We start from the raw sequence: 57,671 nt of genomic DNA on the forward strand, positions 1-57,671 counted from the left end.
TAGCTCAAATTGTTTTGCTGGCATCAATTTTGATGTCCAAAATTTTGTTTCGTTCACTAACGAAGTTAGCTAGTAAAAACTATATTGATTACGTTTTGCTTGTTCAGTTTTCAAGGTTCATTTATTTTCGCTTGTTTTCAGCGACTTTATTATCATAACTTGTATTCAACAAGAAGTCAACAACTTTTTAATTTCTTTTTTCATGTCGTCCTTCTTGTTAAGGACAAGTAATAATATATAATATAGCAATATAAAAATCAAGCTTTTTTCTTAAAAAACTTTAAAATCTTTTTATCATCCACTACAAACAGTAGAATCCCTGCTATTACAATGCATCCACCAATGATTTGTGTAGCGATTAAATACTCTTTAAAAATAATAAAAGCTAATACGGCCGCTCCAATTGGTTCAAATAATATAGCAATTGATACAACATTCGTACTAACATATTTAATAGACCAATTAAATAAAGTATGACCTAATAAATTAGGGACAATTGCCAATAAAATAAACCACATCCAATCCATAGACGAATACGGACCGAATGATTCCCCCTTTAATAAAACATAGAAAAACAATGTAATCGTACTTACTGCGTAAACAATCATTGTATAAGTCACAAGTGATAATCGCTTTCGTACATCTTGCCCAAATAGTAAGTATATTGTAATAAGTGCACAAGCAATTAATGCAAGCATATCCCCATAGAAAGCAGATCCACTTAGTTTAAAATCACCCCAGCTTATTAACACACTGCCAACAATGGCAATAGCCCCCGCGAAAATAGTTTTCACAGTAATTGCCTCTTTAAAGAAAAAGTATGTACCTACAAACGCAAAAAGTGGTTGAAGTGTCACAAGCACAGTTGAGCTTGCAACAGATGTGTAATTTAGTGACTCAAACCACAAAATAAAGTGAAAAGCTAAAAAAACACCCGCTATAGAAGAAAAACACCAATCACGAATAGATAGCTGTTTTAATTCATTGGTATATTTCCAAAAAAATAGTGGTGCCATAATTATGACAGAAAACAACATACGATAAAAAGCAATAACACCAGCATCCGCAGTTGCTAATTTCACAAAAATAGCAGATAAAGATACTGATATAACACCTATGAAAATTGGAATATATGGATGAATCTTCGGTTCACTCATTGAATCCACCTCCATAAAAAAACTTATACTTCATTACTTGCGTGATGTACAATACAAAAAAGTAATGTACATATAATAATGACAGCTTGCATATCTCTTAGCAATACGAAATAACAATGGAGGGTTGCGTTTGGAAACATTATTGGAGAATATGATTACATATGAAGTTGGAATAAAATTAGTGATTGCAGCCACATTAAGTTTAGTAATCGGTATTGAAAGGGAATTAAAAAAGAAACCTGTTGGATTAAAAACAAGTTTAGTGATTGCTACATTTAGTTGCTTACTAACTATTATTTCTATCGAGACTGCATACTCAACACCTCCAAGGGGAGATATAAACATTACAATGGATCCCCTTCGTTTAGCAGCACAAGTAGTTAGTGGCATCGGATTTCTTGGGGCAGGTGTCATTTTAAGACGCGGTAATGATAGCATTTCTGGTTTAACGACTGCAGCTATGATCTGGGGAGCTGCTGGCATTGGGATTGCTGTTGGCGCAGGCTTTTATATGGATGCAACACTAGCTGTTATTATCATTGTTTTTGGCATCGAAGTGTTATCTCCTTTTCTTATGAAAATTGGACCAAAACGAATTCGGATGCGAGAAGTATCATTAAAGGTTCAGATTGATAATGATGACCATACAGAATCATTTCTTCTTTTTTTAAAGGAAAACAACATTGTAATTGAAAATATTCGTATTAAAGATATACCAATGGCGAATAATCAAGTATTACACGAATTAGATTTCCGTTTATCGTTAATTGTCTCAGATAACTTACTGTCGTTTTATCGTTCATTACGTACCTTACCTTATATTGAAAAAATAGAAATGGAAATTTTAAACTAGTTGGAGGACTCTATGACAGAAATATTAAAACTATTAAAAGACGGTAATAAACCCTCCCTTATGGCTGCATTTGTAAACACCTTTTTAGGAATCATTAAAGGGATTGCTTTTTTCTTCACAGGCAATGTGGCTATGTTTGCCGAAATGATGCATTCCCTTGGTGATGCTGCAAACCAATTTTTCGTCTATATCGGCTCCGCCCTTTCGAAAAAAGCACCTACAAAGCAATTCCCAGGAGGCTTTGGTCGAATTGTTAATCTTGTATGCTTATTCGCCGTAATCATTGTAGCCATCCTATCTTATGAGACGATTAAGGAAGGCTGGCATCATTTTATGCATCCTTCAGGTGAATCGAAAGGAATGTTTATTGCACTTGGTGTGTTGTTTATTGGGATTGTATTAGAAGGTACGGTTCTTGCAAAAGCAGCAGTCGAGGTGCTACATGAGGCTGGACAAGAAAAGGCTGGCCTAGCTTCTATTGCAAAAGCATTTACGTATTTAAAACGTGCAAAACCTGCCACTAAATTAGTATTTATGGAAGATTTAGTAGCTACTGGTGGTAACGTTTTAGCCTTTGCCGCCATCTTAATTGCACATTTTACTGGTTGGGCGAGAATTGAAGGACTTGTGTCAATTATTATTGGCTGTATGATGTTTTATGTAGTTGGCAAGGTATTCCTAGATAACGCACGTGGTGTTATCGGTGAAACGGATGAGGAAATGCTGAATCATATTGCTCACCTTGTAATGGATAACCCAAATATTAAAGATATCGTTCGTTTAGAAGTGATTAAAGAAGGAGAATTTCTACATGTAGAGCTTGTGGCAGAAGCAGACCCGAATTTATCCCTTGCTTATTTAGATGATGTACGTGACCATTTAACAGAAGTACTTCTAAGTCAAAAAGGCGTATCAAAAGTAGCCATTTTATTTGATGAGGATGATGGTAGATTAAATTGGCAACATGTTGGAGAACGACCTACAAAAGAACAATAAACAAATAGCCAATTGCCAACGTTAGGCAGTTGGCTATTTAGTATAAGAATACGTACAAAGTTCTATCATTGACAAAAGCATTCAACCTTCTATGAGACAATTACATAATCCGTAATCATAAAAGTTAATAGCATTCTTAAACAGATCATTTTTTGTATGCCATCCTGTTGAATTATAATTTTTGAGAATTCTAATGTAGCCAGACGATTGGCTAAATCAAATTCTTCAGCATTTGTTAACGGCTCTCCGTCTGGACGACAACCTAAAACAAAATTACCCGCATAGGAATCTTTTAGTACATTCGGATGCATCGATTTATAATGCACTTCGGTAATGGCATCTTCATCATTCATAAGATTATGCGCTACTAGATAGTGCTTCAAAGCCCCTTTTAAATCAATTGCAATCGCCGTTTCAGCTAAAATCGTTCGATAATATACTAGCACGATTTCAGCATCTTCTAAATTCGGCATTACCTCTAGCATTATTTCTCCAGAAGGATGAACGTAAAGTTGCACAATCGCTTCCCTTTGACCATCAGTTAATGTGATCGTCGTTTGTCCATATCGCATGCTTTTAAAAAATATACGATTGTCGACTACATATCCTGCGGCAATTTGATCATTGTCCATTCGTAACGCAGTCGCTTCAATTCCTAATACTTCGATACAATTTTTCAGTTCGTAAATATTCGGCTGAAAAAAATGACTCTCACAGTGCATCGTAATATGATTTTCAATCAATTGTTTTAACATTCTCTCTACATCCCCTGTCAATTCAAAAATGATTACATTCATTTTAAAAAAATTACCTAAACAAATTCTGAACAATTTTGACAATTAACCCAAATAATAGACAGGCGTTTGTAATTGATTTTATGTAATGAGTAAAATAAAAAAGATGTATCAAAAGTGATAACCTCACTTTTCGATACATCTTTTACTGTCACACTATAACCTAACGTGCATTTTGTAAAATTGTACGTACATCTTTTTCCTGCAACTTATTGAAGTTGCCAAAAGGTCCGTTTTCCATGGCATGTTCAACAATTTGATCGAATTTAGCATCGTCAATATCATAATCGGCTAAACGATTAGGTGCACCTAAAGATGTCCAAAATGCCGATAGACGATCAATCCCCTCATGGGCAACTTCCTCGGTTGTCTTTCCAGTTGCATCAACACCAAAGACACGTGTCGCAATACCCGCAAAGCGCTTAGGATTAACCGATACGTTTAGACGCATCCAATGTGGTTGCAAAATTGCTAAACCACCCGCATGCGGGATATCATAAATGGCAGATACGGCATGTTCAATATTGTGCGAAGCCCAATCCCCTTGGGAACCAATTGATAAAAAGCCATTTAAACCAATTGTTCCTGCTAGTAAAATCGTTTCACGTAATGTCACATTCTCTAAATCTTCGATAAGTTTAGGGGCCGTGCTAATTACTGTTCGTAATACACCTTCACACATTTCATCAGTAATGGGTGTATTGGTCGCATTATGGAAGTATTGTTCAAAGACATGGGACATCATATCCACTATACCGTAAACTGTATGATTTTTCGGCACAGTCACTGTGTATGCTGGATTTAAAATAGAAAACTTAGGGAAGACAGCTGGGCTACCCCAACTAAATTTTTCTTCCGTTGAAGCGTTCGTAATGACCGAACCAGAATTCATTTCAGAGCCTGTTGCAGCTAAGGTTAACACTGTTCCTAACGGTAGTGCATCTTTCACAATAAATTTTCTTTTAACAATATCCCATGCGTCCCCGTCATATTTTGCCCCGGCTACTATTAATTTGGAGCAGTCAATAACAGAACCACCACCAACAGCGAGCACAAGGTCAATCCCTTCTTTTTTACAAATCTCTATGCCTAGACGAGCTGTCTCTACACGTGGATTTGGCTCAACACCGCTCAATTCAAAAATGGACTTACCCGCTTCTTGTAATTTCTCAATGACAGCATTATATACACCATTCTTTTTAATGCTACCCCCGCCATAAACAACTAGCACCTTCTGTCCGAACTGCGCTAATTCTTTCGGTAATTTTTCCAACGCATCTTCACCAAAATGTAACTTCACTGGATTATAAAATGTAAATGAATTCATGGAAATCGCCCCTTTCTAGTTGGATTTTCTCATATTTCTAGAGTAGAAAGCAAAGATTTAAGCACCATTATACGCGCGCGCAATAATCCACATATGCCCTATGTATTTTTTCAGGCACAGGCACAACTCATTCATCTTGTAATCTACTGACAAACCAAAAAAGTCGTCGTAACAAGTTTTGTTAAGTTTAACTTTCGTAATGGCACACAGCTTCATTCTATACAAAAAAGGGTCGCTCCAAATTGGAGACGACCCTTTTCGATAGATTAAACCCAACCGCGGAAGCGTGATGCTTCTGCAGTACGACGCACACCAACCATATATGCAGCTAAGCGCATATTGATGTTACGTGTAGTGGCTGTTGTATAAACATTTTCAAATGCTTCAACCATTTTTTTGTACAGGCGTTCTTCTACTTCTTCTTCTGTCCAGTAATAACCTTGGTTATTTTGTACCCACTCGAAGTAAGATACTGTAACACCACCTGCAGATGCTAATACATCAGGTACAAGTAAAATGCCACGCTCTGTTAAAATTTTTGTCGCTTCTGCTGTCGTTGGACCATTTGCTGCTTCTACGACAATGTTTGCTTTAATATTATGCGCATTGTCAGCAGTAATTTGGTTTTCAATTGCGGCAGGAACTAAAATATCACAATCAAGCTCTAAAAGATCTTTATTTGAAATTGTGTTTTCGAATAATGTTGTTACAGTTCCGAAGCTATCACGACGATCTAATAAGTAGTCGATATCTAAACCTTCAGGATCATGAAGAGCACCATATGCATCTGAAATACCAATTACTTTGGCACCTAAATCATTCATGAATTTAGCTAAGAAGCTACCTGCGTTACCAAATCCTTGAATAACAACGCGAGCACCTTTAATATCAATACCACGTTTTTTCGCAGCTTCTTCAATAACGATTGTTACACCTTGAGCAGTTGCACGATCGCGACCTTGAGAACCACCAAGTACAAGTGGCTTACCTGTGATGAACCCTGGAGAGTTGAATTCGTCCATACGGCTATATTCATCCATCATCCATGCCATAATTTGTGCATTTGTAAATACGTCTGGCGCAGGAATATCTTTTGTTGGTCCCACGATTTGACTTACCGCACGTACATAACCACGGCTTAGACGTTCAATCTCACCCATTGACATTTGACGTGGGTCACAGATGACACCGCCTTTACCTCCGCCATATGGTAGATCAACGATTCCACATTTCAATGTCATCCACATTGAAAGCGCTTTAACTTCCTCTTCTGAAACAGCTGGGTGGAAACGCACGCCACCTTTTGTTGGTCCTACTGCATCATTGTGCTGAGCACGGTAACCAGTAAATACTTTTGTCGTACCATCATCCATTTTAACTGGAATGCGTACTTGTAGCATACGAAGCGGTTCTTTCAGTAATTCATACATTGCTTCGTCATAGCCTAGTTTATTAAGAGCATCTTGAATAACATCTTGAGTTGATGTGAACAGATTTAAGTTTTCAGACATATTAAATCGCCTCTTTGTTTTTATAATGATAGTATATCGGCATCATTGTAACACACTTCCGAAATAAAATGTGAACATTTTGTTAAAGTTTAAATACTTTTTCAATTTGAGCAATTGACCAATCTAAATCTTCTTGAGAAATAACTAATGGTGGTGCAAAACGAATAACTGTATCATGTGTTTCTTTACATAATAAGCCTAATTCTTTTAACTTTTCACAATATGGACGCGCTGCCTCTGTTAATTCCATACCGATAAATAAACCACGACCACGAACTTCCTTAATGATTGGGTTGTTAATTTCACGTAATTTCCCTTTGAAATATTCACCTAGTTCTTGTGAACGCTCTGCTAATTTTTCATCTAATAAAACTTTAATAGATGCGATAGAAACAGCACAAGCTAAAGGGTTCCCTCCGAAAGTTGAACCATGAGAACCCGGGTTGAAGACACCTAAAATATCACGATTTGCAGCTACACAAGAAATTGGGAATACACCGCCGCCTAATGCTTTTCCTAAAATGTACATATCAGGCTCTACTTCTTCCCAATCACAAGCAAACATTTTACCTGTACGAGCTAATCCTGCTTGAATTTCATCTGCAATAAATAACACATTGTTTTCACGGCATAGTTCACGAGCTGCTTTTAAGAAACCTTCTGGTGGTATAACGATACCAGCTTCCCCTTGAATTGGCTCAAGTAAAAATGCTGCTGTATTTGGTGTAATTGCAGCTTTTAACGCTTCTAAATTACCATAATCTACAAGTTTAATGTTAGGTAACATCGGTCCAAAACCGCGGCGATATTCTTCATCAGACGATAAAGATACAGCTAGCATCGTACGCCCGTGGAAGTTTCCATTACAAGCGATTAGTTCTGCTTTGCCTTCTTCAACACCTTTTACATCATAAGCCCAACGACGAGCTGCTTTAAATGCAGTTTCCACTGCTTCTGCACCCGTATTCATAGGTAAAACCATTTGTTTATTTGTTAATTTTCCTACAAGCTCATACCATTCACCTAAGTTTTCACTGTAAAATGCACGAGAAGTTAATGTTACTTTATCAGCTTGTTCTTTTAATGCAGCAATAATTTTTGGATGACGATGTCCCTGATTTACTGCAGAATATGCTGATAACATATCTAAGTATTTGTTTCCTTCTGGATCTTTAACCCAAGCACCTTCAGCCTCTGCAATAACGATTGGCAGTGGATGATAGTTTGCAGCACCATAATTTTGTGTTTGTTCAATAACTTGTTGTGATTTTGTCATAAAGCACTCTCCCTACTAACTCATAATAAAAATCTATGAAAGATAAGACTGCCTAGTAGAGCTGAAAAAGGACTATATAATAGAAACAAAAAATATTTGTTGACCTTCATATGGTTAAATCGCGCACCTCGTAGGATTTATTTTCTACGAGGTGTGCTAATTTTTTCTACTTACTAGAACAGTCTATCTTTGAACATGTGGTGTCGTCCCACATTAAAATCAGTAAAAATTAAAGCATTTCTGAAGTTGTTTTTGCTTGCATATGAAGTTGTAGGTAGTCTGGGCCACCAGCTTTTGAGTCAGTACCAGACATGTTGAAACCACCAAATGGTTGGTAACCAACGATAGCACCTGTACAACCACGGTTGAAGTATAAGTTACCAACGTGGAAATCTTCACGCGCTTTTTCTAGGTTCATACGATTATTTGTAATAACCGCACCTGTTAAGCCGTATTCTGTGTCGTTTGCAATTTCAATCGCTTCATCGAAATCTTTTGCTTTTGCAATTGCTACAACTGGTCCGAAAATTTCTTCTTTCATGATGCGAGCAGAAGGATCTACGTCTGCAAACACTGTTGGGTTGATGAAGTAACCAACAGAATCATCTGCTGTACCACCTGCTACAAGGCGTCCTTCTTTTTTCCCGATTTCAATGTATTCAGTAATTTTATTGAAAGCTGCTTGGTCGATTACTGTTGCCATGAAGTTGCTGTTGTCAGCTGGGTCACCGATTGTTAATTCATTAGTAAGCTCTGCTACACGGTTCACTACTGTGTCATAAACATCTTCTACGATAACAGCACGAGAGCATGCTGAACATTTTTGACCTGAGAAGCCGAAAGCTGATTTTACAATTGATTGTGCTGCAAGCTCTAAGTCTGCTTCTTTATCGACTACAATTGTATCTTTACCGCCCATTTCAGCGATAACGCGTTTAATCCAAATTTGACCTTCGTTATGTGTTGCTGCACGTTGGTTAATACGTAAACCAACATCACGAGAACCAGTGAAGCTGATAAAGCGCGTTTTCGGATGATCAACTAAGTAATCACCAACTTCTGCACCAGAACCTGGTACGTAGTTAACAGCACCTGCTGGTAATCCTGCTTCTTCTAAAACTTCGATAAATTTATATGCAACAACTGGTGTAGTTGAAGCTGGCTTTAATAATACTGTATTCCCTGTTACTAAAGCTGCTACTGTAGTACCAGCCATAATTGCGAATGGGAAGTTCCATGGTGAAATAACGATACCGATTCCTAATGGGATGTAATCATAACGGTTGTATTCGCCTGGGCGACTTTCTACTGGTTGGCCGTCTTTAATACGTAACATTTGGCGACCATAGTATTCTAAGAAGTCAATTGCTTCTGCTGTATCTGCATCCGCTTCATTCCAAGGTTTACCTGCTTCTTTTGTCAATAATGCTGAAAACTCATGTTTACGACGACGGATAATTGCCGCTGCTTTGAATAACACATCAGCGCGAATCGCTGGGTCTACTTTTTTCCATGTTTTAAATGTTTCGTCAGCAACTTGCATTGCTTTTTCAGCTAATTCTCTGCTTGCTTTTGAAACGCGACCAATCACCTGTGTTTTTTTAGCTGGGTTATATGAAACGATTTTATCTTCTGTAGTAATGCGCTCTCCACCAATAATTAATGGATAGTCTTGACCTAAATAACTTTCAACTTTATTTAATGCCTCTAAATATGCGTTGTAATTTGCCTCTTGAGAAAAATCTGTAAATGGTTCATGTTTGTATGGAATCATACTATATCCTCCTTTTGTGAGCTGTAAATATTTAGTATGCAAAAACTATTGACGCAAAATATTTTTGCGTATAAAATATTCTTACACTTATTATAATGCAAAATTTCGTTGCATATTTCAAGTAAAAAATTTTGAGGTGCACATTTTATGAATAATTCTGAACCATTACTACCCTTTTATGAGTTTATTGCAACTAATGTATCCGTTGGTATACATGCGATTGACGTAACGGGTAAAACAATTATCTATAATTCAAAAATGAAAGAAATCGAAGGATTTCATTTTGATGAATTAGCAGATCGTTCAATTATTGAATTGTTTTCCTTCCGTCAACATGAAAGTACTTTAATGCGGGTGTTACAAACCGGTTTACAAGAAATGAATGTGAAACAAACCTATTGGAATAAAAACGGCCATGAAATTACAACCATTAATGATACATTCCCTCTTTTTAAAAATAATCAATTGATTGGTGCGATTGAATTCGCACGTGATATCACATCTTTAGAAAAATTAGTCTATCAGCCGCTACGACGATATGGTGAACCTTTAACTTTTGATATGATTACAGCAGTATCTGAAGCAATGCAACAAGTTATTGTCAACGCTAAAAAAGCAGCGGCGGTAAAATTACCTGTTTTACTTATCGGTGAATCTGGTACAGGCAAAGATTTAGTTGCAGAAGGTATTCATCATGCAGCTTCTACTGATCCTGAAGCCTTTGTTACATTATTTAGTCGACGTTCGGCAAAATCAGTGCTCGATAAGGTGCAGGAACTTTTACAAGATGATAAAGCCTATACTTTTTTCTTCGAACGTATTGATTTTTTAAGTCTTCCTATTCAGGAACAGTTACTTGAGTTATTACAGTCATTACCACCATCCAAATATATGCTAATCGGTAGTGTCGGCAGTGACCCAATTACACTTATTGCAGAAAATAAGCTGTCTAAATCTCTCTATTATTTCTTTGCAACAATGTCCATTACTATTCCAAATTTAACAGATCGCAAAGAAGATATTTTACCGTTCGTGGCAGATTATTTTAGTCGTCATCGTGAGCGATTTGCGTCAAATGTGGCAGAACTTGCACCGGATGTCCAAGCATTATTCTTACAATATGATTGGCCAGGAAACTTAAAGGAACTCGAACTATTGCTAGATGAAATCGTTTCGTTTATGACAACAGAATCAACCGTTACGTTTGATTTACTACCTGTTCATTTTCGATTTAAAGTGCAAAGCCAAGACACATCTGACCATGAACCTGAATTTTTCATGTTCCACCAGCAAAACGATGTCATGCCTCTCGATGCTTATTTACGAGAAGCCGAATCCTATTATGTGCAAAATGTCTTAAATCTATATGAAGGCAATATAACAAAGGCTGCTGGTGCTCTCGGTATGAGCCGACAAAACCTGCAATATCGCATACGGAAGATGAAAAAGGGCTAAATCATAAAAAATAAAAAACGAGGATGCCTTCACATGAAAGCATCCTCGTTTTTTAATGTCCTGACTGTTCGATCCAGTCCTGTAATTTATCTTTTAAGGAATTAAAACCATTCGCGTCGGATTCATCCACTCGATCCTGTAATGATTTTCGGGGTGGTGCGTCTTTTTTTCTTGCTGCTGGGCGCTCTTGTAAGGCACGAATCGATAAACTAATTTTTTCGGCCGCTTCATCGATTTCAAGTACCTTGACTTCAACCTCTTGCCCAACTGATAAAAACTCACTGACGTCTTTTACAAAGCCGTACGTAATTTCAGAAATATGCACGAGCCCTTGTGTATCGTCATCAAGTGCTACAAATGCACCGTACGGTTGAATACCTGTAACTTTTCCGGTCAATACGTCTCCTAATTCATATTTTTTTGCCATAACCTTTGCCCACTTTCTATATGTTTGCTACGTATATATCACGATAAATTATAACATACGTCAATAAGTGGGGCAAAAAATCATCCCATCAATCCATGATTGCTGTGATACGATAATTACCTTCCTCTGATTTTGAAAACTTGATGAGGAACTGCCTTCCGTACTTTTCCTGACTGCCTATAGCAACACGAGCAGCGACGGTAGGAAAAATTCCATTATATTCGCCTAGCTGACTAAAAACATCAAGACTCTGTATCGTTTGTAACATACTTGCATCCACTTCGGCATCTGGTGTTAATAAAGCATTTTGCACTGCCTTATCGTCAATGGTCACAGCATATAAGTAAAGTGAGGCAATATTGATTGGGTGTAGTTGATTGATGATTGCTTCATCATTATTGTTTTTATATTGTTCATATATTCCTTTTATTTGTGCAATACGAGACTCATTCATATCGACAACATTAAAGTCACTGTCGTTAATAGTACCTGCTGTTTCTTGCCGTGTCTGTAAAAGTATTGTCCAGATATCATAAGGTTCCAGTTGTGATAATGTAGCGGAGTGCTGCATTTGCTGTAATTCTCCTAAAATAGTAGCAGCGGTCTTTTGCATTACTTCACCATACTTTCCACTAGCTACTTCCTCTAAAAATTTCATATAGTCCTGATGAGGTTGCCCGTCATTTGCTATGGCAGGATATTGTTTTGTACCTAGCAATAATACCACCCACGTATTTTTATAGGTTTCTTCTAAAAGCTTGTAATCAAGAGAACTAGCATTTACATCTGCAAGTAATGTACGTTCCATTATTTTAAGTGAGCGCGCCGTTTCTTCTCGCGTATATCGTAAGTCATCTGCCAATAATAAGTAACCCATTTTTAAATATTCGAAATACCCGAAAACGTCCGGATGTAATTGGTTGATATACTGCGGAGCAAATTCCCCATTGATTGGATTTGCTTTAAAATAAAACACGCCATTTCCATCCGTTTTCAACTCCATATATTGATTATTTGCCGCTTCAATAATAGCTTGTAAATTAGATGGATATTGTTTTACATCATCTTTTTCTTTTAATTGCTGTTGGTAAGGCTCAAGAAGCTTGCTATAAAAACGCTCCAATTCCTCTACGGAAATAACGTAGTTACTATAAACGGCAAACGATTCCTCAAAACTTAAATTTCTAAAAGTTTCTATCTTTTCTACCGCCCGCTTAGGAGTCATTAAACGATTCATTATATTTTCTTCCATAATTTCCACATAGTTTTCATCCGTTAATTTCAAATGCAAATTAGTCGTAAGATAAAAATCTAACATTGAATTTGCGTTTTTAATAAAATCAAAGGCTTCTAGCTCATCTTTGGTCACTTTTAATTCCTTTCTAATATCCTCCTTTTTACTATTAAATTTTTTCGTTAGGTAATCTGCTATCTCTTCCTCAACTGCCTTTTCAACAGGCACATCTTGTGTTACTTCACTGTGTGTATTTTCCTGTTGATTCAATGTATAAAACGATACTAAGAGACCAATTAGCAACACACTTGCAACGCTTGCTATCCATACTGCTGGATTCTGCCATTTTACGGCTTGATTTTGTTGTGCGGTAATCGATTGCTTAGGCAGTGCTTCTTCTTTTTCTTCTTCGATTTGCTTGAAAACATTATCGGGATTTAATTGAGGTTCCATTCGGTCGTATGATTTTTTCAACAGTGCCATGCGCTTGTCAAATTGTTGATCATCCATTCTCAACACTCCCTTCCTGTGTCAAAGCTACTTTAAGTTTTTCTTTTGCCCGCAATATGCGTACTTTGACAGTGGATAACGAAATGCCAAGTACCTCGGCAATTTCCTCATACTTCAACTCATGAAAATAATACAAGACGAGCGGATAGCGATATTTTTCATCAAGTGCTTGAATGCTATGATGCAATACACGGTCTTCCTCAAAATTAAGGACATGCTTTTCAGCTGAAGGACTTGGGACTTGTCGCTGCGCGCTTAACAGCTCCTCCTTTGCTTGTTCACGTCGCTCTTTTCGATAATAATCACGGGTAGCATTAAGTGTGACTTTATAAAGCCATGTCGTAAATCGATCCTGCTTGAATTGATGTAAAAAACGGTATAGCTTGACAAAAACTTCTTGTGAAACATCCGCTAAATCACTACTATGTACGCCACATTGAAAGGCAAATTTTTCAACTGTTCGCTGATGGATGCGAATTAGTTCAATATAAGCTTCTTTATCACCTTGTTGTGCTCGCTCGATTAATTCCGGTTCATTCACTCGTTATCCCTCCTTTTCTATGTAACGACCTGTTCTTCCTAATTGTTACAATTTCAATTGTAACTGGCTAGCTTGAGAAAATCGCTAGAATTGATAGTAAATCATGCATTTCGTTTAAAGAATTCTACTTGTAGTAAGACGTTGGGGCGTAAAAAGTATTTATAATCAATTTTCAGAAATTTGCCTTGTGTTATGCCATATTTGCGGTAAAATAGAACTTTAGTATAAGGAGGCTTTATTTTCGTGTCATCTAGAGATCAATTTTCAACAAAAATTGGATTTATTTTAGCTGCTGCTGGTAGCGCCATAGGATTAGGCGCTATCTGGAAATTCCCCTATATGGCGGGAACCAACGGCGGAAGTGTATTTATTTTATTATTTATTTTATGTACATTTTTCATCGGTTTGCCGGTGTTAATTGCAGAATTTATGATTGGACGTCGTGGGCAAAAGGATGCTGTAACATCGTTCAAACAACAAGCCCCAGGAAAACCATGGTTTTTAATAGGATGGGGCGGCATGATTATTGCGGGTTTAATACTATCCTTCTATAGTGTAGTAGGTGGTTGGATTTTAAGTTATTTAGGACGTTCATTAACGTTTCAATTAACGAGCGATGGTCATAAAGGGAATTATGCTGATTTGTTTGGCAATATTATCTCTAGCCCATTTGAAGCGGTACTTGTGCAAGGGTTATTTTTACTGTTAACGATTGCTATCGTATCTGGAGGTATTAAAGGTGGGATTGAAAAAGCAAGTACGTGGATGATGCCACTACTATTTATTTTCTTTATTGTGTTAGTAATCCGTTCCTTAACACTTGATGGTGCAATGGAAGGCGTAAAATTTATGTTTGTACCTGACTGGTCTTACTTAAATGCTGAAACATTTTTAAAAGCGCTTGGACAAGCATTCTTCTCCTTAAGTGTTGGTATAGCTGTTATGATTACGTACGCATCGTATCTCCCTAAAACCGAAAAAATCGGTAATTCAGCCATTAATGTAGCATCTATGAATATTATTATTTCGCTTCTTGCAGGTTTAGTTATTTTCCCAGCTGTATTCGCGCTAGGCTATACACCCGACCAAGGGCCAGGGCTTGTTTTTATTATCTTACCTGCTGTTTTTGAGCAATTGCCACTTGGGGGCCTATTCTTAACGATTTTCTTTATTCTTTTACTGTTTGCTACAGTGACTTCTTCGATTTCAATGTTAGAAATTGTAGTAGCTATCGCCATTGGAGACAAACCCGACAAGCGTAAAAAAATCGCATGGATTGGTGGACTTATTATTTTCATCTTCGGAATTCCGAGTGCCCTATCTTTCGGTATTCTATCAGATGTCAAAATATTAGATCGTTCCATTTTTGATTTTGTAGACTTTATTACAAATAGTGTCGGCATGCCAATCGGTGCCTTACTGATTTCTATTTTTGCAGGCTATTATTATACAAAGGATATTTCTCGTAAAGAGCTTGCTTCCTCAAGTCTACTGTTTAACACTTGGTATATTTTAATTCGTTATGTGTCACCTATTGCGATTTTGCTTATTTTTATCCAAGGTATTTTGCCGTTATTTCAATAAGAAAGTGAGGTTGTCTAAAAACAGAAGACAACCTCACTTTTATAAGGAAGCAGCTTTCGTGCAATCATTTGCACACAAACCTTTCCAATAAAAAAACACTATATGTCGATTTAAATAATACATTTTGCTTCAAACTTAATAGCCAGTAGTTTATATGAAATGGCAACACAATCTTCAATTGGAATCCACTGTTCAAACGAGTGCTCGTAAGTTTCTTGAATGACCTTCGCAAGAGCAGATGGGTCATCAATACTTTGTAGTGCTGCAACAACATCTGCTGTTTCTGTATCATAATGCTCAGCACCTAAGTGGAAAGGATCCCACTCTGCTAGCAGATGCACGGCTGTTCGATTCATTTTTATATTATCCAAAATACTCACCTATTATCCTTTAATCTTAATAGGTATGATACCATAGTAAAAAAAAAAGAAAAGAGGGATTTGCTTGTCGATTTTCGATCAAACTTTAAATCGTCGTTGTACTAACTCAGTAAAATGGGACGCAATGGAGAAAATTTATGGATTAAGCGATACAACAGAAATATTACCAATGTGGATAGCGGACATGGACTTTGCTCCACCTTCTGCAGTTGCAGCAGCACTGCAAAAACATGCTAAAGAGGCGATTTTTGGCTATAGCTATGTAGGCGAAGAAGCAAAACAAGCGATTGTAGATTGGCAAAAAAGCCGATACAATTGGCACATTGAGCAAGAAGCCATTTCTTTCAGCCACGGTGTCGTATCAGCTTTGGCAAATATTTTGACTGCACTGACTCAACAAGGCGATAAAGTGCTTATTTCTACTCCCGTCTATCCGCCATTTTTTAATATCCCTAAAAGTAATGGCCGTGAAGTGGTTACTTGCCCTTTAGTCGCGCAAGATGGAACATTTGTCTATGATTTTGAGGCTTTTGAACAGGCACTTGCCCAAAACGTTAAAGCATACATATTGTGTAACCCACATAATCCAGGAGGCTATGTATGGGACGAAGCTACATTAAAAGAAATTATTCGTTTATGTGCAAAATATGATGTACTCATTATTTCAGACGAAATTCATGCTGATTTAATGTTAGATGGTGCACAACATACTCCGCTTGCAAAACTAGCAGGAGATGAAATTAATCGTATTATTACCTGTATGGCACCGACTAAAACATTTAATCTTGCAGGAATTCAAGTTGCTTATATTATTACGACTGATAAGAAAAAGCAGGTGCTTTTAGAGGCGGTTAATATGGCTTGCGGGCAAGGTTCATTGAATAGCTTTGCTCCTGTAGCACTGCAAGCAGCCTACACAGAAGGATTACCATGGCTAGAAGAGTTACTTCTTTATATTTCCAATAATATGAATTATGCTATAGCCGAGTTAACGCAATTGCCAGGCATACACATTGCAAAGCCTCAAGGTACGTACTTATTGTGGATTGATTGCCGCCAACTAGGTATCAATGAAAAAGAATTAATGCAACGTTTGCTTGAAGTTGGAAAACTTGCACTAGAACCTGGTTCAAAATATGGTGAAGAAGGCCGTGGCTTCCTGCGTATGAATGTAGCTTGCTCATTTGATACGGTAAAAGATGCCGTTGCTCGTTTTAAGCTCGCATTGTCATAGTGCCAGTCACTCACACAATTGTGAATTTTCAAGCTATGGCTTACACTGTGCCTGCTGTCGGGATGTATATAAAAAGACTATAGACTAACTCGGGAAATCTCAAGTTTGTCTATAGTCGGAGGCACTCTTTTGCAGAGTGCTTTTTTTAATTGTGTCTATTGTTGGTGCTGTTTCTCTCAGCTAAAATACGTGCTTCGATTTCCTTAGATTTTAATTCCTGCTTTTTAGAAATTTTACGGAAAATCATAAATACGCCTATACATAAAATAAGCATAATTAAAAATTCAAAAGCTGCTGGAATATACGCTGATTTATCTTCTGGGAAATATAAAAATTGATACATCAAATGTTCCATATTTTCTACACGTCCTTACAATAATTATTCAAAAACTGTAATTGACTCGATTTTCACATCTTCAACAGGTTTATCACGGAAGTCTTTTTCTACTTCAGCAATTTTATCAACGATATCCATACCTTCTACAACATGACCAAATACAGAATGTTTATGGTCTAACCATGGTGTTCCACCATTTTGTGCATATGCCTCAATAATTTCTTCTGGGAAACCAGCACCTTGTAATTGACGAAGCATATCACTTGGAAGATGCTTCATTTGTACGATAAAGAATTGAGAACCATTTGTGTTTGGACCAGCATTTGCCATTGATAATGCACCACGTAAGTTAAATAATTCATCAGAAAACTCATCTTCAAATGAGTTACCCCAAATTGACTCTCCACCCATACCTGTACCAGTAGGGTCACCGCCTTGAATCATAAAATCTTGAATAACACGGTGGAAAATAATACCATCATAATAACCTGATTTTGCATGCCCTAAGAAGTTTTCAACTGTTTTTGGTGCTTGTTTTGGGAACAATTTAATTTTTAATGCACCTAACGTTGTTTTCATTTCTACTAGTACTTCGCCTTCTTGTACTTCAGTTGTTAATTGTGGAAACATTGGAGTCTCTCCTTTAAATGTAAATTTCAGTTTCAACGAAAATGATTATACCTTATCATTTCTGACCTCATATTAGTCTAACATACTTCCTAGCTGTTTTCTCCATCAAAGTATTGACGAATTTTGCAATTTTACAATCGTTTAGTCAATTATGTTTGTGAAAATCTAGAAACTTCTGTGTAGTAACAATGGTAGTATAACCCAAAATCATGTTGGAATGACAGACGACCTCAAGGCAATTGTTATTTTGTAATTTAGTATTGTGTAAATAGGTCTGAACGAGTATTTGGAATACATCCAAAATATGCTATTCTGATGAAAGACTTATTTTCAAAGTTGGAGGCATATATGAAAAAAGTTTTTGGTTTTATTATTGTAACGCTATGTTTACCTACCATTTGGTGGATTGGTACAAATATACGAGCAGAGCTGAGTACAGCACAAGCCCACGAACAACAAATTCAGAAGAAAATTGAGGTTCCCGAAGTACAGGTACAGCTTCCTGTCACATTAGTTGATCAGAACGGCCAAACCTTTAGTGAGGAATATGTCGAATGGCGACAACCTTTAACTTTACAAGAAATTCCACAAATTGCCCAGGAAATTTTTATTGCTAGTGAGGATGCAGACTTTTATAATCATGTCGGCTTCGATCTTAGCGCTATCCTACGCGCGGTTGTTGCTAACTCAAACACCAATTCAGCTTCACAAGGAGGCAGTACCATTACCCAACAGCTTGTTCGTATGCGTTATTTATCTGATGAAAAAACATACGAAAGAAAACTAACAGAGCTATTTTATGCCTATGAACTTGAAAAGAAATACGATAAAGATGCCATTTTAACGATGTATTTAAATGAATCCTATTTTAGCAATCAAGTTTATGGAATAGGTAGTGCAGCAAGCTATTATTTTCAAAAACCTATCCAAGAATTATCGATTGCACAGATAGCGTTTATTTCAGCTATCCCTAACAATCCTTCTCTTTATAACCCTTTAAAACATTTTGATGATACCAAGGCAAGACAAGAACGTCTACTTGATACACTCGCGACAAGTGGTGTTATTACAAAAGAAGATGCAGTTACGTTTAAAGCAGAACCAATCACTTTAAATGTTAAGAACAAGGTACAAAGCTATCCAATGTATAGTACTTACGTTCTTCAAGAGTTACGCTGGCTAGTAGCCGAGAAGGAAGGCTATACAGATCGACTGCTCAACACGCAAAGTGAAGAAGAAAAGAAAACTATTCAAGCACAACTAGACAATCGACTTAATACTTTATATCAGAATGGTTTAACTATTTATACTGCACTGGATCCAACTAAACAGAATCATGATGAAGAGCGCATAACTGCTATTTTAGGCAATGGCCAATTACAGGCGGCGGGTGCTGTTATTAACAATTCATCTCGTGAAGTCGTCAGCCTCTATGCTGGAAAAAATTATGAAAAGTTTGATTATCATCGAGCCTATCAAGGTCCGCGACAGCCAGGGTCAGCCTTTAAGCCACTTGCTGTCTATGCACCCTATTTTGAAACAACAACTCATACGCCAGACTCCATTGTCAATGGTGGGCGCTATTGTGTCGGTTCTTTTTGTCCTCAAAATTATGGAGGATATAACTACGGTGATGTGACAATTCATACAGCATTCCGGAATAGTTACAATACGTCCGCTCTTCGCATTTTTAACGCTGTAGGGGTAGATACAGCTTTCAGTTATCTTGATCGCTTCCATTTCCGTTCCATGGTGGCAAAGGATCATACTTACGCTGCTTCATTAGGTGGATTAACATATGGCGTCACTGCTCTTGAACTTGCAGATGCCTATACAAGCTTTATCGATGGCTCTTATGTGCTAGCCCACAGTATTCGAAAAGTAACAGCTAATGATGGCACTGAGCTATATAGTTGGGACAAGGCACGTGACCAGATTTGGTCGCCTAAAACCGTAAAATATATGCGTGGGCTGCTTGCAGAAGTTGTCTCAAATGGTACGGGGCAAGGGGTTTATAGCAATAGTAGCTATGTTGGGGCTAAAACAGGTACGACAAATGATTACCGTGATTATTGGCTAGCTGGTTTAAATGACCAATATACCGCTGCCGTGTGGCTTGGCTATGATAAACCACAGCCAATGGAAAAACTAGAAGCGTACAAAATTCATCACAAACTCTTTAATGTTTTACTAGAGTAACTTTCTATTAGTGTATCAGCGCCAATTGTTTCGGTGAATTGTTTCGGTGACTGGCACTAGCATAAAAACCCACTTTGTTTTCTGCAGGCACATCATCAGCCTTCGCAGGAGTCAAAGTGGGTTTTTACTTAGAAAAAATTTAGAATTGTTTGGGTGACTGGCACTTTATTTGGCAAATGGGAGACTTGCTAGTACGCCGTTGTACAATTTTAAAATGACATAAACTAATAACGAGAATAGTAATGTCCACATGAAAAGCTCAAATATAAGTAATCCAATTGTTCCACCCATAGACATATAAAGGCTCATTTTATAAATACGATAAATAAAATATATAAAGACCGTTAATACAAAAATAGCTGCCAATACATAGATAGATTGAATTGCAAAGGCAGAACACATTGCACCAATAAATAAAATGACGTAGCCTCCACGTGCTTGACTCACAGCAGCCCCTTCATTGTCCTTCGAAAAAAACAACATTCCTAGTTCATGAATTGTTTCACCAACTAGTTTGAGTGCTGAAAAAGCCATAAAAAAGATAAGCGCAAACACAATGAGTAACAATACACGTAATTCAAAATCTGATAAAAATTCTCGCATTCCAGAATAAACACCGATTGCTTGAAACAACTGTAATGCTTCACCTACGGCATACATGCCGAACGTTAAACTAAATAATAAAATTGTAATTAATGGTAAATAACCATATATGTAAGGGTTCCTCATAAAAAATTTTTTTCCTCTGTTTTTTTTTGATAACTTCCTATTTATAATATAGCTAAAATTCTCCTTGTATCCAAGCTAAATCCTACGAGTCGATATGCATTCCCTACAAAAGTACGTTATAATTATTACACTTACCTGCATAAAGGAGGATTTTTTTGTTACAAGTACTCTATATTTTCATCCCGATGCTTGCTGCAATTTTTGTGCCTTTTATATATAAAAGCATTAAAAATATTCACACAGGCTGGTTTGTTCTTGCAGTACCTGCTACACTCGCCGTGATTTATGCTACTTATATAGCGAGAGTTGCAAAAGGCGAAGTATTTTATGATGGAATTCCATGGATACCATCACTTGATATTTCTGTTGTATCTTATTTAGACGGACTTAGTTTATTATTTTCATTACTAATTACTGGAATTGGCTCACTTGTTGTGCTTTACTCCATTTTCTACTTAGATAAACATAAAGAAAAACTACATAATTTTTATGTTTACTTATTACTATTTATGTCCGCTATGCTCGGTGTTGTACAATCAGACCATTTAATTACTTTGTACTTTTTCTGGGAATTAACATCTATTTCATCGTTCCTATTGATTGGTTATTGGTACACACGCGATGCTTCTCGCTTCGGTGCACTAAAATCGATGATGATTACCGTTTTTGGCGGCTTAATGATGTTAGGAGGATTTATCCTTCTTTATTTAATGGGTGGAACATATTCAATCCGTGAACTTATTGCAATGGCACCAAACTTAGTGCAACATCCGTTATTCATTTGGGCCCTTATATTATTGCTGTTTGGGGCGTTTACGAAATCTGCACAATTCCCATTTTATATTTGGTTACCGGATGCAATGGAGGCTCCGACACCTGTCAGCGCATATCTTCACTCTGCAACAATGGTAAAAGCAGGTATTTACTTAGTTGCTCGCTTTACACCGATTTTTGCAGCTTCTGAACTTTGGATTTGGCTTGTTACAGGAGTTGGTCTGCTAACGCTCTTCTGGGGTTCGTTCTTTGCAGTAAAGCAAACCGATTTAAAAGGTATTCTTGCCTTTTCTACTGTCAGTCAGCTTGGGCTAATTATGTCATTACTAGGAGCTGGTGCAGTTGCATTTCATGTAAATGGAGCAGCAGATTCAATGTTTAAATATGCAGCTTTTGCAGCCATTTTCCACTTGATTAACCATGCAACATTTAAAGGTAGCTTATTTATGATTGCTGGGATTATCGATCATGAAACAGGTACACGCGATATACGTAGACTTGGCGGATTAATGAGCATCATGCCTCTTAGTTTTACGGTTGCGGCGATCGGTAGTTTTTCAATGGCAGGATTACCACCATTTAATGGCTTCCTAAGTAAGGAAATGTTTTTAACAGCTATGTTATCACTTCAGAATTTCGAATTTTTCGGCTTTGATACATGGGGCGTGCTGTTCCCAATTGTTGCTTGGATTGCGAGTATTTTTACGTTTATTTATAGCTTTTACTTTGTTTGTAGAACATTTACAGGAAAATATAAACCAGAACTTTACGCTCATAAACCACACGAAGCTCCGATAGGCATGCTTATATCGCCGATGATTTTAGCATCATTAGTGGTGATTATTTTCTTCATTCCGAATCTTATTGGTGATACGTTTGTGAAGCCGGCTGTACAAGCTATTCAGCCGTTTTTATATAATGCACCTGAAGATATCAACATTCACGTGTCAGCTTGGCATGGCGAAATTACACCAGAATTAGTTATGACAATAGGCATTGTTATTATAGGTGTCTTATTATTTGTTGCCTTACCTAAATGGCAAGGCATCTACAAGCTATTCCCGCGTGCTCTTACGTTCAATAATGCCTATGACCAAATGATGCTTACTTTAGATGTAGGGTTAAATCGTGTATCACGTCTTTATATGACAGGGTCTATGCGTCACTATCTACTGTATATGTTTAGTGGCATCACAGCGATTTCAATTGGAACCTTATTTGTAAAAGATGCCTTTTCACTATCTTTTGAAGGTACAGCACCAATTCGCTCATACGAACTAATTTTAATTGTCGTGTTAATGATTGGAACAGCGATCACAATTTTTGCAAAATCACGACTGACAGCAATTATTGGACTAGGCTCTGTCGGTTATACTGTTGCATTATTCTTTGTTATTTTTAATGCACCTGATTTAGCGTTAACTCAACTAGTTATTGAAACCATTTCGGTTGCGTTATTTTTATTGGCGTTTTATCATCTTCCGAAGCTTGGCAAGCGCGAAGAACGCATGCGCTTTCAATTAAATCGGGCGATTATTTCAATCGCAGTTGGTGTGATGGTGACACTTATCGCATTATCTGCACATTCGCAAAAACTTGTGCCGACCATCTCAAAATATTATGAAGAAACCGTTTATTCTAAAGCGGGTGGCGGTAATATTGTCAATGTGATTTTAGTAGACTATCGTGGCTTTGATACATTATTTGAAATTACAGTATTAGGTATTGCAGGTATGGCAATTTTAGCAATGATTAAGCTGCGTATGAATAGAAAGGAGAAACCACATGAAAACAAATGATGTGATTATACAATTTACAGCTAAAATTGTATTCTTCATTATTTTCTTCTTCTCCATTCATATCTTCCTAGCTGGTCATTATACACCCGGTGGCGGCTTTGTCGGGGGGCTTTTAACATCCAGTGCCATTGTACTGCTAGTCCTTGCCTTTGATTTAAATACAGTGCGAAATGTTTTACCGATAAACTACACGTATTTAACGGCTACAGGCTTATTATTGGCATTTGCGACAGCCGCATTCCCGATGTTTTTAGGAAAACCATTTTTTACACATTTCTTTGATTATTTCGAATTGCCGCTTCTAGGTAAGCAGTCTTTGCACACAGCAATGCTGTTTGACAGCGGTGTTTACTTGGTTGTTGTTGGCGTTACGATGACCATTATTCAAACGATTGGAGAGGATGAATAATGGAAATAATTATGGCGTTTGTCATTGGCTTTCTGTTTATGGCAGCGGTTTATTTAATATTATCGAAAAGCTTATTACGCATTATTATTGGTACGGGACTTTTAAGCCATGGTGCCCATTTACTTATTTTAACAATGGGTGGATTAACAGGTGAGGCACCCCCTGTTTTAAAAGAAGGAGCCAAAACGTTTGCTGATCCTTTACCGCAGGCATTGATTTTAACTGCGATTGTTATTAGCTTCGGTGTAACGGCTTTCTTCCTAGTACTTGCCTATCGCTCCTATCAAGAGCTTGAGACAGATGATATTAGCTTAATGAGAGGAAGTGATGAGGATGAATAACTTCCTTTTACTGCCGATTATCATTCCGTTCTTCTTCGGTATGATTTTAATGTTTGGGCAAAAAAATTTAAAATACCAGCGTTCGTTTGCTTTACTGGGCATCCTACTTGCTTTTGTTTCAGCCGTTTCGCTCTTACTAAAAGTTAAAAATGATGGCATTCAGAAAGTCACGTTTGGCAATTGGCCAGTACCATACGGTATTACAATGGTTTCTGATATGATGTCAGCACTGTTAGTAACTACATCATTACTCATTGCATTTTTTGTTGTCTGGTACGGCTTTGGCTCTATTACAAAAGAGCGTGAACGCTTTTTCTATTACCCTGGTATGATGTTTATTTTAACTGGTGTAAATGGTGCCTTTACGACAGGAGATATTTTCAACTTATTTGTATTCTTTGAAGTACTCTTAATGGCGTCGTATTTACTCATTGTGCTAGGTGGAGAAAAAGGACAACTGAAAGGCTCCATTAAATATATTTTAATTAATGTTATTTCTTCTGCTTTGTTTGTTATTACGGTAGCCTACCTTTACTCGGTTGTGGGTACACTAAATATGGCAGACATCGCAGTAAAGATTAGCGATATTCATCAGCCAGGTATTATAACCGTAATTGCTGTTTTGTTTTTAATGGTTTTTGGACTAAAAGCAGCCATATTCCCACTTTACTTTTGGCTTCCAACTTCTTATGCTGCTGCACCTATTCCTGTGTTAACACTTTTCGGTGCACTGCTTACTAAAGTTGGCGTTTATGCGATTACGCGCACATACACATTATTTTTTGTACACGATTTATCGTATACACATGATTTACTAATGGTGCTAGCCATTGGAACAATTATTGCTGGCTGTATCGGGGCACTAGCCTATTTCGATGTCAAGCTCATTATTATTTACAACATCGTGATTGCAGTAGGTGTCATTTTGTTTGGTGTTTCCCAAATGAATGAAATGGCGCTAAAGGGCGCAATGTTCTATTTGATACATGACATGCTTATAAAAGCAGCCCTCTTTATGTTAATTGGTATTGTCATCTACATTACCGGTACATCAGATTTACGTAAAATGGGCGGTCTTATGAAAACATATCCTGCTCTTGGATGGTTCTATTTAATTGCTGCCTTTGGTTTAGCTGGGATTCCTCCACTTAGTGGTTTCGTTGGAAAGCTTTTAATTGTGCAGGGGGGCTTTGAGGCTGGCAGTATGTGGAGTAGTATCTTTATTTTAGCCTCCTCTTTACTTGTCCTACTGTCAGTTATTCGTATTTTCCTATATGCCTTCTGGGGAGAGGAAAAGGAAACTAAGGGAACTGTCGATAAAAAAGTCTATACTACACTTTTTGTGCCAACTGTCCTATTAGTGCTTATTACCGTTGCCTATGGTGTTGGTTCGGAATGGATGACACCATTTATGAATGATGCTGCAAAACTTTTAAATGACCCATCTATTTATATAGATGCTGTAATGAAGGGGGATTAGAGCTATGGCATTTCAAATTATTTTAAATTTTGCTCTTGCCTTCGTTTGGATGTTCCTTTCATCTAATTACACAGCAACAGGCTTTATAGTAGGCTTCATCCTTGGTATTGTATTGCTCGTCATTATGAGAAGATTTTTCTTTACACGTCTCTATTTATTTCGAGTATGGGCAATTATTAAACTCACTGTACTCTTTTTCAAGGAATTAATATTAGCCAATATTCAAGTATTGAAAGTTGTATTAAAGCCCAAGCTGGACATGCAACCTGCCTTCTTTGCTTACCCAACTGTATTGAAAGAAGACTGGGAAATTACATTACTATCAAGTCTCATTACATTAACTCCTGGGACTGTTGTAGTGCATGTTTCAGATGATGCTAAAACATTGTTTGTCCATGCTATTGATATTAGTGATGTAGATGATGCCATTGCATCCATTCGCGACTCTTTTGAAAAAGCTATTTTGGAGGTGAGTAAATCATGATGACGTTTATTATTGCAGCGATCGTAGTGATTTGCTTATCGATGATTGCAGTGATTTACCGTATGGTGAAAGGACCCTCTGCATCAGATCGTGTCGTAGCACTTGATTCCTTAGGTGTATCACTTATTTCTTTAATCGCGTTATTTTCAGTTTTAGTGGAAACAAGCTTCTTCCTAGAAATTGTTTTATTATTAGCGATATTATCATTCATCGGTACTGTTGCTTTCTCTAAATTTATAGAGAAAGGAGATATCATTAAACGTGACAATTCTCGCTAATACATTAGTTATTTTATTTATTTCGATTGGTGTACTATTTATCGTTGTAACAGCTATTGGGCTGATTCGATTACCTGATTTGTACACACGGGCACATGCCGCATCTAAAAGTGCCACACTTGGTGTTATGTGTGTGTTGGTAGGTGTATTCTTTTATTTTTGGCTGATTGAGGATCATTTTAACCCACGTATTTTATTAGGTATTTTGTTTCTATTCATAACTGGACCTGTCGGAGGACATATTATGACTCGTTCCTCCTACATAGCAGGTGTTAAGCCATGGAAAGGAACCGTACGTGATGAACTAGGGCCAGAAATTGAGAAAATGAAAAAAGAACAAGGTATCAAATAACCAAAGTTGAGACAAAAATGAAAAAGTGTTAGATTGACTACAATCAATCTAACACTTTTTTGCTATATCTTTGTCTGTTACTGTCGCTGTTTCTCCTGCCCAATCATTGCTCTAGGGCAAACATTGAAATTGTTTGAGTGACTGGCACGCTTTAAATATAGCCTTTATCCGTTAGAAACGTTGTTAACTGCTCTACACAGTCCTCAATAGAATAGCGTTCAGTATCCAAAATAAATTCGGGATGTTCAGGTTCTTCATAGGGCGCACTAATACCTGTAAAATTAGCAATTTCCGCATTGCGCGCTTTTTTATATAGACCTTTTGGATCGCGTTGTTCACATGTTTCTACGGAGCATTTCACATACACTTCTAAAAATTCCCCCTCTTCCACTAGCTGTCGAACGACTTGACGATCTTGTCGATAAGGTGAAATAAAGGCTGTGAGTACAATTTGACCACTCTCCACAAAAAGCTTAGAAACTTCCCCGATACGTCGTATATTTTCCTTACGGCTCACTTCGTCAAAGCCTAAATCATTATTTAAGCCATGTCTTACATTATCACCATCTAATACGAACGCCTGATTACCTCGCTCAAATAATGTACGTGCAAACGCATTTGCTACGGAAGATTTTCCTGATGCCGATAATCCTGTAAACCATAAAATAAAGCTGTGATGTTTGTTTTGCGTGCGACGCTCTGTTTTCGTAATAGAAGCTTCATGCCATACGATATTAGAACTCATTTTAATACCTCCTTACGCATGCCTTTTATTAGTACATCGACAACCTCTTTACGGCTAAATGTACTTGGAGGCACTTCTCCATTACGGAGCATTTCCCGGACTTTCGTTCCTGATAAAATTACATGTGATGCACTATCATGCGGGCAAGTTTTTGTAGTTGCCATGCCTTCACATCGAGTGCAATAAAAACTATGTTCAAACTTTAAAGGCACAATCCCAAGTTCATCTTCGGTAAATTGTTCAAAGATTTTTTGCGCATCATATGTGCCATAATAGTCCCCTACACCTGCATGGTCACGTCCAACAATAAAATGGGTACAGCCGTAATTTTTCCGCACTAGTGCATGGAAAATGGCTTCCTTAGGCCCTGCATAGCGCATAGCCGCTGGGAACACACCTAATTGCACACGACTTTGAGGATAGTAATTTTCCAAAAGCACTTCATAACTCTCCATACGTATAGCAGCAGATACATCATCCGACTTCGTTTCACCGACTAATGGATTTAAAAATAAGCCATCAATTGTTTCTAATGCCGCCTTTTGAATATATTCATGCGCACGGTGAACAGGATTACGCGTTTGAAAGCCCACAATTGTTTGCCACCCTTTGTCTTTAAACAACTGCCTTGTTTCTGTTGGATCAAATGAATACGTAGGGAATATTTGCTCTAGACGCTTAATTAACGTAATTTGACCACCAACATATATCCCCTGCCGTTCATGTAACTTTTTCACTCCAGGATGGGCTAAGTCTTGTGTACCGTAAATAAGTAGTGCCTCTTTTTGCTTATCTGGTTCATATATATCCTCGATATGAATCACACCATAGACATCATTACCATAGATTAATTTTGCTTCATCACCTGGTTGTAAAGTTGCTGCTACTGCCTGATCAACAGGAAGTGTGATCGGTATACTCCACACAATGCCAGAGGCCAACCTTGTATGTTCAACAACAGATTCATAATCTTCTTTAGTTAAGAAACCGTCGATTGGGCTATACCCTCCAATTGCGATTAATTCTAAATCACTTAACGCAATGGTATCCAAAACAATCTCCTTCTCAATATGTACTACTGATTTTTGTGGATTATAAGCTTGCACTAAAGTGCCGCCATGTGGTTGTAAACTCATTCAATATTCCCCCTATTTTTATTCAAATACTATGTTTTATATTTAAATGCCTTCACCTGCATCGTATATTGAGCGTTCTTCTTCACGCATTGTTCGCATTAAACTAATAGCACCAAGCGTTCCGATTATAACGCTCCCCATAATGACGATGGCATATAAATCTTTCTCCATAAATAACTGAATTAGACTATAAGAAATCGCTAATGAAAAAATGGGTGATACAATCCAAATACACATGATTTTCTTTACGATATGTTTATGAAAAATTTGTTTACCGCTTTTCGCCATTCCGATACCAATAATAGAAGAGGAAGTTACTTGCGTTAATGGCACAGGTAAGCCAAACAATGAACTAATACCAACAAGCAAGGCACCTGTAGTTGAAATAAGAATGCCTTCAGCTTTTTCAAAACGCACTATCTTTTTGCCATTTGTTTCGAGTACACGTCTTCCTAGCAACAACGCCCCTAGTGCAACAAAAGCACCGCCTAGCCAAATACCCTTTGTCACCGTAATCATACCAGCACCAACAAGTGGGCCTACTGCATTGGCAACATTATTCATCCCTGCTGAAAAAGCTTCGAAAAATCCAGCAAATATGAGTAGCACTGTTAAAATTGGGTGGTTTTTCAAAAAGCTCTTCCCTTGAAATTTATACAGTACTTTGCCAACTATAAAGGCAATGACAAACGCTATAACAGGAACGATTACCCAAAAGGCCATAATCACGAGCAATGATTTGACATATAGCACGCGGTAGGCAATTCCTACACCTACGACCGCTCCGACGGTTACTTCACTCGTCGATAAGGGAATGCCTAACAAATTGGCAAGAAACAACGCACTTGTCGCAGAAATTAATATAATGATGACGATTTTTACAGTAATATACTGTTGTGGCATAATCCCTGAATTGATAGTCTTGACAACTTCACCGCCACCCAATATAGCGCCTGCCAAAACCCCTACCGCACAAATTAACAATGCGTGCCATGCTTTTTTTATAGCGCCTGCCCCATAAGCAACACCCATGGATGCTGCTGCACCACTTGCCCCAATATTCATTGCAAAAAATAAACTTATAGCTATTGCAATATATTCCAGCATGATTTAAACGCCCCTATTCATGTAACCCACATTCAGTTTTACCCGTTCCTTGCCATCTACCTGCACGTAAATCATCCAACGTAAATGCAGGTTGTGTGCAGTGTTCACAGCCAATACTCGGATAGCCTTGATCGTGTAATGGATTGTACGTTAAATTATGCTTGGAAACATAACGCCATATATCTTTCCATGACCAATGAATAAGCGGGCAAATTTTAATGGATTTAAATTTGTCATCACGATTGATAAAATTTGTCTGTTGCCGAGTTGGCGATTGTTCTCTGCGCAGCCCTGAAATCCAAGCTTTTGCTCCTGATAACGCCTCATGTAACGGCTTTATTTTTCGGATGTCACAGCACTGATTAGGATTGGACTTCCATAATTCATCGCCATATTGCGCCTTTTGCTCCTCAAGTGTCAGCTTAGGCTTTTGCAGTATAATCGTTAGCTGCGGATAGTTTGCTTTTACTCGTTCAATCGTGTCATACGTTTCTTTGAAATGGACATCTGTGTCTAAAAAAACAATCGTAGCATTTGGCTTTACTTTTGAAATCAAATCAATCAACACAATTCCCTCAATACCAAAGCTACACGCATATACAATCTCATCGCCATATTGTGCATAGCTCCAGCGTAACACCTCAAGTGCACCCTTATAGGATTCATCCACTTCAAAGTTAGTCGTTGGCTCCTGCCAAGTTGCATACGTTAACATAAAATCCCCCTCGAAACATTTTCGGATATAGAAAAAGGCATTTTAACAACAGATACAATAATGCATTGTACCTTCGTTAAAACGCCTCTAGTTTGACTAGCCAGCATATATGATGATTGTAAACTAGTAATCTTGTACCTCATTCAACAATCACTTTTCTTATTACCCAATATATACTAAATTACACCTAGTAGTCAACTAGGTTTTGTAAAAATATAAACATATTTAAAGAATGTCATTTTGCACCTCTTTAAACTGTCACTATCGTTATATACAAATAATTTTATTCATAAAAAGAGTCTTTTGCTACTCGTTACTGGACTTAGGGAAAAACCTATCTAAAATTTTAAATATTTTTCAATTCCTTGTTGACTAATAGGAAATATATGTTTAATGTGGTACTAAGCTAAAAAACAAAACATGCTGATCAGATTATCTGAAGGCCATCTCCTTAACATGTGTTGATACATGTTGAAGAGATGGTCCTTTTGCATTTTGTAAGAAAAAGGAGAGATTTTCAATGAACAAAAGAAAAACTATTTTTCAAACAATTGTACTCTTATCAGGGTTAACAATTATGTTAACAGGATGTAATAGCACGTCCAAAGATAACAATACAACTTCGCAAGACACACAAAAAACAGTTGAGTTACTAAATGTATCTTATGATCCAACACGTGAGCTTTACGATGAATTTAATCAAGACTTTATCGCGAAGTGGAAAAACGAAACAGGTCAAGAAGTAAAAATTCATCAATCACATGGTGGCTCGGGTAAACAAGGGCGTGCGGTTATTGATGGTCAAGAAGCCGATGTTGTCACATTAGCACTTGCTTACGATATTGATGAAATTGCCCAAGCTCGTAATCTACTAAACAAAGACTGGCAAACAGAATTTGAAAATAATTCTACACCCTATACTTCTACCATTGTTTTTTTAGTAAGAAAAGGGAATCCAAAAGGGATTCAAGATTGGGATGATTTAGTAAAAGACGATGTCTCAGTCATAACGCCAAACCCAAAAACTTCAGGTGGTGCCCGTTGGAATTACTTAGCCGCATGGGGCTATGCAGCGAAGTTGTATAACAATGACGAGAAGCAAATAAAAGATTTTATGAAGGCTTTGTATCGCAATGTAGAGGTACTTGATTCTGGTGCTCGCGGCGCCACGACTACTTTTGTTGAAAGAAAAATTGGTGATGTGTTAATTGCCTGGGAAAATGAAGCTTATTTATCACTTAATGAATTAGGGAAAGATGCATTCGAAATTATTACACCTTCTTTAAGTATTTTAGCAGAGCCTCCTGTAGCAATCGTTGACAAAATTGTTGATAAAAAAGGGACGCGTAAAGTCGCAGAAGCATACCTACAACATTTATATAGTGACATCGGTCAAGAGATTGCTGCGAAAAACTACTATCGACCACGCAATGAAGATATATTAGCAAAATACCAAGCGCAATTCCCTAAGCTTGAACTTATTTCCATTGAAGACTTTGGGGGTTGGACAGAAGCTCAGACAACACATTTTAAAGATGGTGGTACATTCGATGAAATTTACGTTCCACAATAAGGAGGCATATGATGACTAGCCTAACATTTAAAAAGAAGCCGGCTCGTGTTATTCCCGGCTTCCACCTTTCACTTGGTTATACGATGCTCTACGTAAGCTTGCTTGTGCTCTTACCTTTAGCAATGATTTTCATTCAGACAATGTCGTTAAGCTGGGCAGAGTTTACCGCAATTGTCACCGACCCTCGAGCAATTGCCTCTTATAAGTTAAGCTTTGGCACTGCACTTGCTGCTGGTTTAGTAAACGTTGTGTTTGGCACCATTATCGCTTGGGTACTCGTACGCTACCACTTCCCGTTTAAACATATTATTGACGGTCTTGTAGATTTACCATTTGCTTTACCTACGGCAGTAGCAGGTATTGCTTTAACATCGCTATATGCACCAAATGGCTGGATTGGACAGTTTTTCAATTTTAAAATCGCCTTTACACCACTCGGTATTATAATTGCTCTAACATTTATCGGTCTTCCATTTGTTGTGCGTACTGTGCAACCTGTTTTACAAAATATTAGTGTAGAAGTTGAAGAAGCCTCAGCAAGTTTAGGGGCTACACGTCTGCAAACTGTATGTAAGATTATTTTCCCTGAACTTGCACCTGCCATTTTGACTGGCTTTTCATTAGCCTTTGCACGTGCATTAGGGGAATACGGTTCAGTTGTCTTTATCGCTGGTAACATGCCGATGAAGACAGAAATTACACCGTTAATCATTATGACAAAGCTTGAACAATATGATTATGCGGGTGCCACGTCTATTGCCGCTGTTATGCTAATTACATCCTTTGTCTTATTATTTACGATTAATCTTATTCAATGGCTAGCAAATCGCCGCTTTATACATTAGGAGGTATTTATGGATCAGTCTACGATTATTGAACCTTTGGCTCCACAAACACGGATTGTAGCAGCAAAGCCCGCTGCCTTACAGGAGCCTCGCTTCTTTCGTTATGTATTAACATTTATTGCACTGGCATTTTTAGCATTTTTTATCGTTCTCCCCCTCGTATCGATTTTTATTACGGCCTTTCAAAAAGGGGCAGACGTCTACTTTGCAGCAATCGCACATCCAGATGCTTTAGCTGCTATTCAGTTGACCTTAACAGTAGTAGCCATTGCCGTTCCTTTAAATGCCATTTTCGGCATTATGGCTGCTTGGGCATTAACGAAATTCAATTACAAAGGTAAAAATTTATTATTAACAGTAATTGACTTACCTTTTGCTGTATCGCCCGTTATTGCAGGCTTAGTATTTATCTTGCTATTTGGTGCACAAGGACTATTTGGAGATTGGCTATTTGCTAATGATATTAAAATTGTTTTTGCCTTACCTGGCATTGTGCTTGCGACTATATTTGTAACATTGCCTTTTGTTGCACGTGAGCTTGTCTCGTTAATGCAAGCACAAGGGAACGCTGAAGAAGAGGCTTCGATTTCTCTTGGTGCAAACGGCTTTAAAACCTTTTGGTATGTAACATTACCCAATATTAAATGGGGATTATTTTATGGTTTGATTTTATGTAATGCACGTGCCATTGGTGAGTTTGGGGCAGTTTCTGTCGTCTCGGGTCATATTCGAGGCATGACGAATACTATGCCGCTTCATATCGAAATTTTATACAATGAATACCAATTTTCAGCAGCTTTTGCTGTTGCTTCATTGATGAGTGTGTTAGCGATTATTACGCTAGTTATAAAAGATATTGTTGCATGGAAATCGAAATCAATTTAAAGGAGGTATTCTTGCGTGAGCATTCAAATTCAAAATGTTTCTAAGAAATTTGGTTCTTTTCAAGCTTTACAAGATGTATCCATCGATATTCAATCTGGTGAATTGATAGCGCTACTTGGCCCTTCTGGTTCTGGTAAAACGTCTTTACTGCGCGTGATTGCAGGGCTTGAAGCATCGGATGTCGGCGAAATTTTATTTGACGGTCAAACAATTACTAATCGTCACCCGAAGGAACGAAACGTAGGCTTTGTCTTTCAACACTATGCGCTCTTTCGCCATATGACGGTCTTCGATAATGTTGCCTATGGATTGAAAGTACGACCACGTAAAACAAGACCATCCAAAGCAGAAATAACCGATAAAGTAATGACCCTACTGCGACTTGTTAAACTAGACAATTTTTCGGATCGCTATCCAACACAGCTATCTGGTGGGCAACGTCAACGGGTTGCACTTGCACGTGCACTTGCTGTGGAACCTAAAGTCCTTTTACTAGATGAACCATTTGGAGCACTTGATGCAAAAGTGCGTAAGGAATTACGGCGTTGGTTGCGGAAGTTACATGATGATTTTCATATTACAAGTATTTTTGTTACGCATGACCAAGAAGAAGCACTCGATGTCGCAGATCGTATCGTCGTGATGAACAACGGTAAAATTGAGCAAATTGGAAGTCCAGATGAAGTGTACACCCATCCTAAAAGTCCATTTGTTTATGATTTTTTAGGTAATGTTAACCTCTTTAAAGGGCGTTTACATAACGGTAAGTTGACACATGGAGAATTTGCCATTGATGTGCCAGATACGCATGCCCATACACAAGAAGATGCAGTAGGCTATGTGCGACCACACGATATACAAATTGAAAAAACAGCGGTGGCTGGCACTGTCCCCGCTCATATCAGCCATATTCATTTGCTTGGACCGATTGTCCAAATTGAACTCCGTCGTTGTGACATGGATGAATTTTTAGAAGCAGAACTGACAAAAGAACAATTTTTAAGTCTTCATCTTAACGTAGGTGACAATGTATTTGTGCGACCAAAGCAATTAAAAGTATTTATCCCAGAAGATTATTCTATTTAAAAAACTCGGACAAAAAAGAAAAGTGTTAGATTGACTACCTTCAATCTAACACTTTTTGCTATGTCGTTCATGTCCGTTATGGCAGAAGTTCTTACCGCCAATGTGTTTGCAAGGGCACACGTAAGCCGCAACACTCGCTGTTGCGGCTTACATCTTGCGCTATTTCACAGGAGCCTTCGTGAATATTTAGGCAATAGAATTCAGAATTGTTTGCGTGCCAGGCACCCTCCTTTTACTCCTTATGAAATTCTCGACCATCAAAGACGGCTGTTACATAACCTGCACGAATTACAAAATCCCCGAAATGCTCGCCCTCTAAACGATCCTTTGCATAGTGCAGCAAAATTGGACGTAGTTCGGCTAAAATTTCTTCTTCCCCAATATTTTCGCGATAAATTTTATTTAAACGATTACCTGTAAAGCTTGCGCCAAGATACATGTTATATTTTCCTGGACCTTTGCCGATAAAGCCGATTTCACCCATTGCAGCGCGTGAGCACCCATTTGGGCAACCCGACATACGAATAACAATTTCCGTATCATGTAAACCCGCTTCATCGATAATCGTATCAATTTTCGTAATGAGTGAAGGCAAATAACGTTCTGCCTCTGCCATTGCTAAACCGCAAGTAGGCAACGACACACAAGCAATGGAATTACGGCGCAGCGCTGAATAGTGGGCCCCGTCTGTTAACTTATACTGCTCAATAAGCGCAGCAATGATTTCCTTTTGCTGTTGCGATACATTGCCAATCATTAAGTTTTGATTTGGTGTTAACCGGAAATCTCCGGTATGCACTTTGGCAATTTCTCGTAAACCTGTTAACAGCTCATAATCCTCAAAATCTTTAATGCGCCCATTTTGAATAAATAACGTATAATGCCATTTACCATTTGCACCTTTAATCCATCCAAATTCATCGCCCGTTCGGTCAAATGTAAATGGACGCTCCGCTTGTATTTCCCACCCTAGCCGACGATGTAATTCTGCTTTAAACCAGTCGAGTCCACGTGCATCAATTGTATATTTAAAACGGGCATTTTTACGAATTGAACGATTACCATAATCACGTTGTATCGTAATAATTTTCTCTGCCGTCTCAAGTAATTTATCAGGCGTTATAAAGCCAATCATACGCGCAAGCTGTGGATACGTTTCATGATCACCATGTGTCATCCCCATACCACCACCAACTGCTACGTTAAAACCTACAAGCTCATCATCTTCAACGATTGCAATAAAGCCAATATCTTGTGAGTAAACATCGACATCATTGCTCGGTGGAATCGCAATACCAATTTTAAATTTACGAGGCAAATATTGTGCACCGTAAATAGGCTCGATTTCTTCTTCTTGGCTATCCACTACTTTTTCGCCATCTAGCCATAACTCGTGATAGGCACGTGTTCTTGGCAATAAATGCTCACTTAACTTTGCTGACCAATTGTAAATTTCCTCGTGTAATGCTGATTGATTGGGATTGACATTACACATTACATTACGGTTGACATCCCCACATGCAGCAAGAGAATCTAAAAGTACTTCATTTATTACTTGCATATATTTTTTGACATTCCATTTTAAAATCCCGTGCACTTGGAATGCCTGACGTGTTGTTAATTTTAATGAACCATTGCCATATTTTCTTGCCATCTCATCCATAACAAGCCACTGTGCAGGTGTTGCCGCACCACCAGGTGTACGTACACGCACCATAAACTGATACGCGGGCTCTAATTTTTGACGTTGCCGTTCATTTCTTAAATCTCGATCATCCTGTAAATAACTGCCATGAAATTTCATTAAGCGATTATCATCTTCAGGAATACCTGAACTTAAAGGTTCGTTCATTGTTCTTTCTAATGTTCCACGCAAGTAATTACTATCGCTTTTAATACGCTCAACATCGCTTGGTGTTCCAGGTTGTGGGGGTAAAATAATTTTTCCAGTCATTTATCTCGCTCCTTTACTAATAAACATCACGTTGGTAGCGCTTCTGCTGTTTCAAATCATTGATATACGCTTTCGCTTCCTCAGGCGTTTTATGCCCTTGCTGCTCAATAATGCGACAGATTGTTTGATCAACATCAGCAGCCATCGATTTTTCATCACCACAAACGTAAATAACAGCCCCTTGCTCAAGCCATTCATAAAATACTTGTGCCTTTTCGTGAATTTTATGTTGGACGTATACTTTTTTATCTGTATCACGTGAGAAAGCAACATCCATTTGAGCTAATGTGCCTGAAGCAAGCCAACGCTGCCAATCTGTTTGATAAAGGAAATCGGTGACAAAATGTTGATCGCCAAAAATCAGCCAAGAATCCCCTGTTATTCCTAATTCCTCTCGCTGCTCTAAAAAAGCACGATACGGTGCAACACCTGTGCCCGCACCAATCATAATAATTGGTGTATCTGCTTGTTCTGGCAATCTAAAGTTTGGATTTTTATGGACATAAATCGGTAATGTATCGCCCACTTGAATTCGCTCTGCAATACTGCCCGAACACACGCCCAAACGCTTTCGACCATTCGTTTCATAACTCACTTTAGCAATTGTTAAATGGACTTCATCACTATTGGCCAATTGGCTACTAGCAATGGAATACAATCTCGCTGGAATTTTACGAAGAAGGGCTACAAACTGTTGTGCATCCCAAGTAAAAGGAGCAAAATCTTCAACGACATCAAGTAAATCTCTTCCTCTTGCGTAATCCTTCCATGCTGTAGCACTTTCACATAGCTCTGCCAATGCTTTATGCACCGTAAAAGCACTTATTTTTTGTAAAAGAGGCTTCGACAACACTGTAATTTCTAATTTTTTTCGGAGCGCTTCTTTTAATTGCATGGATTCCTCAAACACCGTTACTTCTGTTTGGGGATGAAACTGTAAGGCTGTGATTAATGCATCTACTAAAGATTCATCATTTTCTGGCAAAATACCAATGCTATCCCCAGGCTCAAAATGTAAATTTGCACCTTCAATGGACAACTCAATATGACGTGTTTCCTTATTCGAGCCACGCCCATTTAAATTGATATTTTCCAGTACTTCGGCATAATACGGATGTTTGCGAGAATATGTAGCTTCTTCTTCTAATAATGGCGTTGCATGCGAGACAATCGCTGTATCGCTTTGCTGTAATAATGCCTGTTGAACAGCTGTAAACCATTCGGCTGCTGGTTCATCGTAATCAACATCACAGTCTCTACGTGGAACGATACGTTTCGCGCCTAACTTTTCAAATTGTGCATCAAAATCCTGCCCAGTTTTACAGAAGAATTCATATGAGCTATCTCCTAATGCCAAAACGGAAAAGTGCAGATGTTCTAATTTAGGCGCACGCTTACTGTGCAAAAATTCATAGAATTGAATTGCTTGGTCGGGTGGTTCCCCTTCACCATGCGTACTCACTACGAGCAAAAGATTCGTTATTTTCTTCAAATTATTTGGCTTAAACTTTGCTAAAGATGTGACAGTCACCTCAATATCATTTGCTTTTAACGCAGCTGCATATTTTTCAGCGAGTCCTTGGCTATTTCCAGTTTGTGAGCCATATAATAGCGTCACCGTTTTCGTCTCGGGTACTACCGACAATACTGCTTCTTCTACAACGGTATCTACTGTTGTTAGTGGAGCACTTAAGTAACCATTCAACCATATTTTTTGTTCTCCAGTTAATTTAGGTAGAAGTTCATTTAATAGCTTCACCTGTTCCTCATTAAAAGGACTGTTAATTACTTGCAGTTTCAACTAAGCCACCTCACGTATCATTATTAAATTATCTAAGACGTATTTTTTCTTTCTTTTCAATTTGTACAACGTAAAAGTTTTGAACAGTTAATGTAATCGAGCCATGGTTAACTGTATTTAAAATTTGTCGGACATTATCTAATGCTAGATTTATATTTTCTTTTCTTTTATCTACCATTACGAAAAACACCCTTCCTCCAAATAATTTCGTTTTATTAAGTCCATAATACGTTCCACTAATACTTTTCTTACATTATCGTCATAGCCCAAGCTATTACATAAAATCATGTTATTTACCTCATATCCTTGTAAACGTTTGGCTATACTTTGACGTAAAATGCCTGTAAACAATAAATACGGCACAATAAATACCTGCTTATTGTCTTGTTTTCTTTGTGCTAACCATTCCTCCAAATTAGGACCCGCTCCGTATAAAAAGCACGTATCGACCTTTCCATAACCATATTTATCGCGTAATCTTAATGCGATTTTTGTTAAATCCTCTCTTACTGCTGGATCACTACTGCCACGTCCAATCAGTAATACACTTGCATTGTTAAAATGGAGCTGTGTTTCTAAAATTCGTTTTTGAAGTGTATCAATTAATAGTTCATGTACGCCGAGTGGTTCACCGTATGTAAAATGTACTGTTGGATATTGCTTTTGTGCTTTGTCAATTTCCTTGGGAATATCATGCTTGGCATGCTGAGCGGCTAACAACAAAATTGGCATAATCGCAATGGCCGTTGCTCCTTGGCGGAAGCAGTTTTCTATACCTTGTGCAATAGTCGGCTCGGCTAGTTCCAAAAAACAAATTTCTTGTATTGGTAATGCAATGTCCTGTTGCACACGTTGTAGAAATGCAACTGCTTGCTCTACACCAGCTTTCACACGACTGCCATGTGCTACATATAAAATCGCTTGCATCAAAACACCTCCTTATACTGACATCTCTTTAAAAGGCATTTGTGGACAAACTTCCTCAAACCATTGGATTTTTTCCCTTAATGTCACCACCTTACCAATTACAATCATGCTCGGATTTTGAATTTCTTCTTGCTGTACGACATCCACAATAGTTGCCAATGTACCTAGCACCGTTTTTTGTTGTGCACACGTTCCCCAATGAATAAGTGCGACAGGCGTTTGCGCATCACGTCCATATTGCAGTAACTGCTGTTGAATATAAGGCAAATTGCCAACGCCCATATAAATCGCAAGGGTATCGATTCCTTTAGCAAGACTTTCCCATTGAATACCATCATCTTTTCCTTCTCGCATATGCCCTGTGACCATTGCAAAGCTTGAACTCAAATCTCGATGTGTAACAGGAATTCCCGCATAGGCAGGTGCAGCTATACCAGATGTAATACCAGGTACGACCTCAAATGGTATGTGGTGTTGTGCAAGTACTTCAGCTTCCTCCGCACCTCTACCAAAAACGAATGGGTCACCTCCTTTTAACCTTGTGACAATAAAACCTTGTTGTGCATAGCTTACAAGCGAATGATTAATATGATCTTGAATCATGGCATGCCGATTTGGTAACTTACCGCAAAATATTAACTTGGCACCCTTTTTCGCATAGGCTAATAAATCCTTATTGACCAGTCTGTCATATAAAATGACATCCGCTTGTTCAATGCAGCGCAATCCACGCACGGTAATCAAATCAACATCTCCAGGACCCGCTCCTACTATGAACACTTTTCCCATGTCGTTGCACTCCTTTCATTCGATAAAAAAAGAGACTCATACTATCCATAGACACAGTCCTGCCTTTGGATAATAAGAGCCTCTAGTTTGCTAGTCAGCTTTTATTTTTAATTCTTAGTAATATAATAAGAATAATAAATAATTTAGTATATTCTGTCAACAGTTGTTTTATTCATTTTAAAAGTTAAACGACGAAACCAATCATTTTAAATTTACAATACGAAAAAAATGAGACTGGACATAACTTAAAAAATTGAGGAAAGGTGTTCATAAATTTTTGCTATACGGAGAACTTAGCTATTTTTACTTTTGCAATAAATAAAAATTTAGAAGGGTTCACTAGTTGTTGGTAGGAAGGGGTGACTCCTGCTCAGAACGCACACAACGTAAGACGCTGGCATTCCTCGCGTTAGCGAGGGTTACGGCTTACTGTGCTGAGTGAAAAGCACCGCGCCGAAGCGGACAACAACGGCGCAGCAAAAAAGGTGTTAGATTGATTGCCATCAATCTAACACCTTTTCTCCTTTGTCCCAGCCTCACCTTTTTTACTTTTTAATGAGCCCATTGTTAAACTTCTGGCACTCGTTTAATTCACATTAATATGGTCTACGATACCTCGGGTATGGTCTACCTGGCGGGTAAAATGGACCTGGTGGGTATGGACGATAATTTGGATAATTAGGATAGTTTGGATATTGGTTAAATTGTGACCCAAGTAGACCGCCTAAAAATCCTCCAAAAAATGGTGCACCAATTGGCCAAAAGAAGCCACCGAAGCCTCCTGGATATCCTCCGAAATTCCGCATATGCTACCTCCCTTTTTCTCTATCGTATGAAGGGAGGTACATATACCGCAAGTCCTTTGCCTACTCTATTTCTCTTCACCTAAACGTTGCACAAAGTTTGCTAATGTTCGCACCATGACACCTGTACCGCCTTTTGGTCCTAAATCATGTGCAGAGACTGCATCCGATGTACCTGCAATATCTAAATGAATCCATGGTAAATCCCCAACAAACTCACCTACGAAGCCACCTCCGAAAATCATATGGCCATCGCGACCAGGAGAGTTGTTTAAATCGGCAATATCTGATTTCCGAATTCGCTTTTTATCACTTTCTGTTAACGGCATACGCCATACAAACTCATCTGTCTCTTGTGCTGCCTCCATAAAACTCGCATAGAATGCATCGTTATTAGAAAGCGCACCCGTTTTATCTAAACCAAGAGCTGTAATAACACCACCAGTTAAAGTGGCAACGTCGATTAGCGCAGTTGCACCTTGTTGTTTAGCATATGTAGTAGCATCTGCCAGTACTAAACGACCTTCAGCATCAGTATTTAAAATTTCAACCGTTTTACCGCTATACGTTGTAATCACATCATCAGGTTTAAAGGCTGTGTCTGAAACCATATTGTCCGTAGAACCAATAACGGCTACAACGTTTTTATTAGGGCGTAATTCACCAATAATTTTCATAGCGCCAAGCACAGCTGCTGCACCACCCATATCGCCCTTCATTCCAACCATTGAATCTTTAGGTTTTAGAGAATAGCCCCCTGTATCATACGTTACACCTTTACCAACAAGCCCAATCGGATCAGTGAAATCTTCTGTTGCTTTATACTTTAAAGTGATAAGGCGAGGTTCCTCATATGAGCCTTGATTTACACTTAAAATACCACCCATTCCCAGTTCCTCTAGTTGGGCTTTATCTAAAATTTCCACGTCAAAATCATAGTCCATCGCAAGGGACTGTGCATAATTTGCTAAGTCTGTCGCTGTTAATAAATTTGGTGGAAGATTAATTAAGCTACGTGCTTCATTTACGGCATCTGCATAAATAATTCCGACCTCGAAGCTCGCTACAACATTATCTAAATCTTCAGCAGTAGTCACGAAATGTACAGCTTCCATGCGCTTATCTACTTCATTTGAAGTTGTTTTATAGTGCGGAATTGTATAATAACCTAGCGTTGTGCCCTCACCTGCTAAAAATGCAACATCATCTACCGTTATTGTTTCTGTTGTAAATGATTCTAGCCAAATCGAATACTCTTTCACTTTTAAAGCATTTAGCTCTTTGCCGACTAAACCAAAGGCTGCACGTAAATCACCTTCCGTTAAGTTTTTACGTTCATCTAAGCCAACAAACAAAATTCGTTTTAGATGGGCATGCTCCTTCATAAATGGCAATTTCGTAATGGCTTTTAGTTCAGTCGAAACATCACCTGCACTAAGCCACCCATTCAGAGATTCTCCGTAAAAAGTCGAAAAACTTGCCCAATCTTGCATTTGTTCACGATGTTTTGTGACCCCCACCACTAATACTTCTGTAGAAATCGTTTCAAATGTTTTTGCTTCTTTAACAATATGCATAAATATTCCTCCATTCAATATTTCTATTATACCTAACTTTCAGAAATGCACGTAATATTTAGCTATTTCTTCTTTTAGAAAATAATGAATGTTATAATAAAGGCAATTACAAGTGAAGGTTGTGATGAATATGTCGATACTTCAAAATACTCCTCTACTCGTCGCCCTCTTTTCCGTTCTTTTTGCACAGTTTGTAAAAATCCCCATTCATTTTTTAATGACCAAACAATTAAAATGGGGACTGTTCACATCCACTGGAGGAATGCCTAGCTCACACTCCGCTTCTGTTACAGGGTTAACAACGTCCATCGCTTATGAAACAGGCTTAGATTCTCCCATTTTTGCCATAGCGGCTATGTTTTCTTTTATTGTCATGTATGATGCAAGTGGTGTTCGATACCAGGCAGGGCAACATGCTGTTGTCTTAAATCAGTTGCGCAAAGATTTTCAAACATTGTTACGTGATATAAAGGATTGGCCACAAATGGATGGGCAAGAAAAAATGGAAGAATTAAAAACCTTGCTTGGGCATAAGCGAAGTGAAGTATTTTTCGGAGCATTGACTGGCATTTTTATCGCCATCATAGCCTATCAATTTATTCAATAAAAAAAGAGTTGGTTCACATCCTCGAACCAGCTCCTTTCACAATTACATTGTGTCTTGTAAATATTAAAACATACGATATCCACTTTTACGTAAATAAATCATTACAATTCCTGCTACAATCGCTCCTGCAAAGCCGCCAGATAAAATAGCAATATCTACTGTTTGAAGTGCTTGCAATTTCTCCAACAGCGCAGGGAAAGCTGAACCAGGTTTAAAAATATAATCTAAAAAGCTTACTTCATCGACAATAAAAACAACAACAATTGGATATACAATTGCCATTAACCATGTCATTCGCAGTAACATATTCAATAAGAATCCGATACCAAAAAACATGACGAAAAATAACACAATTGAAATGATTAACTGTACTAATGAAACTGAACCACCCATGTATGTATAACCTCCGTTTTCCTCTCATTAGTTTACATGATTATGAGAGTGCTTTCAATGAACATATCCTTCATTTCGCATGTTCGTCATATTTTAGTAAATCGTCAACTTTCAGTAAATGTAGCTAGCTGTTCCTTGCATTATTTTTTAAAAAACAAACGGTAAGAGGTGTAACCGAATACCTCTCCTGGATTGATACCTTCAATGGCATCTAATTGATGCTGTTCAAACTGATTAGAAACCATTTCCTTTAACATGACCGATGTCATTTCATCCTGTGCCAATTCCCATGGATATAACCATTTTGCCTCTAACAATTCATTTTCTTGAATACAAAGCTGTTGTCGCTCGTCTTTCATCTTACAATAAAAAATAGCCATATTATCACTAACTTCACCGTGAATAACACCTGTACGGAAACCTATTAAGCCCGAAACATAGCAATCTAAACCTGTTTCTTCTTTTAATTCCCGAACAATCGCTTCATCCACTGTTTCACCTGCATTCACAAAACCTGCTGGTAATGACCAGCGCCCCTTTAAACCACTATAAGCCTTTTTGACAACAAGCCATTGTCCAAGCTCATTGACAGTGCAACCAGCGACTCCTAACCAAACTTTGCCTCGATCTTTTTTCATATCCATTCACCTCTATGTCCATATTATAGCGTTAAGCTTTCTATAGTTAGAAGTTTTAATTATAGAAAAAAGACGATATCTTTGCAGACAGAAGCTTTAAACTCAAGCACACGCATCCTACGCAAAAGAAATATTCAGAATTGTTTCGGTGACTGGCACTCCATCCAATTAAGTTGTAAGATGTTTTTTAATTTTGCTACTTGCTCTTCTCCGATAGTACGAACCAATTGCTGTTCAATTTCTGCTTTATTCCGTTCATTTTGCTCATAGCACAGTTCACCGAAGTTCGTCATCCGTATTACTTTGTGCTTTTTACTATTCTCAGCGTTGCTCACTTCCACCAAACCTTTAGCTGCTAAACTTTTAATAAATTTATGAGTGGCTTGGCGAGAAAAATCCACAACTTTTGTTACTTCTGAAATAGTCGGTTGGTTTTTATAAATTTTGCTTAAAATATGCCATTCTGAGTTGGATATATGGACTGTATTATGTTTATTCCATTTCTCTTCAGCAAGTCGGCGAAGTATTTCATGACGTTCGCTCAACAAATCAATGACATCTCGATTTTGCAATTCGTCCTTCAACTCGTTCACCTTCATTCCCTAATTTTCGTAATTACTATACAAAAAAACGAAGTCATCGTCAACTAAGTTGACAAAAGTTCTTTTATTGTTTACAATTAATTTAGTCAACTAAGTTGACAATAATGTTTGATGGAGGGATTATACATGTATAATGTTGGCGATGTAGTCATTTATTCATCACATGGACTTTGTTCAGTTGAAGATATTTGTGAACAAACCTTTAGCGACATTACTAAAACTTACTACGTTTTACAACCACTAAACGATTCAAAATTAACGATACGTACTCCTATTGATAATGCAAAAAAACAGCTTAGAGATGTTATTCAAAAAGAAGAAGCCATTCGAATTTTACAATCCTTCACGTCTCCTGGTGTGGAATGGATTGAACAAAACACACATCGTATGAGATTTCACGTAGAAATTATTAAAACCGGCGATCGACAAAAGCAAGCTAACCTCTTAAATACACTGCTACGCAAAAAGATTGAATATGAAGCGAACGAAAAAAAATTCCCAAATCAAGAAGAAAAATTATTGCACTCTTTACAAGAAATTATATTTTCGGAATTCTCCATTGCACTCGATAAACCTTCAGAAGAAATTTATGATTATGTAGTAGCGAAACTTAGCTAACCATCTTTTACCTGTACATAAAGAAGCCGCAAATATCTCTATCTAAAGATATATCGCAGCTTCTTTCTTATTGTACGAATATCCCCTTTCACCAAAATCAAAGTAAACTTATCTACAACACCATGCTCACCCTATGCCCCTAAATATTTACATAACCATTTATTTATTATTACTTTTATATGTTATTATTTGTAATAGATATGTTTTAGTTAACAAATAAGCAACAATACAAAAATTATTTATCATAAATAAAATCGGGAGTAGGAAAATTAATGGGGTTCTTTAATAGATTTTTTAAAAAAGTTGAAGAGGTTAATAAAGCAGAAGCTGATATTTCTGAACTTGAGTCTGCGTTTACTCTAGCGTCACCATTAGATGAGGCAAATGACTTTTGGAAGGAAATTGCGCAAAATATTATCGTAAACGCAGTGAAGGCGACTGACAACACAGTAGAACGTGCCTTTATTTTAATAGATATGGGTCAACAGCCATCTTTCCATATTTTTTACCAAATTGATGGGCATCTATTGAAGTGGTATGAGCTTGAAAATCCTACTATTATAGAAAAAATTCAAAATGAGTTACTACCTCAAGCTTCTAACGTTTCTAAAGCAGTAAATGATCAATTTATTCAAGTGAACCATCCTAAAATTTCTTTTGCTGAACTGCAATTTGAATGGGCAACAGGAGCTTGGTTTTCTCATATTATCTGGGAAGATAATGACGATATCAATCTCAAAGCAGAAGAAATTTCAAGTCAATGGTTCAATACTTTGAGTGAGGAAATAAAAAATAAACCATTAGATAGTGATGCTAAACTTTCATGGTATCCTTAACATCTTAATAGGATAGTCTATTTTTCAAAGAAATACTTTTGTGAAGGCTTGTGCGTTTGAACGACTTTTCAGCACAAGTCTTTTTATTCTGCTTTCTCAATCGCTATTGGAGGTTTACATTACAACAATGTGAGGTTTTTTTATAAATACCCCCGATTACTAACACTGAATATTCATTCTCCATTGCAATTTTCACCTTCTTTAAAACCATACAAAAAAGCCTTTTAAATTCATTATGCTTTTGCAAGCACCAACTTAAAAGGCTTTATATCTATATTACTAATTATATGAATTTTATTTACGATAATATATTAACTTTGCCGTTGTATAAAGATAGTTATCGTGCACTGTTAGCAATGCCTTGTAACCACTCTTTTCCCAAGTAGTATATAGACTATTATATTTTTCATATGTGAACTGATAGTCATTACCAAATTCTGCAACACCCTTTCTATGCAGAATATCATGTAAAACAGACATTTCATCCCATGTATGATAACTATTTTGATCTGGATAGAAATCATAGCTAATATACTCTAATTGTCCACCTATAAAAATGTATGTTAACTCTGCAAAATAGCCATATTTTTTCGTCTCATAAATTAAATAAGTTTCTCTATCGTCTTGAATTTTTTGAATAAACGTTGATTTTTCATTTCTCTCTACATCACGAATAGACAATTTAAAGTTAATATTATTGAAAGGTACAACAGGTTTCTTTGTCGATAAAAATGAATCGACTACATACCCTTTAACATTCCCAGCAGTTACATAAGACCACCCTACTAATGTAGAATGTACCGTTACTTGTGTACCATTGCTTAATGAACCTACTGAAGCTCCAGATTGACTGGCAATATTGCGAACAACAACCCCACTACTTGTATTTACATACTTAGTCGATGTTTTAGTCTTTCCCATAAAATCGGATTTAACATAGCCTATCACATTACCATATTGCACATAGGACCATCCATTCCCTACTGAACCATAATCTTCAACGACCATATTGTACTTCAATGTCGCTAATGTGGCTGCCGATAGTGATGGCGTAGATTTTACAACAAGACCACTTTTAGAATTTGCAATTTTTATTGTTGAAGGTGGAACGCTTAAAAATGAAGTATTAACGTAGCCCTTAACATCACCAGCTTGAATGTGAGACCAACCATTAGAAGTAGAAAACTCTATTACAAATTGGTTCTTATCTAGATTACCAACCGAATTGGCTGTATCACTCGGCGACTCTCTAACAATTAAGCTGGAGCCACTCACAACTTTCACTGTTCGGTAGTCTGCTGCTTCGGCTACTTGGTGCTGAAAAGTAAATAACATGATGAGTACAAAGGCTGCAACAAACCATTTCTTAAGTATATTCAATCAAATGACCTCCTTTTAATCTTCACTATTCTACCATTTTTACTATTGACTGTATATGTTTCCATAATAAATTTTACCTATTTTTAAAGCTAAATATAAATGAATAAACAAGAAATGCAATCCGCTTTCATTGCTTCGATTCGACTGTGCACAACCTCGATATACTTTTTAAATGAACATCAAGGCGTTCTAGAAAATACCTTAGTCTTTCTATGTGTATATCTTTACTCATTTTTATCAATTCAATAAGGTAAGATATTATGTTTAAATTGAAACTTTCGCCAATATATATCGTTAAACTTAGTATTGATATTTTTTCTAAATATGTAATTTATTTATAAAGGAGGAGTATAAGTGTTAAAAAAAGCTATGCTTTCAGGAATTGTTTTTAGTTCAATTTTGTTAGTTGGCTGCAATAAAGAGGAAATTATAGATATTACGGAAAACAAGGAAAATGATGCAAATGTAATGTCAGAATCAAAAGAATTAAATTTAATTTCAGAATTTAAAACAGAAATAATGGCATCTATTACAGAACAAACGGAATTGGATAGTGAGTCAATAGAAGGAATAATGGTAAGTGGTAGTCCCGTTAAAGGAATTATTGATATATCAATAAGCTTTCCAAAGAATACAAAAGTTGATGATAAGATGATTAAACAAATAATTAAAGATTCTATAAAGAAAGTATCTGAAACAGAAAACATCACAATTAGCGAAGAAAATATAACAATAAAAATTGAGAAACTCTAACGGAGAAGTTCTAAGTTGCTTTATAAAATTGTGTAAGGAAACATGATAAAGAAATATGTTATTGGTTTAAACTACATTCAAATGGAGGTTTTTATATGAAAGGAAAGTTAGTCTTCACTATTGGTTTAACAGGCGTTTTAGCATTGACAATTGGTTTTGCAAAAGACAATATAGGATCAGCTAAAGAACAAACAGATATTACTACGGTTATAAAAAAAGAAGAACAAAAAATGGTAGAAAATATGTCCGTTAAAGAAGGATTTATACCACAAGAAAATGGAACAGGTTTCTTTTTTATTAAAGGGGAGCCAGCTGAAAAAAAGGATGTTACCGCTGTAATTACAGCACATGAACAAAACACTATAGAAAAAATGTCCATTGAAGAAGGATTTGTACCGCAAGAAGATGGAACAGGTTTCTTTTTTATTAAAGGGGAGCCAACTGAAAAAAAGGATGTTACCGCTGTAATTACAGCACATGAACAAAACACTATAGAAAAAATGTCCATTGAAGAAGGATTTATACCACAAGAAAATGGAACAGGTTTCTTTTTTATAAAAGAAAAATAAGATTGGGTTCCTGTTATTAAGAAGGAACACTCTTACGCAGTTACTATAATAAGAATAGGAAGCCCCTCTGCATTTTTAGCAGAATCCATAAGGTCAATTGATTGTTCAAAGTTTTTGGATATTCTTTCTACATTGTGTTTGTTTACTCTTTTTAAACCATACAAAAAAAGCCTCCTCAATTTGTGATGCTTTCCGCAACAGACAAATCAAAAAGGCTTGGTATTCACAGCCCTAATGACGCTAATTTAGGGTTGTGTTTACTTATAATCGGGAATGTATAGACTTATACAACCCTTCTTCAACATTTATATCACGTTTAATTATTCACAAACTTCAGGCGTACCTTCACGTTTTGCTGCTTTAAAGCTTGTGCCGCAGCCGCAAGATGCGATGGCATTTGGGTTGTCGATGGTGAAGCCACCACCCATTAACGATTGTTTATAGTCAATTTTTGTTCCCATTAAAATAGGCGCATCTTCGCGGGAAACAAGAATCGTTAAACCATGTTGTACATCTTCAAAATCGTCTTCTTTTTTCTCTTTATCGAAATGCATGCCATACGATAGACCACTACATCCGCCACCATTAACAGCTACGCGTAAAAAAGAACCTTGCTCCTCATTATGCTCCATCATTTCATTAATATGAAATGCAGCCGCTTCAGTCACGTCTATTACTTGTTTTAAACTTGTCATCCCAATCACCTTCCTTCTTACTTATCATATCAATTTTGACTATTGTATGACAAACATTCAGCTTGAAGTAGATTATTAGCAAAATTCCCGATATTTTCACTTAATTAGTATTTTTTATTCATGTGTTAAATGCATCTATTGGTATAATAGTTATAATTACATCGATGAAAGAGGTATATATTATGGAGATTTCACCGTATTATGAAAAAAAAATTCAATGTCTTAATTGTAAAAAAGAATTTCCAACATTAAAAGTACGCTCTAAATTCATAAAAGTGGATCATACGGAAACCGATTTTCAGCCGATTTATGCTGACGATGTCAATGCTCTTTACTACAATGTTTTTGTTTGTGAGCATTGTGGCTTCTCCTTTACAGAGGACTTTACAAAATATTTTGCGCCTGGCGTACAAGATGAGATAAAGACACAAATTACAGAAAAATGGGTTCACCATGATTTTAAAGGTGAACGTACGGTCTTCCAAGCGATTCAAGCCTATAAATTAGCATTTTTATGCGCTACGATTAAAAAAGAAAAATTCGTTGCTACTGCTGGTCTAACTTTACGTCTTGCGTGGTTATATCGTTCATTAAAAAATGAAGGTCAAGAGCAGCGTTTTATGAAAATGTCCCGAGATCTTTATATGGATTCCTATTCAAATGAGGATTACAGCGCAACTCAAATGTCTGATGTACGCATTATGTATGTGATTGCCGAGCTATCACGACGTATCGGTGATATCGAAAATGCGACACGCTTCTTTTCTAAGGTTATTGAGAAACAAAGTATTGGTGGCGAAGCAAAAATTATCGATATGGCAAAGGAACAATGGACACTGATTCGCGAAGAAAAAGAAAAATCTCGACAAGCGTAAATTAAAAAAGTTCTAGCCAAAATTAGCTAGAACTTTTTGTACGTAAATGTTAGAAAACTTGTTCTACTTCAATAATCCCTGGTACTTCTTCTAATAAAGCACGTTCAATACCTGCTTTTAATGTAATCGTAGAACTAGGGCAACTACCACATGCACCTAATAAACGTAATTTTACAACGCCATCTTCTACATCTACTAATTCACAGTCTCCACCGTCACGTAATAAGAATGGACGTAATTTATCTAATACTTCTTGAACTTGGTCGTTAATTGTTGCTTCTGCCATTTGTCTCGACTCCTTTCCTTATAATGATTATAATGTTAGCAACAGAAAAAATCCAATATAGAATCACAAGGGAGAATAAATACTATGGATCAAACAAAACCAATTATCGAAATTTATGGCACTGCGGTCATCTGTGCTAGCTGTGTCAATGCACCATCTTCTAAGGATACATATGAGTGGTTGCAAGCCGCTATTGATCGTAAATATCCAGACCAAGCTTATGCTATTCGTTATGTCGATATTGAAGGTCCAATTGAGAATGAACGTGATTTAGATTATGCTAGACGTATTCAAGAAGATGAATTTTTCTATCCACTCGTGCTCATCAATGATGAAGTAGTAGGAGAAGGGTATGTCCAATTAAAGCCGGTCTTTAATGCACTTGAAAATCTTGGCTTTACACCAGACGAAACCGTTTAATAATACATGAAAGGGATTGTTCACAAGTTTACCTTTGAGCAATCCCTTTTATTATTTACTAGTATGCTCAAAAGAATATGAGCAACGCATTAATCATTTTGATATTTGTACATCCATAGTAATCCAGATTTCATTAAACGTGCAATACGACCAGTAACAGTTGTATCTGCTAAGTAAGCAAAGCCTTGTTTTTTACCTAATGATCCCATGAAACCTTTTAGTTTAATATCAGGCATTTTTTCTGGTAAACGCTCACCTTTCCAACGCATACGTAATACTTTTACGATATGCTCCGCCTGCTCCTCCGCTAATTGTGCACTAGGAGAAAAGTCAGAAGAAGCGCAGTCACCAACAACATAGACGTGCTCATCATCCAACACATTAAAGTATTGCGTGACAATCGGACGACCTTGACGATCTTTTTCAACATCCATTTCACGCACAAGTTTAACAGGCTGCACACCTGCAGTCCAAACTACTGCATCTAGTGGTATTTCCTCTTCATGGTTAAAAATTTTCCCTGGTTCTACTTTTGTAATATTAGAATTTGCAATAACATCTACATTATGTTTCGTAAACCAATCTTTCACATATTTACTAAGCTTCTCTGGGAAGTCTTTTAAAATACGTGAACCTCGGTCAAACAATTTTACTTTTAAATCAGCACGGCTTTCTCGTAGCTCACTCGCCAACTCAATACCGCTTAAACCAGCACCAACAATGCCGACAGTTGAGCCTGCTGGTAAACCACATAACGCTTGGAATGTTGCACGTGATTTTGCCATCGTCTGAATGCTGTATGTGTACTCTTCTGCACCTGGTACACCATGGTATTTGTCCTCACAGCCTAGACCAATAACTAAATCATCATATTCAATACGTTGCCCATCCTCTAGAATGACTACTTTTTCAGCACGGTTAATCCCAACGGCTTCACCATACACAGCCGTTAAACGCTCGTGCTCTGGGAAACTTACACGAATTTCTTTATCTGTTGAAGTCCCTGCTGCTAATGCATAAAATTCTGTTTTTAAACTATGGAAAGGCGCTCTATCTACTAACACGATTTCCGTGTCCAAAGGTAAGTTGTTTGGTAAAAGTCGAAGCATGACACGCATATTGCCGTAGCCGCCACCTAAAAGTACTAATTTCCCCATAATAGTCTCCTTTAATGTATCTAATTATAATTGTTCACAAAGTATCCACAAATGAGTATAACCGATTGTGAGAAGTTTCACAATATAAGATTGCATTTTTGTGAAAGATTTCACAATATCGATTACTTCTTTGCATTTTCACACAACAATTATGCCAAAGTCAATTACATTTCGGCAGAATTTGTGCCCCGTAATAAATAAGCCGACTCGAAAAGTTTAACTTAAAATTGGTGACATCCAAAAGTATCTTGCAATAATTTGCATCCCCACTACAAATAAACGGTTAGTCAGCATTCATATAAACTGGAACGACTTTAACTCAATCAATTTAAATCATTGACGAACGTTTCAAAAGCTAGTAGCATATCAAGGGTGAGGTGAACATATGAATCCAATGGTTGAATTTTGTGTAAGTAATTTAGCAAATGGCTCACAAAAAACTTATGAAATACTCGAACGCGATCCAAATATCGATGTTTTGGAATATGGCTGCCTTAGCTACTGTACAAAGTGTTCTGAATCTTTTTACGCGATTGTCAATGGTGAATTAGTAGAAGCTGCTTCACCAGAGGAGCTCACAAAAGCTATATATCAATTTATTGATGAAAATCCATTATGGTAATTGTAGACAACATGGATACCATCAATATATTTACGAAAAAGTTTGAGTCCTAACAAAATAAAGTTACACATATGAAAAGGATGTTATACCAAAATCGGCATAACATCCTTTGTTAATTTATACCTCGAGCAAAATTTTAAACCAGCGTTTCCACTAAATAAGTAGGTTGCTGTTCTTTTGTTAAAACTTCGCTTGTTGGTGTTACACCTGTATTGACATGAATGGTATCACAGCCAAAATGAATACCACACATAATGTCCGTATCGTAGTTATCACCAATCATAACCATCTCATCTTTTGTAAAACAATGCTCTAACGCAATGATGTCGAGCATTGCAGCAGACGGCTTCCCGATGTAGATTGGTTCAACCCCAGCAACCTCTCCTACTAGGCGCGCAAATGAGCCATTTCCAGGTAAAAATCCATATTCTGTTGGAAATTTAATATCTTGATTAGTTGCAATAAAGGCAGCACCATTTTGTACAGCAATTGTAGCCTTTGCCAGTGCCATATAATCTAATGTGCGATCGATGCCCATAACAAATACATCTGGCTCATTGTCTACAGGTTCAATTCCTTCATTTAACAACGCCAATCGAATCCCATCAGCGCCCATCATTGCTACTCTTTTGTCTGGGAAATTCATAGCTACATACTTTGCTGTTACTAAAGCACTTGAATAAATATGATGAAGTGGTGCTTCTACGCCAACTGCGTGTAAAGCTTCTTGTAACTGCTCTCTCGTTTTAGAGGAATTGTTTGTTACGTAAAACGGCTCAATTCCTTGCTGCTGTAATTGCTGTATAAAAGCAACCGCAGAAGGAATACCTTCCTTTCCGCGGTAGACAGTGCCATCTAAATCAAAGCAATAAGCCTTATAGGTTTTCATTGATGATCCTCAGGTAAAAATGCTGATACGGGACCTAGCTCATTTGTTAAGTAGTTATTCACTGCTGGTGCAAACTGCTTTAAAGCCGGTAAGCTGGCTGTTAAAACCGTCACAACTTCTGCTATATCTACAGATGCGAATTCACGAACGAGCATTTTACGTAAGCCTACAACAGCTTTTAACGATGCTTCCATATCAGTTGATACGACTTTTTCATCGATTAATATATCAATAATATCCTCATAGCTACCTGGATCACGCATGATGAAACCGTCAATCATTAAGTTACCTACATCCATCATTGATTCCATCACATTATGCCCAATACGTTCGAGCGCTAATTTCTTCATATCATTTTGTAGCCAGTTATCCTCTGTCTCCAAAATAGCTAATAGTTTATCTAAGTACTGTAAGTTTGTTGTGATTTTATTTCGATCTACAAAATACACAAGGAAAGCCCCCATTCAAATCATTTAAAGTTGATAGTCTTTTCTCTTCTATAGTACCATATCTATAGGACTGGAAGGAGATTAAAAGATGGAACGTTTTTTCTTATATGATGATGTAGAAGATACAAAAACACGCTTTGTTAGTTTTGCAGGACAAAAACTACGCTACGATTTAGCCATTTTACAATCTAGCCGCTTCTTTGGCAAAGTACTTGTGATGGATATCCAATTTGGCCGTTTTGCGATTATAGGACCAGACGACGTAGAAGAACCTGGCTACCTTGAACACGTATACAACCGTTCGGAAGAAGAGACAGTGGAACTGCGTGAATACTTACGGGAATTACTAAACTAATACGGTTTAAAGATTTAAATAAAAAAATTTCGCTAATCCATTTGCTTGGGACTGCAATAGACCCTTTGGCATATAGCGAAATTTTTTTGTCAAAATCCCATCATGTCTATCGAATATTACACTAAATAGAACCCCTGATGTATCATTATTTATTTAAAGTGGAAGGGTTATCTTTATTATGTGGTTTGTTTTTGTTTTCATTATCATTTTGTTTTTTCGCTTGTTTATTTTGCCCAATAACAGCTAAATCATCTACACTAATATCAAAGCCATATCCGTACTCTTCACGGTCTAATTGCTTTTTCTTTTGCTTTTGCTTTTCGTTAGCCAAAATTATCACCTCCACTTTATAAACTTTCCTTTTTTAAATGATTTATACTTAAACAAAAAAACTAATATGCATCCTCAATTATCCAGTCAACAGCACTTATTAAATCTGGGAATACGGCATCCGCAAGTGGATCATATTTACCTAAAAAAACGCCTTTTGTACCAGCTCTTTTTCCTGCAATAATGTCTGTATCTGTATCCCCCACCATATAAGATTTTGATAAATCCACATTGTATTTTTCAGCAAGATCTACAATTAACTTGCTATTTGGTTTCCGACAATCACAACCAGCTTTTGGTTTATGAGGGCAATACACGACTTCATGAATGATAGCACCTTGTGTCTTTAATTCATTTGTCATATGCATGTGTATTTTTTTGAGCTGTCCTTCTTTCATAAATCCTAAGCCTACGCCACCTTGATTGGTTACAACAAAGACAAAATCAAAAAAGTCGTTTAATTTTTTTATCGCCTCTGGCACATGAGGTAGGAAAAAAAGTTGCTGCGGCTTATTCACAAATTTAACTCTTTTCGTCAACACTTCGTTAATAACCCCATCTCGATCTAAAAAGACTGCTCTTTTTATAAAAATCACACCTTTAATAAGAATCAATAAATGCTAAAGCACTAATCTTTTGTACTATTATATCCAAATTACACACACTATACTTGGCTGTTCATTGTTCAACGGCCGTCATCGCATAAAAAAACCTGATGCACATTTGGCATCAGGTTGTTATTAGCTATTCTGCTATCTGTTCATTGTCATTTGGTTTTGTCACTTCGGTAGCTTCATTTATTACAACATCAGGCTGCATAATAGCTTTACCGCGTTTATGCAAAACAAAGTAAGCACAGCCAAAGTTACAATACTCATATAAGTAATCTTGCAGCGTACTGATTTTTGTATCAAAGGTAGATTTCTGATTTTTATCGTCAAAAAAACCTTTTAACCGCAATTGATTATAACCCCAGTCGCCTACAATATAATCATACTTGACTAAAATATCTGAGTACCGCTCCTTAAAGACTTCTTCCTGAAAAGCTTCACGGTAATCTTCAACAACTTCGTATTCATATCCTTCAATAATGATCAAAGTGACACCACCTTTCTAGGTCTACTAAATTACATTACACTTCGGCTTGTAATTGACGCTCTTTTGTTGCGGCATTCACTTGCTCGTCTGCGTGATAACTACTGCGTACAAGTGGGCCTGCTTCACAATGTTTGAAACCTTTTTCCATTGCAATTTTGCGAAGTTTACCGAATTCAATCGGAGAATAATATTTTTTTACAGGTAAATGTTTTTTAGTCGGTTGTAAATATTGACCAATTGTCATAATATCCACGTTATTCGCACGTAAATCATCCATTACTTCTAAAATTTCTTCATGCGTTTCACCTAAACCAATCATTAAAGATGATTTTGTTGGAATGTCTGGTTGCATCTCTTTTGCTAAACGAAGAAATTCTAAAGAACGTTCGTATTTTGCACGCGCACGTACTCTTGGCGTTAAACGACGTACTGTTTCAATATTATGATTTAAAATATCTGGTCTTGCATCCATTAGAAGTTGAAGATTTTCCTTAATACCTCCAAGGTCTGAAGGCAATACTTCTACTGATGTTAAAGGGCTTTTACGACGAATAGCGCGCACAGTTTCCGCTAATACTTCTGCACCGCCATCCTTTAAATCATCACGAGCCACCATTGTAATAACAACATGTTTTAAGTTCATAATTGCTACTGAATCTGCCACACGTTCTGGTTCTGCAAGGTCTAACTCATTTGGTAAACCCGTTTTTACAGCACAGAAACGACATGCACGCGTACAAACTGAACCCAAGATCATCATTGTCGCTGTTCGACGCTCACCCCAGCATTCATGAATATTTGGACAACGTGCTTCTTCGCATACTGTATGAAGATTTTTTTCACGCATAAGCTTTTTAAGACCCTTATATTCATCGTTCGTGTTTAGTTTAATTTTAAGCCAATCAGGTTTTCTTACATGTTCTTCTTTTTCATTGCTAGTAGGTTTACAGGATGTCATACAATTTCGCCCCTATCAAAGTAATCTTTTGTTGAATATGATCTACCATCACTGTTGTCAATGTATCATATTACACGAACTGCAACAACTAACATTTACTCTCAACCTAACATTTCTATTGATATGGCACTGGCACTTCTATAGATGGCTGTACCGCATCTGTGCCATTCGTATAAATGTTTGGTACTGGTCCTCTCGTTAACCCCATTGCTACAGGAATATCCTGTGATACCGTCGTTGACTTACTAGCAAATGGCACAATTATTTGGACATTCACTTCTATATGAATGCCAACTTCGACATACGCACTATTAATACCAAATTCTCTAATAT

General features: G+C 37.2%; 65 protein-coding genes (1 of these 65 running past the window's edge). 26 read left to right on the forward strand and 39 right to left on the reverse strand.

Annotation, left to right across the window (positions count from 1 at the left end):
- Positions 1 to 257 precede the first annotated feature (257 nt).
- Positions 258 to 1,157 carry a DMT family transporter gene (locus FC748_RS17450; protein WP_108030971.1) on the reverse strand — a complete coding sequence of 300 codons (900 nt, stop codon included), beginning with the start codon at positions 1,155 to 1,157 and terminating at the stop codon, positions 258 to 260.
- Positions 1,158 to 1,287: 130 nt separating this feature from the next.
- Between FC748_RS17450 and FC748_RS17455 the strand changes: the two genes are divergently transcribed.
- Together FC748_RS17455 and FC748_RS17460 are read left to right on the forward strand one after the other, a co-directional pair.
- Positions 1,288 to 2,010, forward strand: coding sequence for an MgtC/SapB family protein (locus FC748_RS17455; RefSeq protein ID WP_024364890.1), 723 nt, complete (start codon positions 1,288 to 1,290; stop codon positions 2,008 to 2,010).
- Positions 2,011 to 2,022: 12 nt separating this feature from the next.
- Complete coding sequence (locus FC748_RS17460; RefSeq protein ID WP_108030972.1) at positions 2,023 to 3,006, forward strand: cation diffusion facilitator family transporter; 984 nt, start codon at positions 2,023 to 2,025, stop codon at positions 3,004 to 3,006.
- A gap of 89 nt (positions 3,007 to 3,095) precedes the next feature.
- Here FC748_RS17460 and FC748_RS17465 read toward each other — a convergent pair whose 3' ends face one another.
- The 5 genes from FC748_RS17465 to pruA form a co-directional block, all read right to left on the reverse strand.
- Complete coding sequence (locus FC748_RS17465; RefSeq protein WP_108030973.1) at positions 3,096 to 3,761, reverse strand: hypothetical protein; 666 nt, start codon at positions 3,759 to 3,761, stop codon at positions 3,096 to 3,098.
- Positions 3,762 to 3,963: 202 nt separating this feature from the next.
- Positions 3,964 to 5,127, reverse strand: coding sequence for an iron-containing alcohol dehydrogenase (locus FC748_RS17470; protein ID WP_108030974.1), 1,164 nt, complete (start codon positions 5,125 to 5,127; stop codon positions 3,964 to 3,966).
- A 266-nt stretch (positions 5,128 to 5,393) separates the two neighbouring features.
- Positions 5,394 to 6,638 carry a Glu/Leu/Phe/Val family dehydrogenase gene (locus FC748_RS17475; RefSeq protein WP_024364887.1) on the reverse strand — a complete coding sequence of 415 codons (1,245 nt, stop codon included), beginning with the start codon at positions 6,636 to 6,638 and terminating at the stop codon, positions 5,394 to 5,396.
- A gap of 82 nt (positions 6,639 to 6,720) precedes the next feature.
- A complete protein-coding gene (locus tag FC748_RS17480) occupies positions 6,721 to 7,914 on the reverse strand; it encodes an ornithine--oxo-acid transaminase (RefSeq protein WP_024364886.1) in 1,194 nt (397 codons plus the stop codon).
- Positions 7,915 to 8,143: 229 nt separating this feature from the next.
- The gene (pruA, locus tag FC748_RS17485) at positions 8,144 to 9,688 is read right to left on the reverse strand and encodes an L-glutamate gamma-semialdehyde dehydrogenase (protein WP_024364885.1); all 1,545 of its coding nucleotides are present in this window, start codon (positions 9,686 to 9,688) and stop codon (positions 8,144 to 8,146) included.
- Between the two features lie 147 nt (positions 9,689 to 9,835).
- On the opposite strand from pruA, the gene FC748_RS17490 reads away from it, so the two are divergent.
- Positions 9,836 to 11,143: a sigma-54-dependent Fis family transcriptional regulator gene (locus FC748_RS17490; protein WP_024364884.1), complete on the forward strand. Its 1,308-nt coding sequence runs from the start codon at positions 9,836 to 9,838 to the stop codon at positions 11,141 to 11,143.
- Between the two features lie 52 nt (positions 11,144 to 11,195).
- On the opposite strand, the gene yugI is transcribed toward FC748_RS17490, so the two are convergent.
- The 3 genes from yugI to FC748_RS17505 form a co-directional block, all read right to left on the reverse strand.
- Complete coding sequence (gene yugI, locus FC748_RS17495; protein WP_024364883.1) at positions 11,196 to 11,570, reverse strand: S1 domain-containing post-transcriptional regulator GSP13; 375 nt, start codon at positions 11,568 to 11,570, stop codon at positions 11,196 to 11,198.
- 88 nt (positions 11,571 to 11,658) lie between these two features.
- Positions 11,659 to 13,314 carry a hypothetical protein gene (locus FC748_RS17500; RefSeq protein WP_108030975.1) on the reverse strand — a complete coding sequence of 552 codons (1,656 nt, stop codon included), beginning with the start codon at positions 13,312 to 13,314 and terminating at the stop codon, positions 11,659 to 11,661.
- Positions 13,307 to 13,855: an RNA polymerase sigma factor gene (locus FC748_RS17505; protein WP_024364881.1), complete on the reverse strand. Its 549-nt coding sequence runs from the start codon at positions 13,853 to 13,855 to the stop codon at positions 13,307 to 13,309. The genes FC748_RS17500 and FC748_RS17505 overlap by 8 nt, the downstream gene beginning before the upstream one ends.
- A 243-nt stretch (positions 13,856 to 14,098) precedes the next feature.
- On the opposite strand from FC748_RS17505, the gene FC748_RS17510 reads away from it, so the two are divergent.
- Positions 14,099 to 15,439 carry a sodium-dependent transporter gene (locus tag FC748_RS17510; RefSeq protein ID WP_108030976.1) on the forward strand — a complete coding sequence of 447 codons (1,341 nt, stop codon included), beginning with the start codon at positions 14,099 to 14,101 and terminating at the stop codon, positions 15,437 to 15,439.
- 110 nt (positions 15,440 to 15,549) lie between these two features.
- Here the strand turns inward: FC748_RS17510 and FC748_RS17515 are convergent, their stop codons facing one another.
- On the reverse strand, positions 15,550 to 15,810 hold the full coding sequence (locus FC748_RS17515; protein ID WP_024364879.1) for a DUF1871 family protein: 261 nt from the start codon (positions 15,808 to 15,810) through the stop codon (positions 15,550 to 15,552).
- Between the two features lie 73 nt (positions 15,811 to 15,883).
- Here FC748_RS17515 and FC748_RS17520 point away from each other — a divergent pair, with 73 nt between their 5' ends.
- Positions 15,884 to 17,053 carry a MalY/PatB family protein gene (locus FC748_RS17520; protein WP_108030977.1) on the forward strand — a complete coding sequence of 390 codons (1,170 nt, stop codon included), beginning with the start codon at positions 15,884 to 15,886 and terminating at the stop codon, positions 17,051 to 17,053.
- A gap of 145 nt (positions 17,054 to 17,198) precedes the next feature.
- Here the strand turns inward: FC748_RS17520 and FC748_RS17525 are convergent, their stop codons facing one another.
- Together FC748_RS17525 and FC748_RS17530 are read right to left on the reverse strand one after the other, a co-directional pair.
- Positions 17,199 to 17,408, reverse strand: coding sequence for a hypothetical protein (locus FC748_RS17525; RefSeq protein WP_025220379.1), 210 nt, complete (start codon positions 17,406 to 17,408; stop codon positions 17,199 to 17,201).
- 24 nt (positions 17,409 to 17,432) lie between these two features.
- Positions 17,433 to 18,020: a peptidylprolyl isomerase gene (locus FC748_RS17530; protein ID WP_024364876.1), complete on the reverse strand. Its 588-nt coding sequence runs from the start codon at positions 18,018 to 18,020 to the stop codon at positions 17,433 to 17,435.
- 348 nt (positions 18,021 to 18,368) lie between these two features.
- Here FC748_RS17530 and FC748_RS17535 point away from each other — a divergent pair, with 348 nt between their 5' ends.
- Complete coding sequence (locus FC748_RS17535) at positions 18,369 to 20,219, forward strand: transglycosylase domain-containing protein (protein ID WP_108030978.1); 1,851 nt, start codon at positions 18,369 to 18,371, stop codon at positions 20,217 to 20,219.
- Between the two features lie 165 nt (positions 20,220 to 20,384).
- On the opposite strand, the gene FC748_RS17540 is transcribed toward FC748_RS17535, so the two are convergent.
- Positions 20,385 to 20,948 carry a DUF5366 family protein gene (locus FC748_RS17540; RefSeq protein ID WP_108030979.1) on the reverse strand — a complete coding sequence of 188 codons (564 nt, stop codon included), beginning with the start codon at positions 20,946 to 20,948 and terminating at the stop codon, positions 20,385 to 20,387.
- 155 nt (positions 20,949 to 21,103) lie between these two features.
- Here FC748_RS17540 and FC748_RS17545 point away from each other — a divergent pair, with 155 nt between their 5' ends.
- Genes FC748_RS17545 through mnhG form a run of 7 tightly spaced genes read left to right on the forward strand, consistent with a single transcriptional unit; the run spans position 21,104 to position 26,865 of the window.
- Positions 21,104 to 23,521 carry a Na+/H+ antiporter subunit A gene (locus FC748_RS17545; protein ID WP_108030980.1) on the forward strand — a complete coding sequence of 806 codons (2,418 nt, stop codon included), beginning with the start codon at positions 21,104 to 21,106 and terminating at the stop codon, positions 23,519 to 23,521.
- On the forward strand, positions 23,508 to 23,930 hold the full coding sequence (locus FC748_RS17550) for a Na(+)/H(+) antiporter subunit B (protein ID WP_024364872.1): 423 nt from the start codon (positions 23,508 to 23,510) through the stop codon (positions 23,928 to 23,930). Before FC748_RS17545 ends, FC748_RS17550 begins: the two co-directional genes overlap by 14 nt.
- Entirely contained in the window at positions 23,930 to 24,271 is a 342-nt protein-coding gene (locus FC748_RS17555; RefSeq protein ID WP_024364871.1) for a Na(+)/H(+) antiporter subunit C, read from the forward strand. The genes FC748_RS17550 and FC748_RS17555 overlap by 1 nt, the downstream gene beginning before the upstream one ends.
- Positions 24,264 to 25,751, forward strand: coding sequence for a Na+/H+ antiporter subunit D (locus tag FC748_RS17560; RefSeq protein WP_108030981.1), 1,488 nt, complete (start codon positions 24,264 to 24,266; stop codon positions 25,749 to 25,751). Before FC748_RS17555 ends, FC748_RS17560 begins: the two co-directional genes overlap by 8 nt.
- A gap of 4 nt (positions 25,752 to 25,755) precedes the next feature.
- Positions 25,756 to 26,235, forward strand: a complete 480-nt coding sequence (locus FC748_RS17565; protein WP_024364869.1) for a Na+/H+ antiporter subunit E — start codon at positions 25,756 to 25,758, stop codon at positions 26,233 to 26,235.
- Complete coding sequence (locus FC748_RS17570) at positions 26,232 to 26,513, forward strand: Na(+)/H(+) antiporter subunit F1 (protein WP_024364868.1); 282 nt, start codon at positions 26,232 to 26,234, stop codon at positions 26,511 to 26,513. Before FC748_RS17565 ends, FC748_RS17570 begins: the two co-directional genes overlap by 4 nt.
- On the forward strand, positions 26,497 to 26,865 hold the full coding sequence (mnhG, locus tag FC748_RS17575) for a monovalent cation/H(+) antiporter subunit G (RefSeq protein ID WP_024364867.1): 369 nt from the start codon (positions 26,497 to 26,499) through the stop codon (positions 26,863 to 26,865). The genes FC748_RS17570 and mnhG overlap by 17 nt, the downstream gene beginning before the upstream one ends.
- Positions 26,866 to 27,016: 151 nt before the next feature.
- Here the strand turns inward: mnhG and cysC are convergent, their stop codons facing one another.
- Genes cysC through FC748_RS17595 form a run of 4 tightly spaced genes read right to left on the reverse strand, consistent with a single transcriptional unit; the run spans position 27,017 to position 30,568 of the window.
- Positions 27,017 to 27,610 carry an adenylyl-sulfate kinase gene (gene cysC, locus FC748_RS17580; protein ID WP_025220383.1) on the reverse strand — a complete coding sequence of 198 codons (594 nt, stop codon included), beginning with the start codon at positions 27,608 to 27,610 and terminating at the stop codon, positions 27,017 to 27,019.
- Positions 27,607 to 28,746 carry a sulfate adenylyltransferase gene (gene sat, locus FC748_RS17585; RefSeq protein WP_024364865.1) on the reverse strand — a complete coding sequence of 380 codons (1,140 nt, stop codon included), beginning with the start codon at positions 28,744 to 28,746 and terminating at the stop codon, positions 27,607 to 27,609. The genes cysC and sat overlap by 4 nt, the downstream gene beginning before the upstream one ends.
- 42 nt (positions 28,747 to 28,788) lie before the next feature.
- A complete protein-coding gene (locus FC748_RS17590; protein WP_193768816.1) occupies positions 28,789 to 29,850 on the reverse strand; it encodes a sulfate permease in 1,062 nt (353 codons plus the stop codon).
- Positions 29,851 to 29,866: 16 nt separating this feature from the next.
- Positions 29,867 to 30,568, reverse strand: a complete 702-nt coding sequence (locus FC748_RS17595; protein ID WP_024364863.1) for a phosphoadenylyl-sulfate reductase — start codon at positions 30,566 to 30,568, stop codon at positions 29,867 to 29,869.
- 520 nt (positions 30,569 to 31,088) lie between these two features.
- On the opposite strand from FC748_RS17595, the gene FC748_RS17600 reads away from it, so the two are divergent.
- Genes FC748_RS17600 through FC748_RS17615 form a run of 4 tightly spaced genes read left to right on the forward strand, consistent with a single transcriptional unit; the run spans position 31,089 to position 34,957 of the window.
- Complete coding sequence (locus tag FC748_RS17600; RefSeq protein ID WP_108030983.1) at positions 31,089 to 32,141, forward strand: sulfate ABC transporter substrate-binding protein; 1,053 nt, start codon at positions 31,089 to 31,091, stop codon at positions 32,139 to 32,141.
- 11 nt (positions 32,142 to 32,152) lie between these two features.
- A complete protein-coding gene (gene cysT, locus FC748_RS17605; RefSeq protein ID WP_108030984.1) occupies positions 32,153 to 32,986 on the forward strand; it encodes a sulfate ABC transporter permease subunit CysT in 834 nt (277 codons plus the stop codon).
- A gap of 9 nt (positions 32,987 to 32,995) precedes the next feature.
- A complete protein-coding gene (cysW, locus tag FC748_RS17610; protein WP_108030985.1) occupies positions 32,996 to 33,871 on the forward strand; it encodes a sulfate ABC transporter permease subunit CysW in 876 nt (291 codons plus the stop codon).
- 15 nt (positions 33,872 to 33,886) lie between these two features.
- A complete protein-coding gene (locus FC748_RS17615) occupies positions 33,887 to 34,957 on the forward strand; it encodes a sulfate/molybdate ABC transporter ATP-binding protein (protein ID WP_108030986.1) in 1,071 nt (356 codons plus the stop codon).
- 232 nt (positions 34,958 to 35,189) lie between these two features.
- Here the strand turns inward: FC748_RS17615 and cysI are convergent, their stop codons facing one another.
- The 7 genes from cysI to FC748_RS17650 form a co-directional block, all read right to left on the reverse strand.
- A complete protein-coding gene (gene cysI, locus FC748_RS17620; protein WP_108030987.1) occupies positions 35,190 to 36,911 on the reverse strand; it encodes an assimilatory sulfite reductase (NADPH) hemoprotein subunit in 1,722 nt (573 codons plus the stop codon).
- A gap of 16 nt (positions 36,912 to 36,927) precedes the next feature.
- Positions 36,928 to 38,712, reverse strand: a complete 1,785-nt coding sequence (locus FC748_RS17625; RefSeq protein WP_108030988.1) for an assimilatory sulfite reductase (NADPH) flavoprotein subunit — start codon at positions 38,710 to 38,712, stop codon at positions 36,928 to 36,930.
- Between the two features lie 28 nt (positions 38,713 to 38,740).
- Positions 38,741 to 38,890, reverse strand: coding sequence for a YezD family protein (locus tag FC748_RS17630; RefSeq protein WP_080653410.1), 150 nt, complete (start codon positions 38,888 to 38,890; stop codon positions 38,741 to 38,743).
- Positions 38,890 to 39,639, reverse strand: a complete 750-nt coding sequence (locus FC748_RS17635; RefSeq protein ID WP_108030989.1) for a sirohydrochlorin chelatase — start codon at positions 39,637 to 39,639, stop codon at positions 38,890 to 38,892. The genes FC748_RS17630 and FC748_RS17635 overlap by 1 nt, the downstream gene beginning before the upstream one ends.
- A 12-nt stretch (positions 39,640 to 39,651) precedes the next feature.
- Positions 39,652 to 40,428 (reverse strand): uroporphyrinogen-III C-methyltransferase, encoded by a 777-nt coding sequence (gene cobA, locus FC748_RS17640; protein ID WP_024364855.1) that lies wholly within the window; start codon positions 40,426 to 40,428, stop codon positions 39,652 to 39,654.
- 596 nt (positions 40,429 to 41,024) lie between these two features.
- Positions 41,025 to 41,234 carry a hypothetical protein gene (locus FC748_RS17645; RefSeq protein ID WP_024364854.1) on the reverse strand — a complete coding sequence of 70 codons (210 nt, stop codon included), beginning with the start codon at positions 41,232 to 41,234 and terminating at the stop codon, positions 41,025 to 41,027.
- 65 nt (positions 41,235 to 41,299) lie between these two features.
- On the reverse strand, positions 41,300 to 42,808 hold the full coding sequence (locus FC748_RS17650) for a leucyl aminopeptidase (protein WP_108030990.1): 1,509 nt from the start codon (positions 42,806 to 42,808) through the stop codon (positions 41,300 to 41,302).
- Between the two features lie 124 nt (positions 42,809 to 42,932).
- Here FC748_RS17650 and FC748_RS17655 point away from each other — a divergent pair, with 124 nt between their 5' ends.
- Complete coding sequence (locus tag FC748_RS17655) at positions 42,933 to 43,415, forward strand: divergent PAP2 family protein (protein WP_036205676.1); 483 nt, start codon at positions 42,933 to 42,935, stop codon at positions 43,413 to 43,415.
- A 63-nt stretch (positions 43,416 to 43,478) separates the two neighbouring features.
- On the opposite strand, the gene FC748_RS17660 is transcribed toward FC748_RS17655, so the two are convergent.
- From FC748_RS17660 to FC748_RS17670, 3 genes are all read right to left on the reverse strand, one after another.
- Positions 43,479 to 43,808: a YuiB family protein gene (locus FC748_RS17660; RefSeq protein ID WP_024364851.1), complete on the reverse strand. Its 330-nt coding sequence runs from the start codon at positions 43,806 to 43,808 to the stop codon at positions 43,479 to 43,481.
- 140 nt (positions 43,809 to 43,948) lie between these two features.
- Positions 43,949 to 44,446 carry an NUDIX hydrolase gene (locus FC748_RS17665; RefSeq protein ID WP_024364850.1) on the reverse strand — a complete coding sequence of 166 codons (498 nt, stop codon included), beginning with the start codon at positions 44,444 to 44,446 and terminating at the stop codon, positions 43,949 to 43,951.
- Positions 44,447 to 44,580: 134 nt separating this feature from the next.
- Positions 44,581 to 45,039, reverse strand: a complete 459-nt coding sequence (locus FC748_RS17670) for a MarR family winged helix-turn-helix transcriptional regulator (protein ID WP_337982688.1) — start codon at positions 45,037 to 45,039, stop codon at positions 44,581 to 44,583.
- A 135-nt stretch (positions 45,040 to 45,174) separates the two neighbouring features.
- Here FC748_RS17670 and FC748_RS17675 point away from each other — a divergent pair, with 135 nt between their 5' ends.
- Complete coding sequence (locus tag FC748_RS17675) at positions 45,175 to 45,666, forward strand: CarD family transcriptional regulator (protein WP_024364848.1); 492 nt, start codon at positions 45,175 to 45,177, stop codon at positions 45,664 to 45,666.
- 272 nt (positions 45,667 to 45,938) lie between these two features.
- On the forward strand, positions 45,939 to 46,502 hold the full coding sequence (locus tag FC748_RS17680) for a hypothetical protein (protein WP_024364847.1): 564 nt from the start codon (positions 45,939 to 45,941) through the stop codon (positions 46,500 to 46,502).
- A 294-nt stretch (positions 46,503 to 46,796) separates the two neighbouring features.
- Here the strand turns inward: FC748_RS17680 and FC748_RS17685 are convergent, their stop codons facing one another.
- The gene (locus FC748_RS17685; protein ID WP_024364846.1) at positions 46,797 to 47,882 is read right to left on the reverse strand and encodes an SH3 domain-containing protein; all 1,086 of its coding nucleotides are present in this window, start codon (positions 47,880 to 47,882) and stop codon (positions 46,797 to 46,799) included.
- A 354-nt stretch (positions 47,883 to 48,236) separates the two neighbouring features.
- Here FC748_RS17685 and FC748_RS17690 point away from each other — a divergent pair, with 354 nt between their 5' ends.
- On the forward strand, positions 48,237 to 48,635 hold the full coding sequence (locus FC748_RS17690) for a hypothetical protein (protein WP_024364845.1): 399 nt from the start codon (positions 48,237 to 48,239) through the stop codon (positions 48,633 to 48,635).
- Positions 48,636 to 48,730: 95 nt separating this feature from the next.
- Positions 48,731 to 49,204, forward strand: coding sequence for a hypothetical protein (locus tag FC748_RS17695; protein ID WP_108030991.1), 474 nt, complete (start codon positions 48,731 to 48,733; stop codon positions 49,202 to 49,204).
- A gap of 32 nt (positions 49,205 to 49,236) precedes the next feature.
- On the opposite strand, the gene FC748_RS22480 is transcribed toward FC748_RS17695, so the two are convergent.
- Together FC748_RS22480 and FC748_RS17700 are read right to left on the reverse strand one after the other, a co-directional pair.
- Positions 49,237 to 49,368, reverse strand: a complete 132-nt coding sequence (locus FC748_RS22480) for a hypothetical protein (RefSeq protein ID WP_255313804.1) — start codon at positions 49,366 to 49,368, stop codon at positions 49,237 to 49,239.
- Between the two features lie 156 nt (positions 49,369 to 49,524).
- The gene (locus tag FC748_RS17700; RefSeq protein WP_024364843.1) at positions 49,525 to 49,899 is read right to left on the reverse strand and encodes a HesB/IscA family protein; all 375 of its coding nucleotides are present in this window, start codon (positions 49,897 to 49,899) and stop codon (positions 49,525 to 49,527) included.
- Between the two features lie 182 nt (positions 49,900 to 50,081).
- Between FC748_RS17700 and FC748_RS17705 the strand changes: the two genes are divergently transcribed.
- Positions 50,082 to 50,774, forward strand: coding sequence for a DUF2225 domain-containing protein (locus tag FC748_RS17705; protein ID WP_108030992.1), 693 nt, complete (start codon positions 50,082 to 50,084; stop codon positions 50,772 to 50,774).
- Between the two features lie 49 nt (positions 50,775 to 50,823).
- Here FC748_RS17705 and FC748_RS17710 read toward each other — a convergent pair whose 3' ends face one another.
- The gene (locus FC748_RS17710; RefSeq protein WP_024364841.1) at positions 50,824 to 51,060 is read right to left on the reverse strand and encodes a NifU family protein; all 237 of its coding nucleotides are present in this window, start codon (positions 51,058 to 51,060) and stop codon (positions 50,824 to 50,826) included.
- Positions 51,061 to 51,144: 84 nt separating this feature from the next.
- Between FC748_RS17710 and FC748_RS17715 the strand changes: the two genes are divergently transcribed.
- A complete protein-coding gene (locus FC748_RS17715) occupies positions 51,145 to 51,480 on the forward strand; it encodes a YuzD family protein (protein ID WP_024364840.1) in 336 nt (111 codons plus the stop codon).
- An 89-nt stretch (positions 51,481 to 51,569) separates the two neighbouring features.
- On the opposite strand, the gene FC748_RS17720 is transcribed toward FC748_RS17715, so the two are convergent.
- Positions 51,570 to 52,637, reverse strand: a complete 1,068-nt coding sequence (locus tag FC748_RS17720; RefSeq protein WP_024364839.1) for an NAD(P)/FAD-dependent oxidoreductase — start codon at positions 52,635 to 52,637, stop codon at positions 51,570 to 51,572.
- 385 nt (positions 52,638 to 53,022) lie between these two features.
- Here FC748_RS17720 and FC748_RS17725 point away from each other — a divergent pair, with 385 nt between their 5' ends.
- The gene (locus tag FC748_RS17725; protein WP_024364838.1) at positions 53,023 to 53,259 is read left to right on the forward strand and encodes a YuzB family protein; all 237 of its coding nucleotides are present in this window, start codon (positions 53,023 to 53,025) and stop codon (positions 53,257 to 53,259) included.
- A 136-nt stretch (positions 53,260 to 53,395) separates the two neighbouring features.
- Here FC748_RS17725 and FC748_RS17730 read toward each other — a convergent pair whose 3' ends face one another.
- On the reverse strand, positions 53,396 to 54,148 hold the full coding sequence (locus FC748_RS17730; RefSeq protein WP_108030993.1) for a TIGR01457 family HAD-type hydrolase: 753 nt from the start codon (positions 54,146 to 54,148) through the stop codon (positions 53,396 to 53,398).
- Positions 54,145 to 54,597 (reverse strand): DUF86 domain-containing protein, encoded by a 453-nt coding sequence (locus tag FC748_RS17735; RefSeq protein ID WP_024364836.1) that lies wholly within the window; start codon positions 54,595 to 54,597, stop codon positions 54,145 to 54,147. The genes FC748_RS17730 and FC748_RS17735 overlap by 4 nt, the downstream gene beginning before the upstream one ends.
- An 88-nt stretch (positions 54,598 to 54,685) precedes the next feature.
- On the opposite strand from FC748_RS17735, the gene FC748_RS17740 reads away from it, so the two are divergent.
- On the forward strand, positions 54,686 to 54,952 hold the full coding sequence (locus FC748_RS17740) for a DUF3055 domain-containing protein (protein WP_024364835.1): 267 nt from the start codon (positions 54,686 to 54,688) through the stop codon (positions 54,950 to 54,952).
- Positions 54,953 to 55,097: 145 nt separating this feature from the next.
- Here the strand turns inward: FC748_RS17740 and FC748_RS17745 are convergent, their stop codons facing one another.
- The 5 genes from FC748_RS17745 to yunB all read right to left on the reverse strand — a co-directional run.
- Positions 55,098 to 55,283, reverse strand: a complete 186-nt coding sequence (locus tag FC748_RS17745; RefSeq protein WP_370510647.1) for a hypothetical protein — start codon at positions 55,281 to 55,283, stop codon at positions 55,098 to 55,100.
- Between the two features lie 61 nt (positions 55,284 to 55,344).
- Complete coding sequence (locus FC748_RS17750; RefSeq protein ID WP_024364833.1) at positions 55,345 to 55,869, reverse strand: D-glycero-alpha-D-manno-heptose-1,7-bisphosphate 7-phosphatase; 525 nt, start codon at positions 55,867 to 55,869, stop codon at positions 55,345 to 55,347.
- 157 nt (positions 55,870 to 56,026) lie between these two features.
- Positions 56,027 to 56,380 (reverse strand): YutD family protein, encoded by a 354-nt coding sequence (locus FC748_RS17755; RefSeq protein ID WP_024364832.1) that lies wholly within the window; start codon positions 56,378 to 56,380, stop codon positions 56,027 to 56,029.
- Positions 56,381 to 56,414: 34 nt separating this feature from the next.
- Positions 56,415 to 57,338 carry a lipoyl synthase gene (lipA, locus tag FC748_RS17760; RefSeq protein ID WP_024364831.1) on the reverse strand — a complete coding sequence of 308 codons (924 nt, stop codon included), beginning with the start codon at positions 57,336 to 57,338 and terminating at the stop codon, positions 56,415 to 56,417.
- Positions 57,339 to 57,453: 115 nt separating this feature from the next.
- A protein-coding gene (gene yunB, locus FC748_RS17765) for a sporulation protein YunB (RefSeq protein ID WP_024364830.1) crosses the window boundary here: on the reverse strand, positions 57,454 to 57,671 show its final stretch. It continues 553 nt past the right edge of the window; 218 of the gene's 771 nt are visible here — the last part of the coding sequence; its start codon lies off the right edge, out of view — the gene reads right to left on this strand; it ends in the stop codon at positions 57,454 to 57,456.

Source organism: Lysinibacillus sphaericus (assembly GCF_005217585.1).
In the GTDB taxonomy this organism is placed as follows: Bacteria; Bacillota; Bacilli; order Bacillales_A; family Planococcaceae; genus Lysinibacillus; species Lysinibacillus sphaericus.

Coding starts and splice junctions, on each gene's coding strand:
- FC748_RS17630 (WP_080653410.1), bottom strand. CDS start 38,890: ATGGTAGATAAAAGAAAAGAAAATATAAATCTAGCATTAGATAATGTC.
- FC748_RS17675 (WP_024364848.1), top strand. CDS start 45,175: ATGTATAATGTTGGCGATGTAGTCATTTATTCATCACATGGACTTTGT.
- cysC (WP_025220383.1), bottom strand. CDS start 27,610: ATGAGTTCTAATATCGTATGGCATGAAGCTTCTATTACGAAAACAGAG.
- FC748_RS17490 (WP_024364884.1), top strand. CDS start 9,836: ATGAATAATTCTGAACCATTACTACCCTTTTATGAGTTTATTGCAACT.
- FC748_RS17530 (WP_024364876.1), bottom strand. CDS start 18,020: ATGTTTCCACAATTAACAACTGAAGTACAAGAAGGCGAAGTACTAGTA.
- FC748_RS17600 (WP_108030983.1), top strand. CDS start 31,089: ATGAACAAAAGAAAAACTATTTTTCAAACAATTGTACTCTTATCAGGG.
- FC748_RS17650 (WP_108030990.1), bottom strand. CDS start 42,808: ATGCATATTGTTAAAGAAGCAAAAACATTTGAAACGATTTCTACAGAA.
- FC748_RS17570 (WP_024364868.1), top strand. CDS start 26,232: ATGATGACGTTTATTATTGCAGCGATCGTAGTGATTTGCTTATCGATG.
- FC748_RS17555 (WP_024364871.1), top strand. CDS start 23,930: ATGGAAATAATTATGGCGTTTGTCATTGGCTTTCTGTTTATGGCAGCG.
- yugI (WP_024364883.1), bottom strand. CDS start 11,570: ATGGCAAAAAAATATGAATTAGGAGACGTATTGACCGGAAAAGTTACA.
- FC748_RS17695 (WP_108030991.1), top strand. CDS start 48,731: ATGAAAGGAAAGTTAGTCTTCACTATTGGTTTAACAGGCGTTTTAGCA.
- FC748_RS17710 (WP_024364841.1), bottom strand. CDS start 51,060: ATGGCAGAAGCAACAATTAACGACCAAGTTCAAGAAGTATTAGATAAA.
- FC748_RS17480 (WP_024364886.1), bottom strand. CDS start 7,914: ATGACAAAATCACAACAAGTTATTGAACAAACACAAAATTATGGTGCT.
- FC748_RS17500 (WP_108030975.1), bottom strand. CDS start 13,314: ATGGATGATCAACAATTTGACAAGCGCATGGCACTGTTGAAAAAATCA.
- FC748_RS17540 (WP_108030979.1), bottom strand. CDS start 20,948: ATGAGGAACCCTTACATATATGGTTATTTACCATTAATTACAATTTTA.
- pruA (WP_024364885.1), bottom strand. CDS start 9,688: ATGATTCCATACAAACATGAACCATTTACAGATTTTTCTCAAGAGGCA.
- FC748_RS17730 (WP_108030993.1), bottom strand. CDS start 54,148: ATGAAAACCTATAAGGCTTATTGCTTTGATTTAGATGGCACTGTCTAC.
- FC748_RS17680 (WP_024364847.1), top strand. CDS start 45,939: ATGGGGTTCTTTAATAGATTTTTTAAAAAAGTTGAAGAGGTTAATAAA.
- FC748_RS17535 (WP_108030978.1), top strand. CDS start 18,369: ATGAAAAAAGTTTTTGGTTTTATTATTGTAACGCTATGTTTACCTACC.
- cysW (WP_108030985.1), top strand. CDS start 32,996: ATGGATCAGTCTACGATTATTGAACCTTTGGCTCCACAAACACGGATT.
- FC748_RS17715 (WP_024364840.1), top strand. CDS start 51,145: ATGGATCAAACAAAACCAATTATCGAAATTTATGGCACTGCGGTCATC.
- cobA (WP_024364855.1), bottom strand. CDS start 40,428: ATGGGAAAAGTGTTCATAGTAGGAGCGGGTCCTGGAGATGTTGATTTG.
- FC748_RS17460 (WP_108030972.1), top strand. CDS start 2,023: ATGACAGAAATATTAAAACTATTAAAAGACGGTAATAAACCCTCCCTT.
- FC748_RS17700 (WP_024364843.1), bottom strand. CDS start 49,899: ATGACAAGTTTAAAACAAGTAATAGACGTGACTGAAGCGGCTGCATTT.
- FC748_RS17525 (WP_025220379.1), bottom strand. CDS start 17,408: ATGGAACATTTGATGTATCAATTTTTATATTTCCCAGAAGATAAATCA.
- FC748_RS17470 (WP_108030974.1), bottom strand. CDS start 5,127: ATGAATTCATTTACATTTTATAATCCAGTGAAGTTACATTTTGGTGAA.
- cysT (WP_108030984.1), top strand. CDS start 32,153: ATGACTAGCCTAACATTTAAAAAGAAGCCGGCTCGTGTTATTCCCGGC.
- FC748_RS17565 (WP_024364869.1), top strand. CDS start 25,756: ATGGCATTTCAAATTATTTTAAATTTTGCTCTTGCCTTCGTTTGGATG.
- FC748_RS17550 (WP_024364872.1), top strand. CDS start 23,508: ATGAAAACAAATGATGTGATTATACAATTTACAGCTAAAATTGTATTC.
- FC748_RS17465 (WP_108030973.1), bottom strand. CDS start 3,761: ATGTTAAAACAATTGATTGAAAATCATATTACGATGCACTGTGAGAGT.
- FC748_RS17665 (WP_024364850.1), bottom strand. CDS start 44,446: ATGAAAAAAGATCGAGGCAAAGTTTGGTTAGGAGTCGCTGGTTGCACT.
- FC748_RS17720 (WP_024364839.1), bottom strand. CDS start 52,637: ATGGGGAAATTAGTACTTTTAGGTGGCGGCTACGGCAATATGCGTGTC.
- FC748_RS17740 (WP_024364835.1), top strand. CDS start 54,686: ATGGAACGTTTTTTCTTATATGATGATGTAGAAGATACAAAAACACGC.
- FC748_RS17450 (WP_108030971.1), bottom strand. CDS start 1,157: ATGAGTGAACCGAAGATTCATCCATATATTCCAATTTTCATAGGTGTT.
- FC748_RS17475 (WP_024364887.1), bottom strand. CDS start 6,638: ATGTCTGAAAACTTAAATCTGTTCACATCAACTCAAGATGTTATTCAA.
- FC748_RS17635 (WP_108030989.1), bottom strand. CDS start 39,639: ATGCAAGCGATTTTATATGTAGCACATGGCAGTCGTGTGAAAGCTGGT.
- sat (WP_024364865.1), bottom strand. CDS start 28,746: ATGAGTTTACAACCACATGGCGGCACTTTAGTGCAAGCTTATAATCCA.
- FC748_RS17560 (WP_108030981.1), top strand. CDS start 24,264: ATGAATAACTTCCTTTTACTGCCGATTATCATTCCGTTCTTCTTCGGT.
- FC748_RS17660 (WP_024364851.1), bottom strand. CDS start 43,808: ATGGGTGGTTCAGTTTCATTAGTACAGTTAATCATTTCAATTGTGTTA.
- FC748_RS17655 (WP_036205676.1), top strand. CDS start 42,933: ATGAATATGTCGATACTTCAAAATACTCCTCTACTCGTCGCCCTCTTT.
- FC748_RS17595 (WP_024364863.1), bottom strand. CDS start 30,568: ATGTTAACGTATGCAACTTGGCAGGAGCCAACGACTAACTTTGAAGTG.
- FC748_RS17705 (WP_108030992.1), top strand. CDS start 50,082: ATGGAGATTTCACCGTATTATGAAAAAAAAATTCAATGTCTTAATTGT.
- cysI (WP_108030987.1), bottom strand. CDS start 36,911: ATGACTGGAAAAATTATTTTACCCCCACAACCTGGAACACCAAGCGAT.
- FC748_RS17645 (WP_024364854.1), bottom strand. CDS start 41,234: ATGCGGAATTTCGGAGGATATCCAGGAGGCTTCGGTGGCTTCTTTTGG.
- lipA (WP_024364831.1), bottom strand. CDS start 57,338: ATGACATCCTGTAAACCTACTAGCAATGAAAAAGAAGAACATGTAAGA.
- FC748_RS17725 (WP_024364838.1), top strand. CDS start 53,023: ATGAATCCAATGGTTGAATTTTGTGTAAGTAATTTAGCAAATGGCTCA.